Below are 48,169 nucleotides of genomic sequence, written 5' to 3' on the forward strand. Positions count from 1 at the left end.
AAAGTAGCGTTCTTTCTTCAGGCTGTCATATATGTGCCTTGCTATCTCGACTTCACCGTCGGAACCCGTGACGCTTGGAATGCGAACAAGCTTTATCAGCTCTTCGTATATGCGATCTTCCACAGACATTGATGTAGCATCCCCTTTGCATGTAAAGTCCGCCTCACTTTAGTTAAAGGCCGCTTTCCCTTGAAGACACAAGTTTAGGGGCTGCATTTCTCGCAGGCCTTGCATCGGCGGTGTAAAAATCTTTTATAGGTATTGTCATTGAACACGTTCTTTCGTAGTTGGTTTTAGACGCTTTAAGGAACATTCGCTTCGCTCGATTCCCGCACCTGGCCTGCTTGGCATCATGAAGATCAAAGGCAGGGCTGCGACGAAGGATATGGCAATTACGATAAAAACGATGGCATAGCCCCGAGAAGGGTCGCCGACGGTTTGGACGATGAGCGTGGCTATGGTGACGCTTACAGCTCCGCCGATTTGGCGAAACATTCCTCTTATGCCCGTTATGGTGGCTGCCTTTTGCGGAAGAAGCTCGATACAGGCGTTGTTGGCTGTAGGCGATATGACGCCTACGCTCATACCGATAAAAAGCATGATTCCATAAAGAAAGACGATGCTCGCCGGCTCTTTGCTCAAGAAATACAGGCTTACCACAGTAGCCCCGCTTCCCAACACCAGAGGCCAGCGATATCCCCATCTCATGATGTAAACGCTTGTTATAATCGATGCAACTATCATCCCGATCGACCTTGGCAGGAGGAGCAATCCGCATTCGGAGGCACTCATTTTATAAACCGAGGCGGCGAAGGCGGGTATGAGGGACAGTACCCCTATCACCGCTCCTCCGTAAATGAGATTGTAAAGGTTGGCAGCGACAAAAGGCTTTCTTTTCAATATTTCTATGTCTAAAATAGGATCCTTCGCCCCCTTTTCGTGCCTTATCAAAAGAGCTGTAGAGATCGCCGAAGCAAGGAAAAGCGCCCACGACCAGCCCTTTAGGCTGTCATATCCCAAAAAGGTGAGCCCAAGCATCAAAAAGGCCACCACTCCGCCGACCAACCCGGCGCCGAGGAAATCTATGCTTCCCTCTTTTCTCTCGTCGCCCTTCAAAAGAACGATGGCCATCAGCAAGACGACGGCCCCCAGGGGCAAGTTGATCATGAAGACCGATCTCCATCCGAAGGAATCTACCAGCCATCCACCCACGTTCGGCCCGATAATCTGGCCTATTGGAAGGATGCTGCTGAAAAGCCCGATCATCTTCTGCCTTGTCTCGGGAAATTCCTCGGAGATTATGCCGACGGCCGAGGGCATGAATCCCCCGCCTCCGAAGGCCTGAATGAGTCTGAAGAATACCAACAGCCCTACGTTGTCGACGAAGGCGCAGGCAGTAGAGGCAGACACGAAGAGCACCAAACACAATATAAACGTAGACTTTCTGCTGAACACGTCGCTTACCTTGCCGATTATGGGCATCGTAACGGTAAAGCCTAGTTGGTAAACGCTTATGATCCAGCCGGCAATTGTGAGCGGCACCATAAAATAAGACGTAATTATAGGAAAAGCCACAGCAATGGACGTAGCACTGATCGAAGAAAGCATCAAAGCCACGCTTACCGTAGCAAATATCATGTAGTCCAATTTAACACGCCTCCGTTGATAAAAAAGCAAACCGCCCCTTTTGGCCGAAAGCCATTTAAGGCGGTTACGCAACTTTTACTATTATAACAAAATTATTACAAAAAGCGTCCTCTGTATTCAGGCCGAAACCTTATGGCTTTGCCAAAATTCTGCCCCTAATAGGATAAATCCCTTAAAAAGTCCACAAACACCCCTGAGGACTCTCGAGCCTTGCCGCTGTAAAACCGCTTTGCATGCTCGACCAACAGGGCATGATATTCCTGATAAAGAGCGACATCCCCGGGCAAGTTTGACTCAAACAGATTTTTAAGTTCCATGTAGCCTGCTTTTCTTTCGGCAAGGCCCAAGGAAGTAACGATCCGCTTCGTGTAGGCATCTATGACGAACTCGGGCCGTTTGTAGGCGTAAAGCAAGATGGAATCGGCAGTCTCGTTTCCCACGCCTTTGACGGACATAAGCTCCTTTCTGGATGGCGTCCTCCCCTTCAATCCCACGAAAAAGTCGGCCATTTCCATCAAATAAATCGCCTTCTGGTTGAAAAACCCTGCGGGCCTTATGGCCGATTTAAGCACGTCCAAGCTTAAGGTAAGGATTTTATGAGGGTCCAACGCATCGATGCCCCTCAAATTTTCAAGCGCCCTCTCAACCGACGTCCAGGCCGTATTTTGCGTGAGCACCGCCCCAGCGATGATCTCAAAAGCTTCTTTTTCGTTTCTGGGATATCCGTAATCTCCCTGGTGGTAACTTCCTGCAACGGGCCACCACCCCTGTGGGCCGTAAGCATCGAGCAAAGCCTCGTAAATCGCAATTATCCCTTTGTCCATAGCATTATTCTACCAAATCCAGCGGCAGGCCCAACTTATGATACGTAAAATATTTGTAGGATATTTTTGAGGAAAAAATAAAGGGATCGCGAACTTATCCGCTGATAGACAGAATAAACAAATGTAGTTAAAATACGGTAAATAAAGGAGGTATGGACTTATGAATTTTCAGGAGAACACATTGGCCCTCATCTGCGGAGGAGGACCCGCACCGGGCATCAACAACGTAATAGCTTCAGTCACCATAGAGGCTCGCAACAACGGTTGGGACGTCTTGGGCATCTGCGACGGATTTTCAAGCCTTGCTACGGCCAACAAAAAGGTCATCCCCCTTACCATCGACAAGGTCAGCCGCATACACAAGGAAGGCGGAAGTATCATAAGAACCTCCAGATTTAACCCCACCAAAAGCGAAGCGACCATGCGCACCGTCGTGGAAAACCTAGTAGACCTGGGCGTTACCCACATCGTCACCATCGGCGGGGACGACACGGCCTACGCTGCCTACAAGGTCTCGGAGTTCGCTAGAGAAAGGCTGGGATTAAACATCCACTTCGTCCACGTCCCCAAAACCATAGATAACGACCTGCCTTTGCCGGAGGGGCTGCCCACCTTTGGCTTTGAGACGGCTAGGGCACTGGGTGCGGAACTGGTGATGAACCTAATGGAAGACGCAAAGACCATGGGACGCTGGTTTCTGGTGGTTACCATGGGACGTTCCAGCGGGCACTTGGCCTTAGGTATAGGCAAAAGCGCAAGCGCCACACTCTCAATCATACCAGAGGAATTTGAAAGCGAAACCATAAGCCTGCAACACGTCATCGACATAATGAGCGGCGCCATCATAAAAAGGCTCGCCCTCGAGAAAGATCACGGCCTCATTGTCGCCGCCGAGGGCCTGATATCGAAGGTGTCCTCACAGGAACTTGCGGCCATCGACTGCATCGAAAAAGACGACTTCGGCCACGTCCGATACGCCGAGATCAACTTCTCCGACGTCTTAAAAAAGCAGCTCAACTGCGAGCTAAAAAAAATGGGCATTCCCATATCGGTCCAAAACAAGGAGATAGGATACGAAGTAAGATGCGCTCCCCCAAACCCCTTCGACGTAGAATACACCAGAAACCTGGGCTACGGCGCCTTTAAATTCCTCGCCGAGGGCGGCTCCAACGCTGTAATTGCCATCCAAAACAACGAGCTCAACCCCATCAAATTCGAGGACATCGTGGATCCCGAGACGGGCAAGATGAAGATAAGGCTCGTCGATACCGACTCTTTGCAGTATCGCATCGCAAGAAAATACATGATACGCCTGGAGAGGCGCGACTTCGAATCGGAATTCCTTTTAAACAAGATGTCGCGCATCGCCAACATGACGCCGCAGCAGTTCATAGAAAAGTACGGATATGTAGTGGGGCTGTAATACGGGACAAAGGCCCGGCTAAGTTAAAATCCAGTCTTTCGCAACCTCATCGAAGCCGGCTTCAAAGATGATCGAAAACTTTTTCTTTGTCTTTTTTACTACCTCGCGAAAATCTACACCCTTGACGTAGTCATCAAGCGAGGCCACGGAAAATTCCTTTATACCGCAGGGGTTGATGAGCTCGAAGTGGGACTTGTCAACCTTTACATTAAAGGCAAAACCGTGCATTGTGATCCACCTTTCGGCGGCGATCCCTATGGCTGCGATTTTTTTGTCGGCGACCCAGACGCCCCTGTATTTAGGCTTTCTGCCGGCCTTTATATTGTAATCTTTCAGCACTTGTATAATCACTTCTTCAAGGCATGAGACGTACCATTGGAGGTCCTTTTTCCATTTGCTCAAATTAAATATGGGGTAGGCGACGATCTGCCCAGGACCATGGTAGGTTATGTTTCCTCCCCTGTTCGTCTCATATAGCTCTATCCCGTAAGTTTCAAGAGTCCTTTTGTCCGCGAGCAGGTTTTCCCTTCCCCCCGATCTTCCTACGGTAAAAACGGGCTTGTGCTCCAAAAGAAGGAGTATGCCATCGGCCTCGCCCGCGGAAACTTTTTCAAAAGCTCTTTCCTGGAGGGTAAGGCCGTCGCCGTAACCCAGGGGCTCTTTAAATTCCACGACAAAACATCTTCTGCTCAACTGGCCACACCTCCTAAAAATAAGGTGTAGGGGCATTTTCCCCTACACCTTGTACTATTATGTCATGTCTTATTTCAAGACAGCCAGAAGCAGCAAGGGATTTTCGAGCAGCTCTTTTACGCGCCTGATAAACATGGCCCCTTGGGCGCCGTCGACGATCCTGTGGTCGAAGGTCAAAGAAAGCGTCATCATGGGCTTTACGATTATTTGGCCATCGCAAACGCAAGGCCTGTCTTTCATCTCTCCAACCCCTAAAATGGCGCACTGCGGAGGATTGATGATGGGAGTAAAGTCTCTAACGCCAAACATTCCGAGGTTAGTGACAGTAAAGGTGCCCCCGGTTACGTCGTCTATAGCAAGTTCGCCTTTGCGGGCCTTTTCGATCAGGGCATCACCGTCAGAGGCAATTTCGTACAAGTTCTTGCCGGCAACGTCCTTCACCACGGGAACGAGTAACGCCTCCTCCGTCGCCACGGCAAGGCCGATGTTGATCTCGTCGTAGAGAACTACCTCGTTGCCTTCCAAGTAGGAATTGAGCATCGGCTGTTCTTTCAATGCGACGGCGCAGGCTTTCATTAATATATAATTGTAAGAGAGGTTAAGCCCCTTTTCCTTAAAAGAGGATTTCAGGTCTTCCCGCAGTTTCTTTAACAAAGTGCAATCTACGTCGGCATTTAATGTAACCATTGGCGAGTTCTGCCAGCTCGTGGACATCCTCTCGGCTATTACCTGCCTGACATCGGATAGGGCGATCCTTTTAAGCTGAGCTGCCTCAACTACTGGCTTTGCCCTTTCGGCTTTTTGTCTTTCGATGAAGTCAAGCACGTCTTTTTCTACTATCCTCCCACCCGGACCCGTGCCGGTAACCAAGGCTAAATCGATGCCGTGTTCCTTGGCTATCTTTTTTGCGATGGGCGTGGCCTTGATTAAAACCTCTTCGCCTGCCGGTTTAGCAGCCACGGGGGCGGGCTTGGCTTCCGCTTGAGCGGGCTTTTCAGCTGCAGGAGCCGAAGGAGCTTCCTTTAAAAGCTCGCTTATATCTTCGTCTGGGGCTGCTATTATACAAAGCGGCGTACCGATGGGCACCTTAGTCCCCGGTTGCATTAAGATCTTCCTCAGCACCCCGCTTTCGGGGGCTTCGACCTTATAGGTGATCTTTTCCGTGGAGACCTCCAGGACCACCTCTCCCTTTTCGACCCTATCTCCTTCCTTTTTATGCCATTTGGCCACCGAGCCGGATGTCATGGTAAGGCCAAGCTTGGGCATTGTGATGACTGTTGCCATAAAATTACACCTCCCTATTTGCCGTGATTGGTCATGCGTCCTCTTTGAACGGCAAGCCACATAGTCCTTTCGATGTCTACGACTCGCGGGCCACTTCCGCTTAAACGAACTGAAGCCTTCTTTCCCGGGTGCAATTCCACTTCCCTCTCACCGTCAAGGGCAATCACTGCCGGGCTCATATCGAAACATATCTCGTCTCCTATCGATATTGATTTAAATTCCAGGACCCTTACGGGCTTTATAAGCCCTGGGGCGACAGGAGCGGTTACTATGAAACCCTCCTCAGAATCAGAAGATCCTAAAATTACGTGCAATCCTTTATCCTGTGGTATTGGCCATTGAATGACCATGCCCCCTATGGAAGAAAGGCCTATATTGCTCGGTTTGGCCTGGGTCAACACAAGTTCTTTAACCCTATTCATATCCCATATGGCCTTTGAGCCCAAAAATATGTCATCGTAGAGAGCTACATCCACAAGGGCGATGTCCACAACCTTTCCGTCGATCATAATATCGATGCGTTTCGTTGGAAAGGTAGCATCTTCGACAGAGACTGCACCGGTAGCTACGTAGCCCGCCGCCATCCCCGCTATCGTCCCTTCAACCATACAGGGAAAGATGTTGTTCGTCCCCGTGGACACGGACATGAAGGGAACGGAAATGCTCCCCTTCGCAACGGCGCGGTTTGTCCCGTCCCCTCCGAGAATCACGAAACATTTGGCCCCCTCCTCTTCCAACAGCTTGGCGGCCAAAGTGGAGTCTTCCTGCGTTCCCTCACATCTCATGTTCAATGGCTCAACGCTCATTTTGAGGTGAACGTTTTCCAAAGCCCTGGGTACGATATCGAAGTAATCGGGCATGTAAAGCACTTTGTCAACGCCCGTGGACTCGAGCCCCAAGAGGATGCGCCTAACGATGTTTACCTTTTCGATATTATCGAAGACCGAGCCGTGAGCAACGAGCCTCCTAATGTCCTTGCCCGAAGCGGGGTTAGCTATGATCCCTACTAATGTCAAGGATATCGATTCCCCTTTCCAATCAGATTAAAATGTCATAGAACCTCCATCGACGTTGACCGACTGACCCGTCACGTGATCGGAGTAGACAAAAAACAACGCAAGTTTAGCCATATCCTCAGGTGTCTGCTCAACCCCTTGAGGTATCATGGCCGATACATTTCTGGCAAAGGACTTATCCCAACTTTCGCCTGGCATCTTCCAGACGTCGGCAAGCAGAGTCCACATCTGGGTTCGAACTATGCCGGGGCAGATGGCGTTTACAGTGATGTTGTCCCTGGCAAGCTCTTTTGCCAAGGAATTGGTAAATCCCACCACAGCAAATTTAGACGCGCAATAAAGGGGAAGTCCAGGAAATCCCGATTTCCCCGCAATTGAAGCGACGTTTATGATGCGCCCCCATTTTCTTTGCTTCATGTAGGGAATGACCGCCTTCGAAAATAGAAAGACCCCTTTTGCGTTGACATTCATCGTAAGGTCCCAGGCCTCTTCCTCCACGTTCTCCACGGTCGAGACCCACACGACTCCAGCGGCATTGACCAATATATCTATTGACCCCAGTTCATCGATGGTCTGTTTTACTGCTTGAGCGACTTGTTCGGATTTACTTACGTCCGCGTTTATGGCTATAGCCCGTCTTCCGAGGGACTCTATCTCCTTTGCCACCTCCTGGGCTGCGCTGTAACCTTTGATCTCCTTCGTGCCGTAGTGGTTAAAGGAGCTGTCGAGAACTTCTGCCTCAACTATTGCAACATTAGCCCCTTCTCCAGCAAGGGCAAGTGCAATTCCTCGGCCGATTCCTCGTCCTCCCCCTGTAACGATCGCTACTTTTCCCTCCAGGCTCATTTCCCTAGCCCTCCTTTAAGAGTTCTTGGGATAGGTATCCTCAGGTTCAGGAAATTCCCAACCTTCTGGCTGGTTGTAAAGCTCCACGATAGTGGCCAAGTCCTTTCTGGTGTCAAGATAGGTGTAGGTAAATCCAAACCATGTTCCACCCTGAATTACTTCTATTCCCCTCTCTTTTGCCAGTTCCATCGCCTCTTCATAGTTTCTAACCCCCAGCGCTACATGGTGAAGGCCCTCGCCGTGTTCTTTAAGGAAATCAGCATATATGCTCTTATCATCAAGGGGTTGAATGAGCTCCCATTGAACGTTCCCGATCTCAGCAAGCGCAAGCCTCATGGCGTAATCTTCTCTTTTGCCATGCAATATCATGTCTTTAACGGTGTTTGGATCGAAGGTATAAACGCTCCAGGGACCTATGCCCCATTTATCCCAGTAATTTTTCATGGCTTCTTCCAGGTCCTTAACGACTACTGCTATCTGAAGGACCTGGTTAAACAAACCTTTCTTTGTCATTTCTCTCTCCCCCTCTTTGTAACGGTTAGCAATGCAGGGAACGCTTTGACAATGGATGTCAAGCGTTCCCTGAACTAGCTCACGCTACGGCTTCCCTTACGGCAGCGATGATCTTTTCCTTGCTTGGGATGTACTCCTGTTCGAGCACGGGGCTAAAGGGTACGGGAGTAAAGGGAGCAGCTACGCGCTTTATCGGAGCATCCAAATAATCGAAGGCCTCTTCGGCGATCATGGCCGCAATTTCCGCACCGGGACCGGCAAATTTGACCGCCTCGTGGACGATGACAACCTTGTGGGTTTTCTTTACCGATTCGATGATCGTCTCGCCATCTAGGGGCTGCAGTGTCCGCGGATCGACGACCTCCACGCTGATGCCTTCCTTGGACAGCTCCTCGGCTGCCTCTAGTGCTCTATGGACCATCGCCATCGTGGCAATAATCGTTACGTCGCTTCCCTGTCTTTTGACGTCAGCCTTCCCCAGGGGAACGGTGTAGATATCCTCGGGCACTTCTCCTTCCAGGTCATAAATGAACTTATGTTCTACGAATATGACGGGATTGTCATCCCTTATCGAGCTTATGAGCAACCCCTTAGCATCGTAAGCGGTGGAGGGAGCTACGACCTTCAAGCCAGGAACGTGCATGAACCAGGCCTCAAGGGACTGGGAATGCTGTGCCGCCGCAGATCCGCCGGCGCCGCATGCCGCCCTTATGACCATCGGTATTTTCGCCTTTCCGCCGAACATATAGCGCATCTTCGCCGCCTGATTGTATATCTGGTCCATGGTCACGCCAACGAAGTCCATGAACATTATCTCGGCCACGGGCCTCAACCCCGTTGCAGCAGCGCCCAGGGCATTGCCGACTATGGCGCTTTCTGTAATGGGGGTATCTACAACCCGCTCAGGGCCAAATTCATCTATCAGCCCTGCCGTCACGCCGAAACAGCCGCCGAATACCCCAACGTCCTCACCAATGACATATACATTGGGATCGCGCCTCATCTCCTGACGTAAGGCCTCATTTATCGCTGCACGCATTGTCAACTTTCTCATCGTCTTCGCCTCCTCTCTCGCTCACGCATACACATCTTCCAAGACTTCTTCCGGAGAAGGCCAGGGGCTCTCTTCGGCAAACTTCACGGCTTCTTCGATCTTGCTGGCGATCTCCTCACGAACCTGCTTCATCTGTTCCTCGGTCATGATCCCCATCTGTGCAAGCTTCTCCTCAAATCGCGGAATGGGGTCCTTTTTCTTCCACTCCTGGACCTCTTCCTCCGGGCGGTAGACGGTCGGATCTCCCTCGAAATGCCCCCTGTAACGATAGGTCTTGCACTCAATTAATGTTGGCCCTTCTCCGGCCCTAGCTCTTTTTACTGCCTCTTGGACTGCCTCATAAACGGCGAGCACGTCGTTGCCGTCGACAACTACTCCGGGAATGTTATAGGCCGCCGCTCTGGCTGCCACATCGGGCACATTCATCGACCGCCTTTGCGATAGTGAGATCCCGTAGAAGTTGTTCTCGTTTATGAATATGACGGGCAGCTTCCAAATCGATGCCATGTTCAACGCTTCGTGAAACGTCCCCTGGTTAGATGATCCGTCGCCAAAGAAGCAGGCCGCCACATGATCGGTACCCTTGTACTTAGCCGTAAAGCCTGCACCCACGGCAATGGGAAATCCGCCGCCCACTATGCCGTTGGCCCCAAGTATCCCAAGCTCCACATCGGCGATGTGCATCGATCCGCCCTTACCCTTACAATATCCCGTACGCTTTCCAAAAAGTTCAGCCATCATGAGATTGAGATCTCCGCCCTTGGAAATCAGATGCCCGTGTCCTCTGTGCGTACTGGTTATATAGTCATCCTTACGCAGGTTTGCGCACGCCCCCGTGGCCACAGCCTCCTCGCCTACGTAAAGGTGCACAAAACCGAAGCATTTTCCGGCTGCAAAAAGCTCCGCCACTCGCTCCTCGAAATATCTTATAGTGAGCATGTTCCTGTACATCCACTGCAATGTTTCCCTTTCAATAGCCATGATATCCTACCTCCTTCTCTCATAATGCTTCTCTCATAATGTTGTTTAATTAAGCTAACGGTAACCTGACCTTGATCTGTCACCCCCTATCTCTAAGTGATATTTTATCGAGACGACACCCCTAAGGCTGATAGGCACCAGCCCTATAGGAACTCCTCACCAGTGGGCCGGCAACTACATACTTAAACCCAAGCTCGAGGCCCTTTTGCTCGTACATTTGATATTGTTTTGGAGGCACAAACTCCCTCACGGGAAGATGAGATAAAGAGGGTTGTAAATACTGTCCTATTGTAAGTATATCACATCCTACTGATATCAAATCGCTCATTACTTCTATTACCTCTTCATACGTCTCGCCAAGGCCGACCATGATCCCCGATTTTGTCAGCACCTTCGGGGCAATGGTCTTTGCCATCTCAATCAAGGCCAAGCTCCGTTCGTAGTCAGCCTGCGGCCTAACGGCCGGATAAAGGGAAGGGACAGTTTCAACGTTATGGGCTAAGACGTCTAAAGGAGCTTCAAGTAAGGTTTTTAAGGCATCCCTGTTGCCCGCCAGGTCGGAGGTCAAAAGTTCTACTTTAGCGCCGGGGTTTAATTTCTTTACTTCCTTCACCACCAAGGCCATGTGCGATGCGCCACCGTCGGATAGGTCATCTCGGGTGACGCAGGTTAAGACCACGTATTTAAGGCCAAGGGCTTTGCACGCCTCAGCGATATGTCGTGGTTCATCGGGGTCTAATGGCAAAGGGTTTCCGTGTCTTACGGCGCAGAAGTTACAATGTCTGGTACATACGTCTCCCATGAGCAAAAAGGTGGCCGTTCGAGACTTGAAACACTCCCCGACGTTGGGACATAAGGCTTCCTCACAGACAGTATGAAGGGTCATGCCCTTTATTAAGTCCTGCATTTGACTTAAGCTTTCTTCATCAGGCGCCGGTATCTTAAGCCACTCCGGAAATACCTGATTCATCTATCGTTACCCTTCCTTTGGAAGATGTATAGCTCTACCTTGAACGGACAAAGCCGCTTCCTTCAAAGCCTCACCTACGGTGGGGTGGGCAACTATAAGTTGGGCTATCTCATCGGCGGTAGCCTCCAGCTTCATGGCCATACAGGCCGTAGATATCAGCTCCGTAGCGTTAGGACCCAATATGTGTACGCCTAATACCTTTTCGTACCTTGAGTCCGCTACGATCTTTACCATTCCTTCGGCTTCACCCAACGTCAATGCCCTTCCGTTGCCGACCATGGGAAACCGTCCCACCTTTACGGGGATACCCGCTTTTTGGCAATCAAGCTCGCTCATCCCCACGGAGGCCAACTCCGGTGAGGTAAATATGCAGGCAGGAACGACGGAGCAATCCATTTCCCGCATACCGCCAGCAACGTTTTCTGCCGCGATTTCGCCTTCGGCCATGGCAACATGGGCAAGCATGTAAGGAGACGTACAATCGCCTACCGCGTAGATGTTGGGCACATTAGTCCTCATGAATTTATCTGTCTTAATTCGGCCACGCTCCGTCTCGACTCCTGCGTTCGTTAAATTTAAAGCTTGAGTGTTTGGAACGCGACCTGAGGCCAGGAGCAAATGTCCTGCCTCCACGGTTATATTTTCTCCGCTCGTTTTTTGAACCGAGACGACAAGGGAACTTCCCCTTTCCTCGATCTTCGTTACCTTGGCAGCTACGTGAATGGTTATCCCCTTTGACGATAAAATCTCATGCACGTAAGATGCCATCTCCTCGTCGATGTTTGACAATATCCTCGGCAAAAACTCTACCACCGTGACGTGGCAGCCTAGGCCTGAAAAAAGGGTCGCAAACTCTATTCCTATCACGCCGCCGCCAACTATGAGCATCGACGAAGGAATTTCTTGGATCTGCAATACGTCATCACTGGTTAAGACGTTTCGGCATTGCAGACCTTCAATCGGGGGCATAGAGGGCTTTGAACCCGTCGCTATGATGAAGCTGTCTGACCTTAATTCTGAAGTGCCATTGCCGTTTTTCACGACGATTTCCTTAGAATTGACGAACGAAGCCTCTCCGTAAATTACATCTACTCCCCACGATTCCAAAAGCGTAGCCACGCCATCGGTGAGCTGCTTTACGGTAGCATCCTTACGATCCATGAGCACTTTCCAATCAAAAGTACTTTCCTTGACCGAAAAGCCGTAATCCCGGGCCCTATCGAAGTTGCTTTTAAGCTCTGCGGCATGAAGCAAGACCTTGGTTGGTATGCAGCCTCTATTGAGACAAGTACCTCCTACCTTTTCCCCTTCAATCAGCCTGACATTGCATCCAAGCTGGGCTGCCCTTATTGCGGCTACATATCCTCCAGGTCCGCCTCCTATGACTGTTAAGTCCGCCACGATCCGTTCCCCCTTGCAGCTTAGAATCAAATACACCGACGATTTAGCAGAAATATGTTTCATGATATTACAGTTTTTAACCTGTTGTCGAAATTTAAGAAATGTTATAACAATATATAAGCATAGTATAGCACTACATCAATTATAATATAGTGCAGTTGATAAACCTGTCAAGGTATTCCTATTTCCAGACAAAAACACTACGGCCATGCAGCCTCGTGGGCTTACATGGCCGTAGTGTGCAACTTTTAATTCTGTAATCAGGTCGTTACTTTCCCGCAAACTGCGATTCCTCTCGCCTTACCCCCATCTTCATCTTAGAGGCGATTTTGTCGACGACTATGGCGATAGCGTTGTCTCCCGAGACGTTGCAGGCCGTTCCGAAGCTGTCTTGGGCGATGTAAAGGGCTATCATGAGGCCGAGCTGGGCCTCGCTAAAGCCGAGCATGCTTTCTAGCACGCCTAGGGCAGCCATCACGGCTCCGCCGGGAACGCCGGGTGCAGCGACCATGGTAATGCCAAGCATGGCAATAAAGCCGACCATGGAGGCAAAGGTAAACTGCGTTCCGTGAAGCATCATGACTGCCAGGGAGCACATTGTGATCGTTATCGTAGAACCTGCCAGATGTATGGTGGCGCCAAGGGGTATGACGAAGTCCCTTACCGCCTTGGAAACGCCATTTCTTTCGGCGCACTGGACATTTACGGGAATCGTAGCAGCCGATGACTGCGTTCCTAAAGCAGTAACATAGCCGGGGATCTGGTTTTTAAGGCACTGAAAGAAGTTTTTGCCTCCGTAGGTGCAGGCTATGGCAAAATAGACAATTATTAATATGAGATGGGAAGCGATGACGAGCAGAAAAACTTTGCCGAAAACGGACATTATCCTGCCCACTTCTCCCGCATGGGTCATGTTCGCAAATATGCCCGCCACGTGAAAGGGAAGCAGGGGAATTACCACGTAAGCAATGACCATGCTCACGATCTTTTGGAATTCGACCGTTACGTTGTAGAGGGTTTTTTCCTTCAGCGCGGATATGCCGATCCCGAGGATAAAAGCCAGCAGAATAGCCGTCATCACGCCCATGAGCGGCGGCATGTCGATCACAAAATAAGGGGGCAACAGGTGCTCTTCGGGGTTGGTGGCCATTATGTTGGAGGCGAAGTTGATTATCTTAGGCATAATATTAGTCCCGACAAAGAAGGCAAAAAGGCCGGCCAGTATAGTAGAGCCGTAGGCAAACGCGACCGTCATCCCAAGGAGCTTTCCCGCTCCCTTGCCCAGATCTGCTATGCCGGGGGCGACGAAACCAAGGATAATGAGGGGAATGACAAACCCCAGGAAATTTCCAAAAATGCCGTTGAAGGTGGCAAGAAGCCCGACACACCACTGGGGAAAATATTTCCCGATCAATATACCGCAAATAATGGCTATGATCAGCCTTGGCAGTAAGCCCATCCTCTTAAACATCAAAAGACCTCCTATCATTTGTTATAAAGATAACTTAAATGAATAAAAAAAAGCTTACACAACCGATCCGACCTGCTGTAACCTCATGAATCACCTCCGCATGTGTATTTATTCCATAATTACATGTATATTATATACGCAAAGTCTCTTTGTCTATGTATACATGTCAGGAAGAGCTATCAAAATATTTACGGTAAGGGGGATGCAAAATTTCATTATATATGTTAGGCTAACTACGGTTTTTTGAATTCCATTCACAAGAAAGGTGGTGGCAGTGCGTGGACGCTGGACCCGGTAGTCGTCGGTACAGTGCAATAAAGGATGAAGTTACGTTTTTAAATGAAGGACATCGCCTCAAGCGCGCTCTTCTTCCTTCGGAAGGTCGCAGCTACACTGCCGCCGCTTTGACAGCTTCAGCCTCTCGATACTCTCGATAGCCTCCGTTCAAAGCGTTTTCCAAATAAGCGGCAGAACCTTCCGATAAGATGAGAGCAGCCTTTGAAGGCCCTGGGCAATCGGCTTGGGCAACGTAATGTTGCCTCCGTATTCTTTTGCCCTCTAACCAAAAAAGCTCTCTGGGAGGTGATTTGCATGGAACAGAGAAACATCGATTTCTTCAAGGAAACGGTCGAAGAAATGCTCGAAAAACAGGACCTGGAAGCTTTGCGCCTTTATCTGGAGGAGCTTCACCCCTACGAGATTGGTGCGCTCTTGGACGAACTCGAAGAGTCCAAACAGCTCGTCATCCTCTCTCTCACTCTGCCGGAGGCAGCAGCTGAGGCTTTGGAGCACCTTGATTTCGACGACCAATACAGGCTCCTCGATCATCTAGACGAAGAGTCAGCAAGCAAGATAATCGCCGCCATGGGGCGAGATGCTATAGCCGACCTGCTTATGGCCATACACCCAAACAAAGCCCAGGAGATCATGGCCATGATACCCCGGGAGTACCTCGAAAGCATAAAGTTTCTCATGTCCTATCCCGAGGATTCCGCCGGGGGCATAATGTCCCTGGACTACATCCAGGCCAGGCAATACTGGACTATAGAGCGGGTGATAGAACACTTCAGAAAGGTCGGCAGAAAACAAAGCGTGACAAACTACATATACATCGTAGATGCCGTGGGCAAGCTTGTCGGCGTCCTCTCACTGAAGGAGCTTTTATTAAACGAGCCTAAGACAAAGATTGAAGACGTAATGCACACCAACATCATAACGGTTTTGGCTACGGCGGACCAGGAAGAGGCTGCCAAACTCATGAGCCAGTACGACCTCATGATACTGCCAGTGGTGAACGAACAGGGTCGCCTCGTAGGCGTCATAACGGCCGACGACATCATGGATGTCATCGAGGAAGAGGACACTGAAGACATCCACAGGCTGGGTGGAAGCCAACCTTTAGACCTGCCCTACTTAGAATCGACACTGACGACGCTTTTCAGCAAGCGCATCGGCTGGCTCGTTGTTCTTTTCGCAACACAGGCAGTGACGAGCAACATCCTGAAACATTACGAGGGAGTTTTAAGCAGCGTCGTGGCCCTTACTTTTTTCATGCCCCTGCTTGCGGGAGTGGGAGGCAATTCCGGGACCCAGGCTTCTTCTTTAATCATAAGGGGTCTTGCCCTTGGCGAGATCACGGTCCAGGACATAGCCGTCATACTCTTCAAGGAGCTTCGCGTAAGCGCCCTCATCGGAATCGTGATGGGAACGATCGGGTATTTCTTCGCCTGGACGGTCAGCGGTTCAACTGGCGTCGCAGCTGTCGTCGCCGTAACCGTAACGGTGGTTTTGATCGTAAGCTCCACCATCGGTGCCATACTTCCCATCGTCGGGAGGGCCTTCAGGCTGGATCCGGCCGTCTTTTCCGCCCCCCTTATAACCACCGTGGTGGATATCACGTCGCTGATGGTTTACTTCAACATTGCCATAAAGCTGCTCAAGTTAGGCGGATAGGATTTTCGAATGCATATATGGGAACTTTGAAAAGCACGGACAGAGGGATGTTCGTGCTTTTTTTATTCGTCCAGGACTTACTTTTTTGATATACCCTGCTATCGAATTATTAATATATTATGTTCTTGAGTTATACTAATTATTCTTTATTATAATTCATGCTGACAAAATAATATAATTTTATTCTATTTCAAATTAAATATCCTATGATAATTGTCATAAAATTAGGCGTGGCGAACATATTTGAACCTTTGTATATTTGTAATCAAATAATAAAATTTAATTAATAATATATTTTAAATATATCTATTTTTTAGAAATATTTGTCTTGTATAACGACATTGGCTAATTTATAATTAAACTTATAAATATATCATGATCTTTTAATCATGGAAGGGAGGAATTTTGACAATGGACGAAGGCGGAAGAAGACAGAGAAAGCCGACGTTGCTTGAGGCTGTCGTCGCCGTGGTGGTATCTTTTGCCTGCATAGGCATAGGCGTCCTGGCTTTGGGGGTTGACGTTCACATTCCCATCGTGATCGCAACATCTTTTGTGTGCCTCATTGGGCGCTTCCTGCTTCACATAAGCTGGAAGGACATCGAAGAGGGAATCTTTCGGGGCATCCACATAGGACTGCAGGCAATCCTCATTCTAATGATTGTCGGCATGATCGTGGGCTCCTGGATACAGGGCGGGATAGTCCCGACGCTCATCTATTACGGCTTGAGCATCCTGTCTCCAAGCATCTTTCTGCTTGCTACGCTTTTGATCTGCTCGATCGTGTCCCTGGCTACGGGATCCTCCTGGGGCACTTCCGGAACGGTAGGCCTCGCCTTGATAGGCATTGCAGCCGGCCTTGGCGTTTCCATGCCTCTTGCCGCGGGCGTGGTCATCTCCGGAGCATATTTCGGGGATAAGATGTCTCCCCTTTCCGACACGACCAACCTGGCACCTGCAGTAGCTGGCACCACCCTTTTCAGCCACATCCGTGCCTTAGTTTCCACCACGATGACTACCTACATTATCGTGGCAATCATCACTATCGTCCTTGGCTTCAGGTTTGCCGGCGGCACTCTTGACACGTCGAGGATCGAGGCCTTTCAAAAGCTTTTGGCTGCCGAATTCGACATAGGCCTACTTGGTTTCATACCGCCCCTCGTCGTAATAACTTTGGCAGCTTTGAAATTTCCTGCCATTCCCAGCATGTTCGCCGGCGTCGTTTTGGGCGGCATCATGATACTTCTTCAGGGAAACGGCCTGGGTACCATGGTCACTGCGATCCACTACGGCTACGTGCCGGCTTTAAGCGCTGAAATAGCGGAAGCTGCAAGCCCGGAGGCCATAGCCTCTATGCTTGCAGCCAAAGGCGTTACTGACGTCAATCCCGAGCTTGCCCGACAGGTGAGCGAAATGTTGAGCAGCCTGCTGGAACGGGGCGGTTTGGATTCCATGATGTGGACGGTCTCTTTGATACTCTGTGCCCTTTCTTTCGGCGGGGTCATGGAAAGATGCGGCTTTCTCGAGGTGCTGCTTGAGGCAATACTGAAACACGTTAAAAGCGTTACGGGAATGGTCGTCTCCGTCATGATCGGATGTTTTGCCACAAACCTCCTGGTTGGCGATCAATACACGGCAATTGTGCTTCCCGGAAGGATGTTCAAACCTGCCTTCGACAAGATGGGGCTGCACCCCAGGATGCTGTCGAGAACTCTTGAAGACAGCGGCACACTGACCTCCGTTTTAATACCATGGAACACCTGCGGCGCCTATCATGCGAGCCTTTTTGGCATACCTACCCTTGAGTTCGCGCCCTTCGCCTTCTTTAACTACATCAACCCAATAGTGGCCATAATTCTGACGGCCATGGGCAAGTTCATATTCTGGCGCAAGGATACTGACGACGACATAATAACCGAATAGTTTACGAAAAGAAAAAGGCCACCATCTTACCGGTGGCCTTTTTGGAGTTCCTTTAGGATTTCCTCTATCTTGGCAGCCATTATAAAATCATTTAAGAACAGTCCCTTTATGGCATAGGTGAATAAAGTTACGATCACGCGGTTATAGTGGACCGATATGTCAGGATGATGTCCTTCGGACTCGGCCAGCTCAGCTATTCTATCGAAAAACTGCCAGGATTCCCTGAAGTTGTTAAATTTAAAGGTCTTATTAAGTTTAAAAATGCCCTCATCCTCCACGATTCTCCATGAAGGCACCTGGCTCAAATATTCTTCGGCCTCCTCCCTTGTCATGGGAGGAATGCCTCCCTCGCAGGGTACGCATCTTTGATTCGTCAATTTTTCCATACCCTACACCTCCCGCAGAGAATCATTCAAGATAAATTATATATGGAAGGGGCCTTTCCCTGCCGCCGGGCGAGTGGTTGATCAAAGCACCCTTCCACCAAAGTCCGGATGATCCTCCCCCATCTAAATTGACGGCTTCTTTCATGCCGAATTGTTTGGCAAGGGCCCTCAACTCCGACAGGGTCATGCCCCTGGAGTGCCACGGGTCGCGGCCATCGACCACAACCCAGTAAATCCGCCTTCCGTCGTATCCCCAAAGCGTCCTAGGGTGTCTTTTATCGGTGAAACTCGGCTTAAAACCTTCGTTTGCATAGACCTCTCTTCCGTTGCGCAAAAGAGGCGGCCCTGCCTGAAAAGCCCACTTTGCGCCGTTAAACTCCTCGGGGACAAGAGCTGATTTTATTTCAACTTCCGTTCCCAATACCACGTTTGCGAAGTACTGCCTGCTGTTGCCCCTGGCAACGAGCAAAAAACCGTCGGGCGGGATATAGTGGCCTTTTGTCGTAGCGGCGCTTTGCTTCCAAGTCACCTTCCCCTCCCTCACCATTACTTCCAGGGCATCGGAGGGCAGTTTGGGAACCTCCATGCCGAATTCCGGCCTATATACGCTTATGCCGTGATAGCTCGGCGACACGTTCACGCCATCTAGAGCGAATTCCGCCTTCGATCCCACCACTACCTTTGCTGCTGCTTCGACTTGTCCGATATAGACCTTTCCGCTGTCGTCCCAGCCTATGGCGGTCCTGCCTCTGTAGGGCATGTAAGAGATAGCTCCGTCGGTCAGCACGAGCCCAATGGGTCTCGTTCCGCTGAAATAGCCTCCGTTTACCGCAGCCTTCGCCCCCGTCGCCTTGGCCATTTCGCTTAAAGGTTTAAATGTCCCGAAATGAGCGCTGGACAGGGCTATCTTCCCCGTCTCTGAAGTGGCGTCGTAGGAAAGGCAAACCCAATAAAGAGCTGGGCTTTCCTCGGAGCCGTTGTAGGGAACTATGGAGGCCGTCATGCCTTTGGGGAGGCGCGCCTTCACGTCATGGGCTTTGACGTAATCTATGAAGGGCCCGACGGTGACCAAATAGGCCCACTCCTGCTTCACGATGAATGCGGGAAATCCCAGATTTTTCAAATAGTCCGATAGATCTCGGGCACGAGCTTCGGCGTTCAAGGGAATTTCGTCTATCAACACGAGCCACAGCTTCGGAGGTCGCCCTACACCTTCCCTGTGCATCGTCACCGCGATGGGTCCTTCTTCAAGGGTCTTTTCGAAGATAAATCCCCTCTTGCAATTTTTCAGCCAGCTTACGAGGGAATTCAAGCCTTCTCGGCTAACGTTGGCTGCAGGTTCGTTTGAAAACAGTTCAGGTGCCTTTGGAGACATCGCTTCGGCCATGGTCAGATAGACCGTAAGATGGGGCGGAACATCCTCTTTTTCGCCAAACTCGCATATTTTGTCCAATATTTCGGCCTCGTTGAAAAGACCGAGGGCGCGAAGGGCAAACATCAAGGCCTCGGCGTTCGTCGCGTCCAAAGTTGGATAGAAATGTTCAAAGGGCGGCAATATTCCTAGCGCTTTGGCTGCCTGAATGGACTCTCCGTGAAGGGTGAGCTTCGAGACGTCAGCAAAGCCGGCGCCGTCCTGCACCACCGGCAGGTCCAGAGCCGTCATTATTTCATAGACCACTTCGCCCCTCGAAATTGCGCTGGCTCCGCCAACGTGCGCAACCGCTATAATGCACACAAGAAAAATAAAAGACGCAACCCGAAGCCTCTTAGATGCTCCCACGGCTTCGCCTCCCCTTAGGTTTTAACCTTTCGTCTTGTCCTTCAAATAGTACCTGCCGCCAGTATAAAAGAATTCATTCTTTAATTCCACAACCTCTTTAGAAAGCAGGAGTAAAACCAACACGTTCGGTATCACTATCATGGCCAGACTGATATCGAGGAAATGCCAGAGCACCTTGGCCCCGCCCACGGCACCTATGTATATGGCAGCAATGTAGACGTACCTCGACAGTTTTGCGGCCTTCAGGCCGAAGAGAAACTCCACCTGTTTTTCAGCGTAAAATACTAACACCAAAACGGTGGTTATGACGAAAAGAAAGAGGCTTAAGGCGACAAGGCCGCTTCCTAAGTTTCCGAAATACCTGCCAAAGGAAAGAGCTGCCAGGCTCGAGGGGTTGACGGCCGCTATCTCGCTCGTCCATATGCCGGAGATGAGAACGGCAAAGGCTGTAGCAGTGCAGGCGAGCGTATCCAGTATTACTTCCGTCACGGACCACAATCCCTGTCTGGTAGGATGGTCGGTGCTCGCCGTAGCGTGAGCGATGGGAGCGGTCCCCATGCCCGCCTCGTTAGAGTAAACGCCCCTCGCAAAACCCCATCTTAAAACGGCAGCCAGGCTCGCCCCCATAAATCCGCCAATGGGTGCCATGGGAACGAAGGCGCTTCGCAAGATGAGCCATATTACGGAAGGCAGCTTGTCTATCTCCATTACTATGATTATCACCACGCCCAGGGTATAAAGAAGGGCCATAATGGGCACCATCTTTTCCGTAACTTTTCCTATTCTTTTGATCCCGCCTATGACCACGACTCCGACGAACAACATGGCGCCCAACCCAACAAGGTATTCGGAAACGCCAAAGGACTCCGCCATGTTACCGGCAATGGAATTGGACTGCACCATGATACTGCAAAAAAGTTCCACAATGAAAGCCAGGGCAAACCATATGCCAAGCCATCTCCAACCAAGGCCCTTCGTCATGTAGTACATGGGCCCACCAACGTACTCTCCTTCCTCGTTTCTTTCCCTGTATTTAAGGCTTAGCACCGTCTCGGTAAACTTGGTGGCCATGCCCATCATAGCCACCACCCACATCCAAAATACCGCCCCAGGCCCTCCGTAATAGATCGCAACAGAAACGCCCGCTATGTTTCCTGCGCCCAGAGTGGAAGCGAGGGCTGAAGTCAGTGCCTGGAAGGGAGAGATTGTCCCCTCCCCCAATTCTTCCTTGGAAAATATCTTTCCCAGCGTCTGCTTAATGATGTAGCCAATGTACTTCACTTGAAAGAAACGAAGCCTGAAGGAGAGAAAGACACCTGTGACAACTAAAACTGCCATCATGGGAATTCCCCAGAGCCAGGCCGAGAAAACCTCGACCGCTTGAATAAAACCTTCCATTACTCTGCTACCTCCTTAAATATAGGTTTGACCAAAGGCCGACATGGGTCTGCAGGGCTAAATGATTTTGCTATAGAAAATCTGAGACAAGGGCGCTTTTGCTCGTGGACTTGGCTTTGAATAAAGCTAAAGAGAGGACCGACGATATGATAATAAACCGGATAATGATTTCAATTTAATATATTGTGCATTGTATTACTTCTTTTTTTAATAATCTCACTCTGTTATGGCATTGTCGTCCCTTCCTTGGGGTAATTTAAGGGCAAGATACTTTGAAAAGTAAACTTGATCATTACAACAGTTACTATAATTGACAAATGAGAATTATTCAAGAAAAAATTACATTAAAAATATTTCATAAATATCGTCTGCCTTCCCCATGACCATGAACTTAAGTTTATTGACAAGACTTCCAGCTGCATATATATTTAAATCATCGAAGGGCTTTAAGAAGTTTGAATTGTTCTTTCATGGGAATTATCAGTAAGTATAGTCGGGAGGTGCGTGTAATGAAAAAATGTTTATTTTATCTGTCGGTTATCGCTTTGGCTTTGTTCGTATCGGTAGCTCCTGTCTCTGCCAAGACTTACGTTGTAGGCACTAGCGCCGGGTTTCCTCCTTTTGAGTACATTCAGGAGGGCAAAATCGTGGGCTTTGACGTCGACCTAATGAAGGCCATTGCAGAAAGCCAGGGCTTCGAGGTGAAGTTTCAAGACATCAGCTTCGACTCCCTCATCCCAGGGCTTAACGCAGGCACTATCGACATCGTGGCTGCAGGAATGACCATCACCGAGGAGAGGGCCAAAGTAGTAGATTTCACCGAGCCTTACTACTCGGCAAACCAGGCTCTGCTGGTCAAAGAAGGCAGCGGCAATACCTTAACGGTTCTTTTCGGCAATCACAATATCGCCGTCCAGACGGGCACCACGGGCGACCTCTGGGTAGAGGAAAATTTGGAAAAGACAGGGATTTTAACGGGCAAGGTTACGCGCTTTGACACCTTCGTGCTCGCCATTCAGGACCTGATCAACGGAAACGTCGACGGCGTGGTCCTCGATACTCCCGTCGCCAAAAGGTACGCGGCTGAAAAGCCCGTCGTCATGGTGGCGGAAATAATCACGGGCGAACAATACGGCCTTGCCGTGGCCAAAGGCAACAAGGAGCTCCTCGAAAAGCTGAACAAGGGGCTTGAGGAAGTAAAGACGAGCGGCAAGATGGACGAGCTTTTAAAGAAGTACTTTTAGCCTTTATTAGCGAATAAATGAGGGATTTCCTTGCTTGATGCTCTTGTTTTAATACAAAAGTCCCTCCCAACTTTGTTGGAAGGGACTTTTGTAACGATAAAACTAACTATATTGATTGTGGCCATGGGGCTTATTTTGGGCTTAATTTTGGCCTTTTGTCAGACCTATGGAAGCAAGATCCTTCGCATTGTGGTGGCCGTTTACGACAGGATCTTCAGGAGCATACCGGAGCTTGTTCTGCTGCTTTTAGTCTTTTACGGCATGCCGGGCATCGGTTTGAGATTGAGCCCCTTTTACGCAGCCGTGGTCGCCCTGGGGCTTCGTGCCGCCGCCTACATGGGCCAAATTTTCAGAGGAAGCTTTATGTCCGTAGGCTCGGACCAGCTGACTGCCGCCTACTCCCTCGGCATGAGCGAATACAAAGCCTTCATTTACGTCATCTTCCCCCAGGCGATGAGGGCCTTCATCCCGCCCTTCGCAAACGAGTACGCTATCATATTAAAAGACACTTCTTTAGCCTACGCCATAGGCGTAGTAGAGCTCCTTAGACAAGGACAATACATAATCACGGTGGAATACGAACCGCTGCCCATCTTCCTTGCCATCGCAGGCATTTACTTCGTCTTGACCTTCGGCGTGGCGAGGCTCTTAAAAAAGCTCGAAAACAAACTTAAGATCCCCGGGATAGGAGTGTAAAGAGGTCAAAATGGCAGGTAAACCGCTTCTTAGAGTCGTAAACGTAAAAAAGAGGTTCGGGGACAAGGTCGTCCTCGATGGAGTTTCCTTCACGCTGAACAAAGGCGAAACAAAGGTAATCATAGGTCCCAGCGGCACGGGAAAAAGCACCTTGCTTAAGTCCGTAAACCGCCTCGTCGTCCCCGATGAGGGCGAGATATGGCTCGAGGACACGGAAATCATAAGGTGCACGAATATAAACGCCGTGCGCCAGAAGATTGGTTACGTATTTCAGGACTTCGGGCTCTTTCACCACCTTACGGCTTTGGAAAACGTCATGATCGGCCTGACCAAAGTGAAAAGGATGCCCAAAAAAGAGGCCGTAGAAAAGGCCCGTTACGAGCTGAACAGGGTCGGACTAACGGGAATAGAAGACCTTTACCCCGCCCAACTTTCGGGAGGGCAAAAACAGCGCGTCGCCATAGCCAGGGCGCTCGCTATGGAGCCGATACTAATGCTTTTCGACGAACCGACGTCGGCACTTGACCCGGAACTGATTGGGGAGGTGCTGGCCGTCATGAAAGAGCTTGCCGAATCGAAGATGACGATGCTCGTCGTAACCCATGAGATGGGCTTTGCCCGCTCCGTCTCCGACGAGATTATTTTCATAGAAAAGGGCATAATAGTCGAGCAGGCCCCTCCGGAAAAGATGTTCAGGGAGCCCGAGCATCAGCGAACGAGGGAATTTCTCTTTAAGCTCAAGGATCTTTACGGGGAAGGCGGCGAATAGACCGTGCTTGAATTTTTAAGGCAATTCCTGATCGTCGACATCTTCATCTCCAACTTCGGCACGTTAATGAAGGGCCTTGCCTTCACCTTCGAGCTTGCTATCGTCGCCATGTTTTTCGGCACAATACTGGGGGTTTTGCTTGCCCTGGGTCGAAGCTTCGGCAATAGACCCCTCTCCTGGTTATGCACAGCTTACGTTGAGCTGATCAGGGGCACTCCTCTGTTATCACAGCTTTTCATACTTTACTTCGCTCTTCCGCCTTACGGGATCAGGTTATCCGCCGTATCCGTGGCCTTTTTGGGCTTTATCCTCAACTCGGCAGCTTACCAGGCCGAGTACACCCGCGGATCCATCGAGGCCGTAGGCGAAGACCAATTCAAGGCAGCCTACTCCCTAGGCATGGGCAAATGGCAGACCATATTTTACGTAGTCCTTCCCCAGGCCATTCGCTGGTCCATCCCGGCCTGGATGAACGAATTCATATATCTTTTAAAGTGCACCTCCATCGCCTACATAATAGGCGCACCCGACCTTCTGACCCAGGGAAAGTTCATCGCAAGCAGAAACTACCAATTCTTCAGGGTCTACCTCATCGTAGCAATCATTTATCTTGTGATAGTGCTTGCAGCCACCTGGATCGTCGGCAAAATAGAACAAAAGGTCCAAATCCCCGGCTTCGGTTACGACAAGGCAAGGCGCTAGTTTTTTTGCCAAAATTCATATGCCCTAAGCCCCTAGAGCTTTTTTAAAGGCTTTTAGGGGTTTTCTTTTCTTCTTCAATTGACAAATGAAAGAATATTTTATATCTTATAGATACATGGGACAGTATGTCCCGTTTTTTGGGAGGAGAAGATGGCAGAGAGATCTTTCAAGGCCGATACCGTCGGAAAAGTAACTGCTGTGATGGAGCTTTTGTGTTCCTCCGATGGCACCTACAGCTTAAGGGAGATAGAAAGCCTGACGGGGATCCCGAAAAGCACCCTCCATCGTCTGTTGAAATCCCTGGAAAGGGAAGAGTGGGTTTACGCCGATCCCGAGACGGAGCGATACCGCCCGGGCGTGAGGTTTTTTCTCCTTCACAATGAAAGGCTCTTCCACCAGGCTCTGATCAACACAGCCTCTCCCGAAATGGAGCGCCTCGTCCGCGAAACGAATAAGACCGCCATCTTAAGCGTCCTGGAGGGTTCGGTCGGGCTATGTATACACCATGTTGAACCCTCAAGCCCCGTAAAATACGTAGCTCATCGCGGAATGACCATACCCTTGCACGTAAGCGCCACGGGAAAGGTGCTTCTTGCCTTCAGCCCCAAGGATCTGCAGGAACGAATCATATCTTCATGCCTTCCTTCCGATGTCGACGCTCATCGCCTAATAAGTGAGCTTGAAAAGATCAAAAGCGACGGATTTGCCTACAGCAGAGAGGAATGGATAACCCACGCCGGTGATATAAGCGTACCTATGTTCGACTCGAGGGGGACCTTCGTCGCCCAGCTGGGGCTGGCGGGGCTGGCCGCCAGCTTCGACGGCCAAGAAGAGGCCATAGCGCAGATGTTGAAAGAAGCCTCCCGCCGCATAGGATCAAAACTTTAAAAAGAGTTTATAAAAGAAAGTCTTAAATAAAAAGTACGAAGAAGGAGGTAGTTTGACGTGAAAGAAATAAACGAACTGAACGGCAAGGCTATGACCATCAAACTCGACCCCGAACTTCCCGAATACCCTCCCTTTGAGCCAAACGTAAGGCGCGCTCCCGACAGAGGATTTACTCTGACCCAAAAGGAGGCGGAACTGGCGCTTAAAAACGCCCTTCGCTACGTCCCCGAGGAGCTTCACGAAAAGCTGGCGCCAGAGTTCATGGAAGAGCTCGTAACCCGAGGCCGTATCTACGGCTACCGCTTCAGGCCGAAGGGGCGCATCTGGGGACGGCCCATCGACGAGTACAAGGGAAAATGCATCGAGGGAAAGGCCTTCCAGGTTATGATCGACAACAATCTGGATTTCGAGGTGGCTCTCTACCCTTACGAGCTCGTCACCTACGGCGAGACGGGACAGGTTTGCCAAAACTGGATGCAGTACAGGCTCATCAAAAAATATCTCGAAATCCTCGACAGAGAACACACCCTGGTTGTCATGTCGGGACACCCCTTGGGACTTTTCAAATCCCATCCCGAGGCGCCGAGGGTAATCATCACCAACGGCCTGCTCGTGGGCATGTACGATGACCAGCAAAACTGGCACAGAGGGATGCAGCTTGGCGTGACGAATTACGGCCAGATGACGGCGGGTGGCTGGATGTACATAGGGCCTCAGGGAATAGTTCACGGCACGTACAACACCATTTTAAACGCCGGAAGGCTGCACCTCGGCCTCAAACCGGGCGAGGACATGCGGGGACATCTCTTCATATCTTCAGGCCTGGGCGGCATGAGCGGCGCTCAGCCGAAGGCCTGCGAGATCGCAGGAGCCGTCGGCATCATCGCCGAAGTCGACCCCTCTAGGATCGAGACGCGAAGAAAACAAGGCTGGGTCTCCTACGTCTCCTCCGACTTAGACGAGGTATTTCGCGTCGCCAACGAGCACCTCAAGAAGAAAGAACCTATATCCATAGCTTACTACGGAAACATTGTCGATTTGCTCGAATACGCAGTGAAACTCGGCATAAAAGCAGAGCTCATATCCGACCAGACGTCATGTCATGCAGCCTACGACGGCGGCTACTGCCCCCAGGGGCTGACCTTTGAAGAGCGGACAAAGCTGCTGTCCGAAGACAGGGAAAAATTTAAACAGCTTGTCAATAAGAGCCTTCGTAAGCACTTCGAGCTCATAAAGTCCCTCGTCGACCGCGGGGCCTACTTTTTCGACTACGGTAATTCCTTCATGAAGGCCGTCTACGACGCAGGCGTGAAAGAAATTTGCAAAAACGGCACCGACGAAAGGGAAGGCTTCATATTCCCCTCCTACGTGGAGGACATCATGGGGCCGCTCCTTTTCGATTACGGTTACGGGCCCTTCAGGTGGGTATGCCTTTCGGGCAAAAGAGAAGATCTCCTCAAGACGGACAGGGCAGCCATGGAGTGCATCGACCCGGACCGCAGGCCACAGGACAGGGATAACTACATCTGGATAAGGGACGCCGACAAAAACAACCTCGTCGTAGGAACACAGGCAAGAATTCTTTATGCCGACGCAGACCTTCGCCTTACCATCGCCCGAAAGTTCAACGAAATGGTGAGAAAGGGCGAAATAGGTCCCGTCATACTTGGCAGAGACCACCACGATACGGGCGGCACGGACTCCCCCTTCAGGGAGACGGCAAACATCAAGGACGGAAGCAACATCACTGCCGACATGGCCGTGCAGTGCTATGCAGGAAACGCCGCCCGAGGGATGTCTCTTATCGCTCTTCATAACGGCGGCGGAGTCGGAATCGGCAAGGCCATAAATGGGGGCTTCGGCTTGGTATTAGACGGTAGCGAAGGGGTAGATAAGGTCATAGACAGGGCCCTATCCTGGGACGTACTGGTGGGAGTAGCTAGGCGATCCTGGGCAAGAAACGACGGTGCCATGGAAGTGGCCAGATCGGTCAACGAAAAATCCAAGGAAAACTACCACATCACCCTTCCCTACATTCCCGACGAGGCACTTGTCGCCAACACGGTCGCCGAAGCGTTGAAAAAGAATTAAAAATTAAACAAACATAAGGCGGCTTTAAAAGCCGCCTTATGTTTTACGGATCTAAAAGGGCCCGTACCCGACTAAATGGGCAATAATTACCATGGCCGTGCCTATTAAGTGCCAGAATATCATGAGAGGCCAGATGAACTTAAACCACCTGTCGTAGGGAATTTTGGCCATGCCCAAGGCGGCCATGAGCACACCCGACGTGGGGATGATCTGATTGGTAAATCCGTCGCCGTACTGATATGCAAGCACCGCAGTCTGCCTTGTTACGCCTATGAGGTCGGCTATTGGGGCCATTATGGGCATCGTTGCCATGGCCTGCCCACTTCCCGAGGGGATGAAGAAATTAATTAGCGACTGAACCCAAAACATCCCCGCTGCGGACAAAGCTCCCGGTAAATGGGAAACCCAGTTGGCCAGAGCATAGATAACGGTATCGATTATCTGGCCTTCCGTCATCACGACCAATATGGCCCTGGCTATGCCCACTACGAGGGCGCCAAAGACAATGCTTTTGGTCCCGTCGGCGAAGGCTCTCCCGATTGCGTTGGGAGTAAGGCCTCCCACCAACCCGGAGATGACGCCCATGGCAAGAAATATAGTGGCAAGTTCCATTATGTAATACCCCTTCGCCATGACGCCGTAGATCATATAGGCAAAAAACAGCACCACAACCAACAAAACCAACTTATGGGAAGAAGTAAGCTTGGTCGATTCGCTAGTATAATGGCCTGGAACCTCTTCATCCTTAAAGAGGTCGTAGACGATGCTGCTTTTAGGATCCTCTTTGACCTTTGAGGCATATCGCATCACATAGTAACAGGCCCCGAGGAAAAGCAGGGCGTAGCCTACAAGCCTGATCCCTATCCCAGAAAAAAGCGGAAGTTCGGCGATGCTTTGCGCTACCCCGACGGTGAAAGGATTCAGGATGCCGCCTGCAAAGCCAACGGCAGCACCGGTAGATATAATAGCCGTCCCGACTATGGGATCGAAGCCGACGGCCCTGGCCAAAGCAACGCCCATGGGAATGAAGACTATCGTCTCCTCTGACATGCCAAAGGAAAGTCCTCCCAGGGAAAAGACGAACATGGTCGCGGGGATGAGAAGCTTTTCCCTTCCCTTTAATTGCAATACGACCTTCGATATCCCTGCATCAATAGCACCCGTCGCCTGAATTATCGTAAAGGCCCCTCCGACGATGAAGATGAAAAATATCACCTCACCGGCAGCGATCATTCCCTTTGGAACGGATGCAAAGACATCGAAAAAGCCAACGGGAGTCGGTTCAACGTAGTGAAAGCTGTCGGGATCGACGAGCGTTCTTCCCGTAGCCTCGTCCCTATACCTCTCGAACACCCCGGCAGGAACTACGTAAGTACCTACCGCCACCACGATAACGATCATAAACAAAAGCACATAAGTATGTGGTATGGCCAACTTTCGCATTTTTAGCCACCTTTCTTTTCAAAAAGTCCGTAAATACGCTGTTTGTGATATTTACTGGTTCTCCGGGCAGCTACACACCCCCTTTACAGCCCCTTCCCCCATTCGTAGATTTTATTAACATGCAAACTTTTTACCACGATCGTTAGGAAACTGTCAAGGCACTCCTGGGGGTATAGGAAAACAAACTTCCGCTTGCAGAATGCATAGGGGTGTTTTATAATCGAATACGCAGTGGGCGACTAGCTCAGCGGGAGAGCGCTTCCCTCACACGGAAGAGGTCACAGGTTCGAAACCTGTGTCGCCCACCATTTTTATTGGATTTCCTTAGGCAGATGCATATCCTCAATATCGTAAAGCCCCGATGCTATGGATAGGGCATCGGTAATACCGCACTCCACCAGGGGAGCGAGATAGTTAGCGCCTCCAAAGATCAACATATAACCTCGCGTACGATCTTTTATGCTCATCTGATATTTTGGCGGCATTAGATACCCCAACTCGAAAAGTCCGCTTATGTTGTCGTTTTTGCAGTCGTTGATGGCCTCCACAACCTTTTCGTACATAAAGGAAGGAAAGGTCTTGATGGCGGCCGTGACGCAGCCTTTCCCCGTGCGAACCGCAGACATCACTTCAGTGAAGCCTCCCCTTATCAAAAGCTCTCCCGGGCTCAAGGTAGTGCCCGAATGGGATATAACATCGACGAAGCCCTTGCCTTTGTAGCCCTGCAGCCTGAAAAGTCCTGTAGCAACGGTCTCCACATAGACGCCGCAGCGCCTCAAGGCTACATCGTAATTGGCCGAAGAAAGGCAAAGGATGGCGCAGCGACCTTCCGGAACCCTGTAGTTCCAAATCCTCTTTCCCTGGGGTAAGATCGCAACCAAGGGCGAGACGATGACGTTGGACTCAGACACCTCGGCCAACAACGACAGAGCTTCATCTTTTAGCTTCTCTGGAACGGAGGTGATGTTCACGATGACCTTGCCCTTGTTAGAACAAGGATCCAGATCGCTTTTCATGATCAGCATTTCCGTCTCCATGGAAGAAAGGCCTATGCGATCGAAGACGAAGATGGCTCTAGCCTCCTCGCTGCCTTCGGCGGTAAGCATCACGCCCTTTCTTCCAAAGCGCGTGATAAGGCCTTCCTTCTCCAGGTTGGACAGGTGATAACGAACGGTTCTGTCGTCGATGGAAAAACCGCGCTTATCGAGCTGTTCCTTCAATTCGACAGAGGTCAACGGATCCTCCGAAAAATAGAGGCTCCTAAGTATTTCTATAACTGTTGGCGGATATTCTTCTGCGTTGTTTCCCATCGGTATCTTCACCGGTTATCAACTCCCGTTGTATCTGTATAAATTTCAGCATTTATATTAGTATACCTCAAGAAGGTATGGCAAATCGGAGAGCTGTCAAGCGATGCTCAAACGGGGCTCTCCGATTTGTAGATTTCGTTAATAGACCAATCCCGTGCTTCGATGGAAGAACAGGGCCTTAAGGTATGTAATCGGGCAAAAACGCCTTTTCAAGATCTCGATATTTATTAAAGCCTATCAAATCTTTAAATTCCCCGAAGGGGACCACGAGGTCCGTCCTTCCTTCGGCGATGCCATCTTTTATCACGTCAAGGTAATTCATCATGCCCCTTATGGCAGCAAACAGAGGACCTACTGGGATGCTTATACGAGCTACTCCCATCTCGCGAAGCTCGTCAATGCTAATAAGAGGAGTCTTGCCGCCGCTTACGGCATCGAAGAGATTAATGCTAATGGGTGCCTGAATTTCCCTTATTAATCTTTTTATGTCTTCTTTGGTGCGGGGAGCCTCGATGAATATTAAATCCGCTCCGGCTTCAGCATAGGCATTGCCTCTGCGTATGGCCTCCTCCACACCGCTTACGGCTATGGCATCGGTCCTGGCGTTAATGACGAAATCGGGGTCCAATTTCTTTTTGACCTCTATGCAAGCCTTTATCTTGAGCACCATTTCCTCCATCGGAATTATTTGCTTTCCTTCAAGGTGCCCGCATCGCTTGGGGAAAACCTGGTCTTCTATATTCATTCCCGCCGCACCCGCTTTTATGAACTCCTCCGTAACCCTCATGGCGTTTATTGCGTTGCCAAAGCCTGTATCGGCATCCACCATGACGGGTATTTCTACTGCATCTATTATGTTTTTGGAAAAGTTCAACGCCTCGGAGAAGGATAAAAAGGCCATATCGGGAAGTCCAAGATATGAAGCCGAAAGGCCGAAGCCGCTGACCTGACAGGCCTTAAAGCCTGCGCGCTCTATGAGCTTAGCAGAAATAACGTCATGAGCGCCCGGACAAACGAGGGCTTTTCTTTCCAAGATCATATTTTTCAACAAGGTCGATTTCTTCATACAGACGATCCCTCCAGATCAATTTTTTTGCTGACCATCTTTTCTATTATCAAAAAACCGACGGCGACGGCAAGTCCAATCATCGAATAAAGATGATGGGGAAAAAGCAGCAGCACTCCTCCTGCGAAAAAGGCCGCTCTAAACAAAAGGTTCGTCCTGCTGTCTATGTGTCCGAAAAAGCCGTAAGCCATAAATATGGCTCCCAAAAAGCCGGTGACTGCACAGATTAAAATCTGCAGAGGCGCCCCCCTGCCAACGAAAGCGGGGTTCCAGACGAAGAAAAAGGGCATGATGAAGGCCACGATACCCAATTTCACCGAATTAATTCCCGTCTTAAACCAGTCGCCCTTTGCTATGCCTGCAGCCACGATTGCCTGGGTGCAGGTAGGTGGCGTTAGACCGCCGAGCAGCGACCAATAAATGAAAAATAGATGGAGCGCCACAGCATCAGCTCCGAGTCTGAGCAGGGAAGGAGCCAGAATGGAAAGGGAGAGGACGTAAGTGGGAACGACGGGAAGTGAAGTCCCCAAGATAAAGGGGACGAACGTGCTTATAATCAGAGCGAATATGAAGCTGTCCTGTCCCACGCTCATTATCAGGCTGCTTATCTTAGGAGCTATGCCCGTTATGCCCACCATGTTTACCAAAATGCTGACCGATACCAGTATGGGAACGATCCTGGCAAGGCTTATGCCGCCTTCAGCCAAAGCGGCGATCATTTTTTTTATGCTTTTCATAAGTCCGCTTTCGGGAATTTCACTTATGAACATGAGAATTATGGTAGAAAGACAGGTATAAAATCCTGCGGTAAGGAGGGGCCTCCCGACGGCAACAAGGCCCAGCAAAACAACGATGGGAATGACGAGACAGGAGAGGCGCCTGAAGGTCAATATTTCCTTCCACTCGGGAATCTCATCTTCCGGCACGGGAGCCAGGCCCAACCTCAAGGTCATAAACTGCACGCCAGCATAGACACTCGTGTAATAGAGGACGCAGGGAATGATGGCGTAACCTATTATCTTTAAATATGAAATTCCCAAAAATTCGGACATCATGAAGGCGGCGATGCTCATTATAGGCGGAGTTATGCCGCCTCCCGTAGAGGCGACCGCCTCAACGGCTCCGGCAAAGTTGGGAGGATATCCCAGACGCTTCATCATCGGTATAGTGTAGCTTCCCGTGACGGCGACGTTTGCCACTCCGCTTCCCGATATGCTTCCAAAAAGCGCGCTGGCCACTATGGCGGCTTTAGCAGGACCTCCCTTCCATTTGCCTGTCAATGCAAAGGCTATATCTATGAAGGTCTTCCCTCCCCCACCGGCCGACAGCAAGGCCCCAAAGATTATGAAAAGGGATATGAAGGTGGCCGACATGGCGGTGACGCTGCCGTAAATACCCAAGGGAGAGAAATAGACCGAGTTGACTACGAAGTCCCAGGACAACCCTCTCAATTTCCACATTCCGGGAAATATGTCTCCAAAGAGGGCATAAAATATCAAGCCGGCAACAATTATCGGGATGGCCCAACCCACGGCCCTCCTGGTAGTATCGAGGATTATGACGGTTAAGGCGATCCCGAGCAACAGATCTAACGTATCTGCGCTTCCGGGATACATGTAAATATTTAGCGTCTTGATGTATATATTCACATTTGCCGCTATTATAAAAAGAAGTTCTAAGATGTCCAGCGTAGTCAGCCTGTTCGTCTCGTACTTTTTCTTAAAGGGAAACACCAGCGCGGCCAAGGATATGCCGAGACCTACGTGAATCGCCCTAAGCTGCAAATCGAGCAAGTGAAAATATATCGGAACAGTAAGCTGCGCCACGGAAAGCGCTACAGCCAACCAAAAGATGACGGAGGTCTTTACATCGGGAGCATCGATTCTGTCTTTGGTCATGTCAAATATTGATCCTCCTTCTCATATCCCCCTATGTCAGGGACATATAAGGGGCAGCCGAAGAGGGATATTTCCTGCGGAATGATCGGCTGCCCCTTTGCCTTATTTGGGTCTACTTTTTGTATTCAGGAGGTATAAACCTCTCAGGAACTTCGATGCCCCTTTCCTGGGCGTAACGTATCAGACCTGCATGAGCGTAAATTTCACCGCCCTCAGGGACGTTTTCGAAGAAATCTGCCACGGGGTCCCAACCCTTAATTGCGGGATAGGCGGACGCCACTTCATCGAAACCTTCGACGTAGGCTTTAACGATTTGATACCCGATTTCCTCGGGCAGATTGACCGATGCTACGGCCCCTACGATGGCGCACTCTTCCATGATGGGTCCCACGTCCGGCAACTGCTTGATCTTGCCCTTGGGCGTCTCGAGGAAGATCATGTAGGGGTAACGCTCCCTTATCTTAGCCACGTCATCTTCGCTGTAACCTATGACCGTGATGGGAAGGGTGAGGTTGACCTCGATCATGGAAGCATCCAGGCTGTCCAGGGGTGATGTCTTTTGAAGTCCCACTATCCTTCCGTTTTTCATGGCGTCAACGGCATCTCCGTAGGCTGCAGGAACGAGGTCTATCCCGACTTTAAGAAGTTCGTTAAATTTAAAGACATATTCGGCCGATGCGGAGCCGGGGATGCCGGGGCTGAACTTCTTGCCCTTCAGTTCCTTAAAGGTAGTGACGCCTGAGTCCTTTCTCACGTACAGACGATCGGCAGTAATATTGCGCATGAAAAGCCAGCGAACGTCTTCCCACTTCTCCTTCTCGAAGGTATCCATACCCTTCACCATTTGATAGGCAGAAGGCAGATCAACACATAACGCAAAATCGAACACCCCCGTCTTGATTTTCCTTAAGTTATCGAGGGCTGCGCCGCTTTCGATGACCGTAACCTGAATGTCGTTTTGGGCCTCGTTTATCACGTTTGCCGTAGCGACGCACCAGGCATAGACACCCGAGGTGGAGGACGTGCTTCCCATATTGAGGTATTGTTTTTCCGCCATTGCCGGCGAAGTTAAAAGACACAAGGCTATGGCGAAGAAAAGGAACCAAAATCCTTTCTTTTTCATCTTTCTTCCCTCCTTAAAATTATGACTGCTCAAAATATCTTCCCTTCAGGACTCGCTCCATACCGCTTTTACGAATTTAGACCGTACACTTATCCTGCCGCGAAATCCCCGTACTTCTTAAGGTAAGGTACCAACCCTCCTTCTTTTAAGATGGCTTTCATGATATCGGGCATCTTTTCCATGGGAATTTTTATGTCCTTAGATATGTTCAAAACAAACCCTCTTTCCAGGTCCACCTCAAGTTCGTCTCCGTCATCTATTTCGTCGGTATCACATACCAGGGCGGGAAGGCCGATGTTGATGGCATTTCTGAAGAAAATCCTGGCAAAGGACTTCGACAGCACTGCTGATACGCCCGATTCCTTTATAGCGATGGGGGCCTGCTCTCTCGATGAACCGCATCCGAAGTTTTTTCCGGCTACGACCATGTTTCCCCGTTTCATTTTCTTCGAAAATTCGGGGTCGATGTCCTCGAACAAATGAGCTGCCAGATCGCTTAAATTCAAGGTTTTTGTGTATTTGCCGGCTATTATGTAGTCGGTGTTTACGTCATCGCCAAACTTGTGGGCCTTTCCCTTCAATAAAAGATCGCTCATCTTCCATCACCTTTCTGCCGACTTCAGTCCAAGTACTTTCTAGGGTCGGCTATTCTGCCCTCTATCGCCGAAGCTGCGCACGTAGCGGGTGAGGCCAAATATATGTTCGACTTGTTGTTGCCCATTCGACCCTTAAAGTTTCTGTTAGCCGTGGAGATGACGTTTTCTCCCTCTCCCGGCACGCCAAGATGTGTGCCCGGACAGGGTCCGCACCCCGGCGGGATGAGCGTAGCTTTTGCTTCGACCAAGGAGGCTATGATGCCCTGCTTTGCGGCCTCAAGCATAACCTCCCTCGAAGCAGGACATACGAGCAGCCTGACAGAATCATTTACCTTCCGCCCTCTTAAGATACTTTCAGCTTCCTTTAAATCCTCTAAACGTCCGTTGGTGCAGGTGCCTATGAAGACCTGCTGTACGGGAATTCCGATGGCTTCATCCACGGGGTGGACGTTGTCGACGGCGTGGGGAAAGGCCACTTGAGGTTCGAGGTTAGCTGCGTCGATATGGAGAACATCTATGAAATTTGCATCTGCGTCGCTCAACTTGGGAGTAAAGAAACGAGATGAACGGCTGCGAACCCATTCGAGCGTCTTCTCATCTGGCGGGACTATCCCCCCCTTGGCCCCCGCTTCGATCGCCATGTTACAAAGCGTCATCCTGCCTCCCATTGACATGTCGTCGATGCAACTGCCTGTAAATTCGAGACAGAGGTAGTCCGCCCCGTCGGATTTCAATATTCCTATGATGTGAAGCATGAGGTCCTTGGGATAGACTCCACGGGTTAGCCCCTTTTCGACGACGATCTTCATGGTCTGGGGGACCTTAAGCCATAATTTGCCCGTAAGGAGCACGCCGCTTGCGTCGGTTGATCCTATGCCGAAGGAAAATGCCCCGACGGCACCGTAAGTGCAGGTATGAGAATCGGTCCCGAGGGCGATGTCGCCAGGCAAGACCATCCCCTTCTCCAGCATCAGTTGATGGCAGATCCCTTCGCCGACGTCGAAGAACCTTATTCCCTGCTCCTTCGCGAAGCTTCTCAACATATCGTGGAGACCGCTGATCCGTTCGTTTGGACTTGGCGTGGCGTGGTCAAGGACGAAGGCAACCTTTGCGGAGTCCCACACCCTTTCCCTTTCAAATTCCCTGAAGGCCTTGATCGCAAGCGGGCCCGTGGCGTCGTGACACATCAACATATCTACGGGTACCACGCAATAATCTCCTGCCTTAACCTCTTCGCCGACGTGACCGGAAATTATCTTTTCGACAATCGTCTTTCCCATATCGATGCCCCCTGTCGTCTCTTTCGTATAGGAGTGGGCGATGTTTTGATGTTTTAGGGTAAGATAGTTATTCAAGCATGCAATATTGGAAGTGTCTTTCCATTGGTTGTTTTAAAAATACCACTAATATAATTTTTGTCAATAGTAGGATGGCATGATTTTTAGTGATATCGATGATGTCTCTTAATATCCACAGGGCGAACAAAAACATCATTAATATAACGTATGTTCCAGCGGTCTTTGAAGGCGAGACACCTCTGTATCTCCTTCTTTCCGCCGCTAATTGAGTTAGTTTCCCTGCTTATCAATAAAAAGAAATTTCATGACCGGCACAATACATATATATGCATTGTATCATTTGGTCAAAGACAAATAGATAAATTTTTAGCGATATAACCCTTTTTCATATATTGACTTAAAGGTAAAGGAGTGATAAGCTCGACAAAGATAGGAAATATATATCCGTTATTATGATGCAAAGGGCATCACGATCGGAGGGATCGAATTGGAAAAGGTTTCGTTATTGGTGTCAACGGGAAATTTGGGCGATAACATAATCGAGGAGGGATCCTTTTACGAAGGAGTGAAACGTCAGATCGATTGTTTCGCCGCAGATGCCGGCACTGCCGATGCAGGTCCCACCTTTTTGGGCGCCGACATGCCCCACAACCCAATCGAGTGGGAGGAACACGACCTAGAACTTCTCCTGGTAGAAAGCAGAAAAAGAAACGTTCCTATGATAGTTGGCTCCTGTAGCACAACAGGTACCGACAGCGCAGTGGACAGATATGCAGATATCATCAGAAGGCTTGCCAAAAAACACGGGTTGGAGCCCTTCAAAATGGCCTTGATATACTCTCAGGTCAGCAAGGAGGAGCTGCAAAGAAGGCTCAAGGATATCGAACCTCTCGAGGCTCCCTACGAACTTACCGAAGAAGTCTTAAACGAGACGACAAACGTAACGGCATCCATGGGCATAGAGCAGATCGTACACGCCCTGGAAGAAGGCGCAGACGTAATTTTAGCGGGCAGGGCCTGCGACGACGCTGTCTTGGCGGCCTACCCCATATATAAGGGCTTTCCCAAGGGTATCAGCCTGCATATGGGCAAAGCTGCCGAATGCGCATCGCTGGTATGTTGGCCCCAGATGGTGAAGGAATCCATCATAGCGACGGTCACCAAAGAATACTTTTCAATAGAACCCATGCATCCGGCACAGCGGGCGACGCCCCACAGCGTGGCGGCCCACTCGATGTACGAGAGGACAAACCCCTTTGTACAAGGTGTGCCCGGCGGGATTTTGGACATGCACGAATCCGAGTACGTCGCCGAAACGGACCGCATCACCAGGGTTTACGGGAGCAAATTCGTCCCCTCTCCCGACGGAACCTACAAGGTGAAGCTGGAGGGAGCCGGCGAGGTGGGCTACAGGGTGTATCACCTGGTCGGAATCAGGGACACGAGGGCCATCGCAAACATCGACCAAATATTGGTGGATACCCGAAAGAAGGTCTCTCAGATCATAGGCCCCCACAGAGACAAAGACTACGAACTTTACTTTCACGTTTATGGCAAAAACGCCATCATGAAGGAATTCGAACCTCAAGAGCAAATCACAAGCCAAGAACTTGCCATCGTCATAGAAGCCATATCAAAAGACGAGGAGTTGGCCACCTCCGTGGCAAAGTGCGCCAAATTCCGCTTTTTCTACATGAGCTATCCCGGACAGATGAATTCCTCCGGCGGATCGGTGGCGCTTCTTACGGACGAACCGCTTTATCCCAAAAACAAATGCTATAAATGGACGGTGGATCACCTCCTGCGATTGGACGATCCGCTGGACGATAAGATATTCAGATTCTCCTTTGAAACTGTCAGGGGAAGGTAACGATGAGCGCGCCGAGGGACGAAAAGGATACGTTGCTCTGCAAGCTTGCCCGCTACTACGCCTCGTTGTCGTATGACGAAGTTCCTGCCAAAGTCATAGAAAGGGCAAAACGTTCACTGGTGGACTTCTTGGGCGAGCTGGCTGCAGGTTTTTACGTGGGGGAGCTGGCCGAGGCGGTAAATCCCTACCTTGTGGAGCTCGGAGGCAAGCCTGAGTCGACTTTACTTTGCGTAGGCAGAAAGATGCCTGCCCAAAACGCCGCCTTCGGAATGGGAGTAATGGCACATGCCATAGAGCTCGACGACGGCCACAGGTGGGGAACGTCACATCCTGCCGTGGCAATCATGCCTGCCGTGCTGGCCGTAGCCGAAAGGGAGAAAAGCTCTTACAGCGAAATCCTTTTAGCCATAGTCATCGGCTACGACATGATGCTTCGGGCGGCCAGGGCGATAAACCCCGCACACCTTAAAAGAGGGTTCCATTCGACTGGGACATGCGGCTCTTTAGGCGCTGCTGCTGCATGTGCGAAGCTTTTAAACTTGGACGAAGAAAAGACGGCTTACGCCATATCGATGGGCGGGCTTCAAAGCGCAGGATTACAGGAGATGCTCCACGACCATCCGGGCGTGAAGCCCCTTCAGCCGGGAAAGGCTGCCTCCGCAGGCGTCCTGGCAGCAGACTTAGCAAAGCGCGGTGCCAAATCTCCCAGGACCCTTTTTGAGGGAGAGCACGGCTGGCTTAAGGCCATGTGCGATTCGAATTACTCCGCCGAAGCCTTAGTAGGAGACCTTGGAACCCGATTTGAGATTCTTTACACCTACACGAAGCTTTATCCCACCTGCAGGCACTGTCACGCTGCCATAGACCTGGCGCGGGAGGCCAGGGAAACGCTATCCTGTGAACCGGCCGATATAGAATCCATCGAAGTCAAAACTTACAGGCTCGGCATCGTGGAAGTTGGCCGGATACAGGTGCCAAAGACCCTACAGGAGGCCATGTTCAGCCTTCCCTTTGCCGTAGCAATAGCATTGACCCGAGGAAACGTCACGCTACAAGACTATACACCTGAGACGTTAAGCGATCCGAAGCTCATCTTTTTGGCCAAAAAGGTCCAAGTAATTGAAGACCAAAAATTAAATGACCTGTACCCCGAAGAAAGGGGTGCTCATATGAAGATAGTTTTAAAAGACGGCCGAAGCTTTGAAGAATACATCCCCGTCGCCAAGGGAGAGCCGGAATTTCCCGTTACCGACGAAGACTTAAAGAAAAAGCTGCAAGCCATGTTATCCCCCTACTACCCCAACGCCTTCTTCGAAGGCCTGTGGAAAATGACGGTAGAGGGGAATATCGAAAGTCCAAGCTACAGAGAGATTATTGAACACTTTGGGAGGTTTTGTTCATGAAGACAAAAAATATCTGTGATTTAGCCAGAACCGTCAGGAGCAAAAATGCCGGAAGCTTCATGATAACCCTGGAGATCATATTCGACGACCGGCAAGTGTACGAAAGGGTAAAAAAAAGCGGAGCCATAACGAGGGAGGCGATAGCCAAGGCCTATAACGTAGAACCCGAAAAGATCTTAGACTTCATGTTCTTCGATCCGGGCATGGGCATCAAGGCAAATTATCAGCGCCCGATCCCAAGCGGCGGACCTGCCGAAACGGACGTCTACGGCTGTCAGCAGTACGCTCCCCTCTTCTCGCTTGAAATACCTTGGGAGGAGTGACGATGAGTAAGACCATCGCCGAAACCTTGGCAGATTTCATACAAAGGGCATCTTACGAAAATTTGCCCAAAGAGGTGACCCACCAGGCTAAAAGATGCCTTTTGGACACCTGCGGAGCCGTAATAGCGGGAAGCTATCACTCGACGTCAGGAAAGATAGCCCAAAACTACGCAAGGTCCCTGGAGGAGCCGCCCAAGGCTACGATAATTGGAACGGACATCATGAGATCTCCTCAAACGGCTGCCTTCGCAAACGGCATCGCAGCACACGCTCTGGAGCTCGACGACGGCTCAAGGCATGCAACCTACCATCCCGGATCCTCGATCATACCTTCCTCCCTCGCCCTATGCGAGGCGGAAGGTAAAGCTGCTCAGGATTTGATCGCCGCTATCGCCGTTGGCTACGAAGTCTCCATAAGGATAGGAAAATCCATGAACCCACACCACTACCTCAAGGGATTTCATCCAACGGGAACGGTCGCTCATTTTGGCACGACGGCAGCCTGCTCCCAAATATTAAACTTAAGCGTCGAAGAAACGGTCAACGCCTTAGGACTTGCCGGAAGCCTGGCCTCTGGCATAAATCAATACGAAATTGATGGTTCTCTGGTAAAACATTTACATCCAGGAAATGCGGCAAGAAACGGAATCTTGACTGCCTTACTGGCTAAAGAAGGCCTGACGGGCCCAAGGGGCGTAATCGAGGGACGACTTGGTTTCTGTCACTGTTTTTCCGACCGATACGACATCTCTTCCATCACGGAAGGTTTGGGAACCCAATATGATATTTTATCCATTTACTTCAAGCCCTACCCCTCCTGCAGGTACGTCCACTACGCAAACGAGGCTACATTGAACATCCTAAAGGAGCACCCTATGACACCAGAAGACATTGACCAAATCCATATCCTCACACACCAAAACGCAAAGCAGGGCTCTGATATCCCCGATTACCAAACGGTCTTGCACGCACGCTTGAGCATCCAATACGGAATAGCCTCAATATTAGCCAGAGGCAAAGCCGGGCTTCAAGAGTACACGGAAGAGGCGATAAAAGATCCAAAGGTGCATGAAATTGCAAAAAAGATCACCATAGAAATAGATCCTGAAATTCAAAAACTATATCCGAATCCCAGGAGCATGATCGTCCAAATTAAGGATAAAAAAGGCAATATCTATTCATCGCGCGTAGATTATCCAAAGGGTGACCCGGAAAATCCAATGACAGACGAAGAATTGACAGATAAGTTCATCGACGTCACGGAAGGGGTCATTTCAAAGAAAAGACAGGCGGAGATCATTGAAAATACGTTAAACGGATCGCACGACGCGCCGGTAAGAAGTTTGATGAGACTGTTAAGGTTCTAAGTCATATTTTTTAAATTAATAGAGGAGGAAAAGAAGATGTCGGAAAAACAGACGATGAGCAGACGGTTATCGGAATTCGCTGTCAACTTGAAATATGAGGACATTCCTTCGGAGGTGATGGAACACCTCAAAAACGTCATGCTTGATGGCTACGGGTGCGGGCTATTCGGATCCACCACCCCGTGGATGAAGATCTACAAAGACGTCCTGACCGCCAGAACGGATAGAAAGGAAGCCTCCATATGGGGAACGAGGGATAAAACTTCCGTCACGGCCGCTATGATGATAAACGGCTCGGCCATAAACTCCTTTGAGCTCGACGACACGCATACCGACGGGATAATTCACGTTTCCACAGGAGTTTTGGGATGCGTCACCTCCTTTGCCGAGATGCTTGAAAATATTAGCGGGAAGGAATTTTTGGTCGCTGCCGCCCTGGCCTACGAGATATCCTGCCGCGTGGCCGCACCCATCGGCATGGAGCTGGCCCACGAGGGATTTAACAACACAGGCACCACCTGCGTATTCGGCTCTACGGCGGGCGTGGGAAGGCTGCTTGGCTTAAACGCTGAGCAAATGCAACACGCCATGGGAATTTCAGGAAACTGGGCAAGCGGCCTGCAGGCCGTACAGTTCGCCTCCATGGCAAAAAGGATAGTGCCCTCCAAATCCTCGGAAGGAGCCATCGTCGGAGCTTTGCTCGCCAAAGAGGGCTTCACGGGGATCGAAGACGTCTTCGAAAACGAATTCGGAGGATTTTACCATTGCTTCACCGACAGAGTCTACAACGAAGAGCGCACCTGCGGCGAATTGGGCGACCGGTGGGAGCTCATGGGCATTGGACTTAAGTTTTACTCCACTTGCCGAAGCAAACACACGACCATAGACGGCTTGAGAAAGTTCAGGGCGGAACATCCCGAGATAAAGCCTGAAGACATTAAAAAAATAGTCGTTCACACCACGTCCATAACGAGAAAGTACTCCGTCGACGCCGACGATATAAAAAGCGTAGTTTCAGCCCAATTAAGCCATCCTTATGTCTGTGCCGTTACGCTCATGGAAGGGAACGCCTTCATAGATCAGTTCACTGAAGACAAGATCAAAGATCCCAAGATATTGGAGTTCGCAAGAAAAGTAGAAGTCGTAGACGATCCTGAAATAGAAAACCTGCCAAGGGCTCTTCGCTACACCGTGAAAATAGACATCCACTTAAACGACGGACGCGTATTCAACCTGGAGGTAAATTATCCCAAGGGACATCCCAAAAACCCCTTCACTAAGGAAGAGTTGCTTTGGAAGTTCAAAACCCTGGGCTACAAGGCGATCCCCGACGACAAAAAACTCGACAAGATCGCCGAGGCCTTATTTAACCTGGAAGAAATCAAAAACGTCAAAAACTTCGTGGAGCTTTTGAGAAAGGAATAACTTTTAAATACCAAGCGGGGTGCCGTCGGCCACCCGCTTGGTATTTTTTTATTTAAAATCAATAGCATAAAATAAATATCAAATCATTTACGTTTGTGCCCGTCGGCCCCGTCTTTATCAAGCTATTAACTTTTTGTAAGGCATGATAGGAGTCGTTGTCGTTTAAGGCGTCGTCGATATCTATGCCGACTTCCTCTAGCGCTTTGGCCGTCTTTCCGTCGACGATTCCGCCCGCCGCATCCGTCGGGCCGTCGGTGCCATCCGTTCCTACGGAGGCTATGACAACTCCCGGATAGTTTCTTATGCCTCGGGCAGCGGACAGGACAAGCTCCTGGTTTCTGCCTCCCTTTCCGGTTCCTTTTACGTGTACGACCGTCTCACCGCCCAGGATTATCACACAAGGCCTTTCAAGAGGCCTTTCTTTTTCAACCTCTTCTCTGGCAATTGAAGCCAAAAACAAGCCTGCTTCGCTTGCCTCACAATCTAGCGTGGTAGTCAGGATCATGGCATTGTATCCCAAACTTACAGCCACATTTTTTGCGCTTTCGCATACCTTGGAGACGCTTCCTATTATCCTGGTTTCAACGTTGTCGAGGCTTTTAGGGGTTTCTTCCCTTAGGCTTTGAAGTATATGCTTCGGCAATTTTAAGTCGTATTTCCTTATTATTTTTCTTACGTCTTCGTACCTCGTCGAGTCGGGATAAGCGGGGCCCGAGGCGATGCTGTCGATCCTGTCGCCCAAGACGTCCGAAAGAACGAGGGAATACACCCTGGCTGGCGAGGCCATCAGAGCAAACTTTCCGCCCTTTACCCGAGACAGGCGCTTTCTTATGGCGTTTATCTCCACGATATTGGCCCCGCACCTTAAAAGCATATCGGTGACGTTTTTTATATCCTCCAGGCTCACGCCATCTACAGGAAGCTCAAAAAGTGCAGACCCTCCTCCGGAGACCAAAAACAGCACAGTATCGCCCTTCGATAGGCCCTTCGCAAGTTCTACGGCCTCTTTCGTGGACCTGATCGTATTTTCGTCGGGTATGGGATGGCCCGCTTCGTAGATCTTAAGCCCCTCGATTGGGCCTTGGGAATGTCCGTATTTGGTGATGACAACGCCGCCTTTAACTTTTTCCTTAAGACAGTCCTTCGCGGACTTGGCCATCCTCCAAGCGGCTTTTCCTATGGCGACCAAATAAATCTTGCCACCCAAATCCAGCTTTTTAAGCTCTTGTTCCACTCCCCTTTCGGGCAATACCGAGCTAACAGAATCCTCTATTATCCTAAAGGCATCTTCTTTTAAGCTTTTCATTAGCAGCAGCTCTCCGTTACAGAAGTATTAAGCTGATAACCCATATAGCGATTGCCGCGGTTACGCCTTCCAGTAAAGTCCCTAAAGTTTGAAGCTTGTAAGCTTGATCGACCTTCATCCTCGAAAATTGTGATACAACCCAAAAATAGCTGTCATTTGCGTGAGATACGACCATTGAACCGGCTCCAATTGCTACTACGGTTAAAGCTAAAGCTAAGGGCGAAGTTAAACCTAATGAACCCATCAATGGAGCCATTAAAGATGCACTGGTTATTATGGCAACGGTGGAAGAACCTTGAGCAGACTTTAATGCTGCTGCTACTATGAAAGGCAACCAAATGCCTAAATTCACAGTTGTGAGACTTTCTCCTAAGACACTTGCTATGCCAGAATTCTGTAAAATTTTGCCGAAAGCACCGCCGGCTCCCGTAATCAAGATAATGGCAGCAGCATTAAGTAGCCCTTCCCCCACCCACCCGCTAGAAGACAACATCATTTTATCCAATTTTTTGGGTAGGGTAAAAGCTATAATAACGCCTATTAAAAGAGCAATTACCGGATTGCCTACAAAACCAAAAAAGGAGCTAACAGCACCCGCTCCAAAAGGTTTTGTCGGGAAATCGGATATAGATTTAAGCAAAATTAATATGATAGGTAAGATAATGGGCATAAAAGAATTGAAGGTCGAAGGGGCTCTCTCTGTTCTTTTCGCTATTTCGTCATCGTTTAGTTCCGGTTCAGGTTCAATATATATCTTTTTACCCATCATATTTGAATACAATACCCCTATCAAAAGGGCCGGGATGGAGACAATTATACCTATTATGATTACTAAACCTAAGTCTGCTCCAAGAATGCCTGCGGCAGCTATGGGACCAGGTGTGGGGGGCACCATTGTATGGGTTGCATATAATCCCAAACTAAGCGCTAAACCCGTGGCCGCGAGAGATAATTTCGCTTTCTTTGTAATAGCCTTATTTAAAGGCGAAAGTATTACAAAACCCGAATCGCAAAAGATAGGGATAGAAACTATATAGCCAATTATAGCCATCGCCAAGGGAACTCTCTTTTCTCCGGTAATTTTGAGGACGGCTTCGGCCATCTTAAATGCTCCGCCTGACTTCTCAAGGAAAGTCCCAATGATAGTGCCTGCAGCAATAACTATGCCAATGCTTCCCAAAGTTCCCCCGAATCCACCGGTAATCGAATCGATTATGTCCTTCAACCCCATGCCGGAAAAAAGACCATACAACACAGCCGTGAACAATAAGACTAGAAATGGATGAAGATTTACTTTTGCAGTCATGTAAACTATAAATATGACCGATAAGATTAAGAGCACAATTAACCAGAAACCCATCTTATATACCTCCTTTTAAAATACACTGAAAAAAGTTGTTCAATGTTTTTTTAAAAATAATAATATTTGGGTAACATTTTTAATTATATATCTTTAGTCGCTGCAATTTGCACTCCACTAAAAAGTGATAGGCTTCAATCCGCAAGCGCTTTCTTAAATAGCACCAGATAATCTTCTTTGCTCATTTCACGGGGGTTGCTCTCCGTGGAAATGTTCTTAGCGGCCATATCGGCCAACCTCTCAAGGTCTGATTCTTTCACGCCAAGGCTCTTGAAAGCAGGCAGGCCCACTTCTACCGCCAGTTCCTTCACTCTTTCTACAGCCTTCATGGCACCTTCTCTCGAATTTTCAAAAGTCTTTCCCATTGCCTTTGCGATCCTTGCGTACTTTTCTATGCAAGACTCGGCGTTGTATTCCATAACGTAGGGCAACAGCACGGCGTTGCAAACCCCGTGGGGCGCATCGTAAATGCCGCCTAAGGCCTCGGCCATGCAGTGAACGGAACCAACGTCGGAGTGGCTAAAGGCGATCCCGGCAAGCAAACTTCCCACCAACATGCTGGCCCGCGCCTCAATGTCTTTCCCATCTTTCACCACCTTTGCCAAATTGTGCGTTATCAGCTCAATAGCGTATAAAGCCAGTGCATCGCTGACAGGCTCAGAAACCTTGACGGTGTAGGCCTCGATGGCGTGTGTCAAGGCATCCATGCCCGTCGAGGCAGTTATATGAGGCGGAACGGTTACGGTAAGTTCAGGGTCGAGCATGGCAACCTTTGCAGCCATGTAGGGGCTTCTTACCGTCATCTTGTAGTTGTTTTCGGTGTCGGTAATGACCGCCGAAAAGGTAACCTCACTTCCTGTGCCGGCAGTAGTTGGTATGGCGACGAAGGGAAGGATTGGCTTTTTTACTTTAGTCCTTCCCTCGAAATCCTTAATCCTCTCCCCGCCGTGGGAAACCAAAACGCCAATTGCCTTGGCGCAATCAATAACGCTTCCTCCACCTATGGCTATCATTGCATCCGCTTGAAAGCTACTTACGGCCCTAGCGCCGCTTTCGACGTTTCGATCCTTTGGATTGGGATCTATCCCATCGAAAATGCTGTAGGAGATCCTTTGTTCATTTAGGATGGGCTTTATTTTCCCCAGCAAGCCTGCCTTTTCGATGCCGGGGTCTGTGATTATGCATACTTTTTGGGCTCCGAGTTTCTTTAGTTCGTCCCCAAGCTTAACAACGATACCCACTCCGTATTCGATCCTCGTTGGCAACTCGAAACTAAATTGCCTCAATATGTTCGTCATTTTCATCACCTTTTCGTATAAAGCTTATCGCGAGATCATAAAATTGGTTTTCACAAATTTCATATCATCTCATCAATTGCTCAATATCCTTCGAAAATTATAATACCACATATACAAAAAAGAAACGGCTATGCCGCTGCTAAAGAAATGGAGCGGCATATCGACTTCGTCGAGGAAAGACTAAGGCTGCTTTAAAACCTTATTTTATTAGTCAAATATTAGAATTCCCAAGTGAATATATTTAAAAAAACCACCCAAATTTTGCTCGACCTAAACACTCAAAGTATGAATGAACACAGAACATATTGTAGCCCAATTCAACCCGTGTACCTTTTACAATCACTTTAGAAGATAAAGATATAGGAGCGTCTCTCCTTCTGCCTAAGAAACCTTGGATTTGGCTTGTCGCCATACCACCTCCTTCAGGGATGATCAGGAGCTGGTTTTACAGGGGTTTTCTCCTTCGCGTCCTTTTTTAGTTTTCTTTGCGATATCCTTCAAGGAGGCCTTCCTTTCCGATTCCACAGTGAAGCCTTCGTTGTGCTTGTCAGGATATGTGGCAAGGAAGGCATTGGCCTCCTCGATGGAAGTGATGCCCGCCAGGCGCATGTCGACGACGAGCCGGTGCTGCAAGGTACCTCAGAGGCGTTCCAAAACACAAAGTTTTCGCGCTCGTTTTAAAGACATTTTGAGGTCACCCGCATTCTTCTTCATGTTCAGTATTATGACTCATAGGGGTGACATTTTCCCTGTCCCCTTAAAGGGTGACATTATCGCTGTCCGGTCACAGAGGCAACTGATCGCGTAAAATATTTGTAGGAGATTTTCAGAGGTAAAAAGAAAGGGACCCCTCCTTTTGGTAGAATCTTTGTAGCACACAAAAACTCATAAAGGAGGGTCCCAACTTGAACAAGGATATTTTACTACAAATAGCAATAAACTTCATCAAGGAGTTGCTTGAATTCTTCGGTGATTCCGAGGTCAGGACATTAGCGGAAATTGAAGACGAAATCTCTCGGATCATGAAGGCCTTCATCCGAGAACTGATAAAGGCTTACTTCGAGCTTGCAGATGAGGCCATATTAAAGGACAAAACATCTCGAAAGGAAAGAGGGTTAGTCGTAGAAAGG

At 49.7% G+C, this 48,169-nt stretch carries 42 protein-coding genes, 1 tRNA gene and 1 pseudogene (1 of these 44 running past the window's edge); 17 read left to right on the forward strand and 27 right to left on the reverse strand.

Translation table 11 applies throughout. The features are described from left to right. The 3 genes from BLU12_RS05445 to BLU12_RS05455 all read right to left on the reverse strand — a co-directional run. Positions 1-129, reverse strand: partial view of a M20/M25/M40 family metallo-hydrolase gene (locus tag BLU12_RS05445; protein ID WP_091461142.1) — the start only. It extends 1,515 nt beyond the left edge of the window; the window shows 129 of its 1,644 coding nt (coding positions 1-129); the start codon lies at positions 127-129; its stop codon lies beyond the left edge, outside the window. Between the two features lie 135 nt (positions 130-264). Beyond that, positions 265-1,638 (reverse strand): MFS transporter, encoded by a 1,374-nt coding sequence (locus BLU12_RS05450; RefSeq protein WP_234945492.1) that lies wholly within the window; start codon positions 1,636-1,638, stop codon positions 265-267. A 164-nt stretch (positions 1,639-1,802) separates the two neighbouring features. Further along, positions 1,803-2,471: an endonuclease III domain-containing protein gene (locus tag BLU12_RS05455; RefSeq protein ID WP_091461145.1), complete on the reverse strand. Its 669-nt coding sequence runs from the start codon at positions 2,469-2,471 to the stop codon at positions 1,803-1,805. Positions 2,472-2,631: 160 nt separating this feature from the next. Between BLU12_RS05455 and pfp the strand changes: the two genes are divergently transcribed. After that, the gene (pfp, locus tag BLU12_RS05460) at positions 2,632-3,894 is read left to right on the forward strand and encodes a diphosphate--fructose-6-phosphate 1-phosphotransferase (RefSeq protein ID WP_091461147.1); all 1,263 of its coding nucleotides are present in this window, start codon (positions 2,632-2,634) and stop codon (positions 3,892-3,894) included. Between the two features lie 18 nt (positions 3,895-3,912). Here pfp and lipB read toward each other — a convergent pair whose 3' ends face one another. From lipB to BLU12_RS05510, 10 genes are all read right to left on the reverse strand, one after another. Next, positions 3,913-4,587: a lipoyl(octanoyl) transferase LipB gene (gene lipB, locus BLU12_RS05465; protein WP_234945484.1), complete on the reverse strand. Its 675-nt coding sequence runs from the start codon at positions 4,585-4,587 to the stop codon at positions 3,913-3,915. A gap of 69 nt (positions 4,588-4,656) precedes the next feature. Continuing rightward, on the reverse strand, positions 4,657-5,871 hold the full coding sequence (locus tag BLU12_RS05470) for a dihydrolipoamide acetyltransferase family protein (protein WP_091461149.1): 1,215 nt from the start codon (positions 5,869-5,871) through the stop codon (positions 4,657-4,659). 14 nt (positions 5,872-5,885) lie between these two features. After that, positions 5,886-6,887, reverse strand: coding sequence for an ATP-NAD kinase family protein (locus BLU12_RS05475; RefSeq protein ID WP_091461150.1), 1,002 nt, complete (start codon positions 6,885-6,887; stop codon positions 5,886-5,888). A 27-nt stretch (positions 6,888-6,914) separates the two neighbouring features. Continuing rightward, a complete protein-coding gene (locus BLU12_RS05480; protein ID WP_091461152.1) occupies positions 6,915-7,733 on the reverse strand; it encodes an SDR family NAD(P)-dependent oxidoreductase in 819 nt (272 codons plus the stop codon). A gap of 15 nt (positions 7,734-7,748) precedes the next feature. Continuing rightward, positions 7,749-8,246 (reverse strand): VOC family protein, encoded by a 498-nt coding sequence (locus BLU12_RS05485; protein WP_091461154.1) that lies wholly within the window; start codon positions 8,244-8,246, stop codon positions 7,749-7,751. Between the two features lie 79 nt (positions 8,247-8,325). Then, positions 8,326-9,300 (reverse strand): alpha-ketoacid dehydrogenase subunit beta, encoded by a 975-nt coding sequence (locus tag BLU12_RS05490; RefSeq protein WP_091461155.1) that lies wholly within the window; start codon positions 9,298-9,300, stop codon positions 8,326-8,328. 21 nt (positions 9,301-9,321) lie between these two features. Beyond that, positions 9,322-10,281, reverse strand: coding sequence for a pyruvate dehydrogenase (acetyl-transferring) E1 component subunit alpha (gene pdhA, locus BLU12_RS05495; protein WP_091461157.1), 960 nt, complete (start codon positions 10,279-10,281; stop codon positions 9,322-9,324). A 121-nt stretch (positions 10,282-10,402) separates the two neighbouring features. Further along, on the reverse strand, positions 10,403-11,251 hold the full coding sequence (lipA, locus tag BLU12_RS05500; protein WP_091461158.1) for a lipoyl synthase: 849 nt from the start codon (positions 11,249-11,251) through the stop codon (positions 10,403-10,405). A gap of 6 nt (positions 11,252-11,257) precedes the next feature. Continuing rightward, on the reverse strand, positions 11,258-12,652 hold the full coding sequence (gene lpdA, locus BLU12_RS05505) for a dihydrolipoyl dehydrogenase (protein WP_091461160.1): 1,395 nt from the start codon (positions 12,650-12,652) through the stop codon (positions 11,258-11,260). 268 nt (positions 12,653-12,920) lie between these two features. Beyond that, positions 12,921-14,123, reverse strand: coding sequence for a dicarboxylate/amino acid:cation symporter (locus tag BLU12_RS05510; protein WP_234945485.1), 1,203 nt, complete (start codon positions 14,121-14,123; stop codon positions 12,921-12,923). Between the two features lie 278 nt (positions 14,124-14,401). Between BLU12_RS05510 and BLU12_RS09940 the strand changes: the two genes are divergently transcribed. From BLU12_RS09940 to nhaC, 3 genes are all read left to right on the forward strand, one after another. Further along, the gene (locus BLU12_RS09940; RefSeq protein WP_159428508.1) at positions 14,402-14,560 is read left to right on the forward strand and encodes a hypothetical protein; all 159 of its coding nucleotides are present in this window, start codon (positions 14,402-14,404) and stop codon (positions 14,558-14,560) included. Positions 14,561-14,714: 154 nt separating this feature from the next. Continuing rightward, the gene (gene mgtE, locus BLU12_RS05515) at positions 14,715-16,076 is read left to right on the forward strand and encodes a magnesium transporter (protein WP_091461164.1); all 1,362 of its coding nucleotides are present in this window, start codon (positions 14,715-14,717) and stop codon (positions 16,074-16,076) included. Between the two features lie 411 nt (positions 16,077-16,487). Then, positions 16,488-17,999: a Na+/H+ antiporter NhaC gene (gene nhaC, locus BLU12_RS05520; protein WP_091461166.1), complete on the forward strand. Its 1,512-nt coding sequence runs from the start codon at positions 16,488-16,490 to the stop codon at positions 17,997-17,999. Between the two features lie 26 nt (positions 18,000-18,025). Here nhaC and BLU12_RS05525 read toward each other — a convergent pair whose 3' ends face one another. The 3 genes from BLU12_RS05525 to BLU12_RS05535 are packed head-to-tail and all read right to left on the reverse strand — an operon-like array spanning position 18,026 to position 21,563. Next, entirely contained in the window at positions 18,026-18,385 is a 360-nt protein-coding gene (locus BLU12_RS05525) for a 4a-hydroxytetrahydrobiopterin dehydratase (RefSeq protein ID WP_091461168.1), read from the reverse strand. Between the two features lie 22 nt (positions 18,386-18,407). Then, positions 18,408-20,165, reverse strand: a complete 1,758-nt coding sequence (locus BLU12_RS05530) for a phosphodiester glycosidase family protein (RefSeq protein WP_091461170.1) — start codon at positions 20,163-20,165, stop codon at positions 18,408-18,410. 21 nt (positions 20,166-20,186) lie between these two features. Further along, complete coding sequence (locus BLU12_RS05535; RefSeq protein WP_091461171.1) at positions 20,187-21,563, reverse strand: alanine/glycine:cation symporter family protein; 1,377 nt, start codon at positions 21,561-21,563, stop codon at positions 20,187-20,189. 509 nt (positions 21,564-22,072) lie between these two features. Here BLU12_RS05535 and BLU12_RS05540 point away from each other — a divergent pair. From BLU12_RS05540 to BLU12_RS05565, 6 genes are all read left to right on the forward strand, one after another. Continuing rightward, complete coding sequence (locus tag BLU12_RS05540; RefSeq protein ID WP_091461173.1) at positions 22,073-22,807, forward strand: basic amino acid ABC transporter substrate-binding protein; 735 nt, start codon at positions 22,073-22,075, stop codon at positions 22,805-22,807. A gap of 30 nt (positions 22,808-22,837) precedes the next feature. Next, positions 22,838-23,503, forward strand: a complete 666-nt coding sequence (locus BLU12_RS05545) for an amino acid ABC transporter permease (protein ID WP_091461174.1) — start codon at positions 22,838-22,840, stop codon at positions 23,501-23,503. 10 nt (positions 23,504-23,513) lie between these two features. Beyond that, entirely contained in the window at positions 23,514-24,272 is a 759-nt protein-coding gene (locus BLU12_RS05550) for an amino acid ABC transporter ATP-binding protein (protein WP_091461178.1), read from the forward strand. 3 nt (positions 24,273-24,275) lie between these two features. Continuing rightward, positions 24,276-24,974: an amino acid ABC transporter permease gene (locus BLU12_RS05555; RefSeq protein WP_200778720.1), complete on the forward strand. Its 699-nt coding sequence runs from the start codon at positions 24,276-24,278 to the stop codon at positions 24,972-24,974. Positions 24,975-25,124: 150 nt separating this feature from the next. Continuing rightward, positions 25,125-25,862, forward strand: a complete 738-nt coding sequence (locus BLU12_RS05560; RefSeq protein ID WP_091461180.1) for an IclR family transcriptional regulator — start codon at positions 25,125-25,127, stop codon at positions 25,860-25,862. Positions 25,863-25,952: 90 nt separating this feature from the next. Next, entirely contained in the window at positions 25,953-27,953 is a 2,001-nt protein-coding gene (locus BLU12_RS05565; RefSeq protein ID WP_091461247.1) for a urocanate hydratase, read from the forward strand. A 51-nt stretch (positions 27,954-28,004) separates the two neighbouring features. Here the strand turns inward: BLU12_RS05565 and BLU12_RS05570 are convergent, their stop codons facing one another. Then, a complete protein-coding gene (locus BLU12_RS05570; protein ID WP_091461183.1) occupies positions 28,005-29,396 on the reverse strand; it encodes a YfcC family protein in 1,392 nt (463 codons plus the stop codon). A 233-nt stretch (positions 29,397-29,629) separates the two neighbouring features. Between BLU12_RS05570 and BLU12_RS05575 the strand changes: the two genes are divergently transcribed. Beyond that, positions 29,630-29,704: transfer RNA gene (locus BLU12_RS05575), tRNA-Val, on the forward strand. Between the two features lie 3 nt (positions 29,705-29,707). Here the strand turns inward: BLU12_RS05575 and BLU12_RS05580 are convergent. The 6 genes from BLU12_RS05580 to BLU12_RS05605 all read right to left on the reverse strand — a co-directional run bounded on the left by BLU12_RS05580 (position 29,708) and on the right by BLU12_RS05605 (position 36,669). Next, a complete protein-coding gene (locus BLU12_RS05580) occupies positions 29,708-30,718 on the reverse strand; it encodes a DUF128 domain-containing protein (RefSeq protein WP_091461185.1) in 1,011 nt (336 codons plus the stop codon). Between the two features lie 166 nt (positions 30,719-30,884). Then, positions 30,885-31,772, reverse strand: coding sequence for an isocitrate lyase/PEP mutase family protein (locus BLU12_RS05585; protein ID WP_091461187.1), 888 nt, complete (start codon positions 31,770-31,772; stop codon positions 30,885-30,887). Further along, entirely contained in the window at positions 31,769-33,670 is a 1,902-nt protein-coding gene (locus BLU12_RS05590) for a TRAP transporter permease (protein ID WP_234945486.1), read from the reverse strand. The genes BLU12_RS05585 and BLU12_RS05590 overlap by 4 nt, the downstream gene beginning before the upstream one ends. A gap of 112 nt (positions 33,671-33,782) precedes the next feature. Then, positions 33,783-34,793 (reverse strand): TAXI family TRAP transporter solute-binding subunit, encoded by a 1,011-nt coding sequence (locus BLU12_RS05595; RefSeq protein WP_091461192.1) that lies wholly within the window; start codon positions 34,791-34,793, stop codon positions 33,783-33,785. Positions 34,794-34,882: 89 nt separating this feature from the next. Continuing rightward, a complete protein-coding gene (locus tag BLU12_RS05600; RefSeq protein ID WP_091461194.1) occupies positions 34,883-35,389 on the reverse strand; it encodes a 3-isopropylmalate dehydratase small subunit in 507 nt (168 codons plus the stop codon). A gap of 23 nt (positions 35,390-35,412) precedes the next feature. Further along, positions 35,413-36,669, reverse strand: a complete 1,257-nt coding sequence (locus BLU12_RS05605) for a 3-isopropylmalate dehydratase large subunit (protein WP_091461197.1) — start codon at positions 36,667-36,669, stop codon at positions 35,413-35,415. A gap of 505 nt (positions 36,670-37,174) precedes the next feature. Between BLU12_RS05605 and BLU12_RS05610 the strand changes: the two genes are divergently transcribed. From BLU12_RS05610 to BLU12_RS05630, 5 genes are read left to right on the forward strand one after another with little or no spacing between them, the layout of a single operon-like run. Next, positions 37,175-38,557: an acyclic terpene utilization AtuA family protein gene (locus tag BLU12_RS05610; RefSeq protein WP_091461199.1), complete on the forward strand. Its 1,383-nt coding sequence runs from the start codon at positions 37,175-37,177 to the stop codon at positions 38,555-38,557. Positions 38,558-38,559: 2 nt separating this feature from the next. After that, positions 38,560-39,960: an MmgE/PrpD family protein gene (locus tag BLU12_RS05615; RefSeq protein ID WP_091461201.1), complete on the forward strand. Its 1,401-nt coding sequence runs from the start codon at positions 38,560-38,562 to the stop codon at positions 39,958-39,960. Continuing rightward, positions 39,957-40,283 carry a DUF4387 domain-containing protein gene (locus BLU12_RS05620; RefSeq protein ID WP_091461204.1) on the forward strand — a complete coding sequence of 109 codons (327 nt, stop codon included), beginning with the start codon at positions 39,957-39,959 and terminating at the stop codon, positions 40,281-40,283. Before BLU12_RS05615 ends, BLU12_RS05620 begins: the two co-directional genes overlap by 4 nt. A 2-nt stretch (positions 40,284-40,285) precedes the next feature. Then, positions 40,286-41,650, forward strand: coding sequence for an MmgE/PrpD family protein (locus BLU12_RS05625; RefSeq protein ID WP_091461206.1), 1,365 nt, complete (start codon positions 40,286-40,288; stop codon positions 41,648-41,650). 36 nt (positions 41,651-41,686) lie between these two features. Then, positions 41,687-43,075, forward strand: coding sequence for an MmgE/PrpD family protein (locus tag BLU12_RS05630; protein WP_091461207.1), 1,389 nt, complete (start codon positions 41,687-41,689; stop codon positions 43,073-43,075). 58 nt (positions 43,076-43,133) lie between these two features. Here the strand turns inward: BLU12_RS05630 and BLU12_RS05635 are convergent, their stop codons facing one another. The 4 genes from BLU12_RS05635 to BLU12_RS09945 all read right to left on the reverse strand — a co-directional run bounded on the left by BLU12_RS05635 (position 43,134) and on the right by BLU12_RS09945 (position 47,672). Then, complete coding sequence (locus BLU12_RS05635) at positions 43,134-44,381, reverse strand: glycerate kinase type-2 family protein (RefSeq protein WP_091461209.1); 1,248 nt, start codon at positions 44,379-44,381, stop codon at positions 43,134-43,136. A 16-nt stretch (positions 44,382-44,397) separates the two neighbouring features. Then, a complete protein-coding gene (locus BLU12_RS05640) occupies positions 44,398-45,741 on the reverse strand; it encodes a GntP family permease (protein WP_091461211.1) in 1,344 nt (447 codons plus the stop codon). A 134-nt stretch (positions 45,742-45,875) separates the two neighbouring features. After that, positions 45,876-47,039 carry an iron-containing alcohol dehydrogenase gene (locus BLU12_RS05645; RefSeq protein ID WP_091461213.1) on the reverse strand — a complete coding sequence of 388 codons (1,164 nt, stop codon included), beginning with the start codon at positions 47,037-47,039 and terminating at the stop codon, positions 45,876-45,878. 432 nt (positions 47,040-47,471) lie between these two features. Beyond that, positions 47,472-47,672, reverse strand: coding sequence for a hypothetical protein (locus tag BLU12_RS09945; RefSeq protein WP_091461214.1), 201 nt, complete (start codon positions 47,670-47,672; stop codon positions 47,472-47,474). Between the two features lie 272 nt (positions 47,673-47,944). Here BLU12_RS09945 and BLU12_RS05655 point away from each other — a divergent pair. After that, positions 47,945-48,169, forward strand: a pseudogene (locus BLU12_RS05655) (ISLre2 family transposase); the annotation flags it as partial.

This window comes from Acetomicrobium thermoterrenum DSM 13490, assembly GCF_900107215.1.
Lineage (GTDB): Bacteria > Synergistota > Synergistia > Synergistales > Acetomicrobiaceae > Acetomicrobium > Acetomicrobium thermoterrenum.

Coding starts and splice junctions, on each gene's coding strand:
- BLU12_RS05450 (WP_234945492.1), bottom strand. CDS start 1,638: ATGATATTTGCTACGGTAAGCGTGGCTTTGATGCTTTCTTCGATCAGT.
- BLU12_RS05455 (WP_091461145.1), bottom strand. CDS start 2,471: ATGGACAAAGGGATAATTGCGATTTACGAGGCTTTGCTCGATGCTTAC.
- pfp (WP_091461147.1), top strand. CDS start 2,632: ATGAATTTTCAGGAGAACACATTGGCCCTCATCTGCGGAGGAGGACCC.
- BLU12_RS05470 (WP_091461149.1), bottom strand. CDS start 5,871: ATGGCAACAGTCATCACAATGCCCAAGCTTGGCCTTACCATGACATCC.
- BLU12_RS05480 (WP_091461152.1), bottom strand. CDS start 7,733: ATGAGCCTGGAGGGAAAAGTAGCGATCGTTACAGGGGGAGGACGAGGA.
- BLU12_RS05485 (WP_091461154.1), bottom strand. CDS start 8,246: ATGACAAAGAAAGGTTTGTTTAACCAGGTCCTTCAGATAGCAGTAGTC.
- BLU12_RS05490 (WP_091461155.1), bottom strand. CDS start 9,300: ATGAGAAAGTTGACAATGCGTGCAGCGATAAATGAGGCCTTACGTCAG.
- pdhA (WP_091461157.1), bottom strand. CDS start 10,281: ATGGCTATTGAAAGGGAAACATTGCAGTGGATGTACAGGAACATGCTC.
- lipA (WP_091461158.1), bottom strand. CDS start 11,251: ATGAATCAGGTATTTCCGGAGTGGCTTAAGATACCGGCGCCTGATGAA.
- BLU12_RS05510 (WP_234945485.1), bottom strand. CDS start 14,123: ATGTTTAAGAGGATGGGCTTACTGCCAAGGCTGATCATAGCCATTATT.
- mgtE (WP_091461164.1), top strand. CDS start 14,715: ATGGAACAGAGAAACATCGATTTCTTCAAGGAAACGGTCGAAGAAATG.
- nhaC (WP_091461166.1), top strand. CDS start 16,488: ATGGACGAAGGCGGAAGAAGACAGAGAAAGCCGACGTTGCTTGAGGCT.
- BLU12_RS05525 (WP_091461168.1), bottom strand. CDS start 18,385: ATGGAAAAATTGACGAATCAAAGATGCGTACCCTGCGAGGGAGGCATT.
- BLU12_RS05535 (WP_091461171.1), bottom strand. CDS start 21,563: ATGGAAGGTTTTATTCAAGCGGTCGAGGTTTTCTCGGCCTGGCTCTGG.
- BLU12_RS05540 (WP_091461173.1), top strand. CDS start 22,073: ATGAAAAAATGTTTATTTTATCTGTCGGTTATCGCTTTGGCTTTGTTC.
- BLU12_RS05550 (WP_091461178.1), top strand. CDS start 23,514: ATGGCAGGTAAACCGCTTCTTAGAGTCGTAAACGTAAAAAAGAGGTTC.
- BLU12_RS05560 (WP_091461180.1), top strand. CDS start 25,125: ATGGCAGAGAGATCTTTCAAGGCCGATACCGTCGGAAAAGTAACTGCT.
- BLU12_RS05565 (WP_091461247.1), top strand. CDS start 25,953: ATGACCATCAAACTCGACCCCGAACTTCCCGAATACCCTCCCTTTGAG.
- BLU12_RS05570 (WP_091461183.1), bottom strand. CDS start 29,396: ATGCGAAAGTTGGCCATACCACATACTTATGTGCTTTTGTTTATGATC.
- BLU12_RS05585 (WP_091461187.1), bottom strand. CDS start 31,772: ATGAAGAAATCGACCTTGTTGAAAAATATGATCTTGGAAAGAAAAGCC.
- BLU12_RS05590 (WP_234945486.1), bottom strand. CDS start 33,670: ATGACCAAAGACAGAATCGATGCTCCCGATGTAAAGACCTCCGTCATC.
- BLU12_RS05595 (WP_091461192.1), bottom strand. CDS start 34,793: ATGAAAAAGAAAGGATTTTGGTTCCTTTTCTTCGCCATAGCCTTGTGT.
- BLU12_RS05600 (WP_091461194.1), bottom strand. CDS start 35,389: ATGAGCGATCTTTTATTGAAGGGAAAGGCCCACAAGTTTGGCGATGAC.
- BLU12_RS05605 (WP_091461197.1), bottom strand. CDS start 36,669: ATGGGAAAGACGATTGTCGAAAAGATAATTTCCGGTCACGTCGGCGAA.
- BLU12_RS05615 (WP_091461201.1), top strand. CDS start 38,560: ATGAGCGCGCCGAGGGACGAAAAGGATACGTTGCTCTGCAAGCTTGCC.
- BLU12_RS05620 (WP_091461204.1), top strand. CDS start 39,957: ATGAAGACAAAAAATATCTGTGATTTAGCCAGAACCGTCAGGAGCAAA.
- BLU12_RS05625 (WP_091461206.1), top strand. CDS start 40,286: ATGAGTAAGACCATCGCCGAAACCTTGGCAGATTTCATACAAAGGGCA.
- BLU12_RS05630 (WP_091461207.1), top strand. CDS start 41,687: ATGTCGGAAAAACAGACGATGAGCAGACGGTTATCGGAATTCGCTGTC.
- BLU12_RS05635 (WP_091461209.1), bottom strand. CDS start 44,381: ATGAAAAGCTTAAAAGAAGATGCCTTTAGGATAATAGAGGATTCTGTT.
- BLU12_RS05640 (WP_091461211.1), bottom strand. CDS start 45,741: ATGGGTTTCTGGTTAATTGTGCTCTTAATCTTATCGGTCATATTTATA.
- BLU12_RS05645 (WP_091461213.1), bottom strand. CDS start 47,039: ATGACGAACATATTGAGGCAATTTAGTTTCGAGTTGCCAACGAGGATC.